The sequence below is a fragment of the Myroides sp. ZB35 genome (assembly GCF_001865835.1).
GTDB classification, from domain to species: domain Bacteria; phylum Bacteroidota; class Bacteroidia; order Flavobacteriales; family Flavobacteriaceae; genus Flavobacterium; species Flavobacterium odoratimimum.
In genome coordinates this window covers 976,372-1,034,042 of sequence record NZ_CP017769.1, presented here as the reverse complement: position 1 = coordinate 1,034,042, position 57,671 = coordinate 976,372, and the positions used below count along the sequence as shown (strand labels likewise).

Sequence of the window (57,671 nt, the reverse complement as noted above, 5' to 3'; positions counted from 1 at the left end):
AGCAGCTGCAGCTGACGAACTTGGCTATACGGGTAATGGTAGTGTGTTTGGCTTTACATTAATGACAGATGAGGATCGTGCGAATGAAGCTAGAGTAGAAGCCTTAACTAAAAAATATAAAGAAAAAGTCATCAAGGATATGACTCAAGTACAGAATAGTGACTATAAAGGATTAGTGTATATCAATGGTGTGAAGAAGTCTGCTGAAGATCTAAAAAATATACGCACAGATAAAATGGTGTCAATGGATGTATTTAAAGGAGATGCAGCAGTCAAAAAATATGGTGAAGAAGGAAGAGAAGGTGTTATCCTAATACGTGTAAAACCTTAAGTGTGATTCTTATATAAGATTATGTTAGCGAGTAATTAACCTCATCAATATGATGAGGTTAATTTTTTTAATATAAATAGTATTAATGTTATGTTAATTAAACTTATTTTTCTTTATTATATTTGCATTAAAATATTTTAATATGAAAAGAAATTTACTTGTAATGTGTCTATCACTTGCGACAATGGCAGGAGTCTTTGCTCAGAAATTAGTGATTAAGAAAAGTGTTGTTTATGTAGATAAAACTACTGATCCTTTAGCGAGTATTGAGAAGGTAGATAGTAATACCTATATATATAAGAACCCTCAAGGAGAAAATGTATTTAAGTTGGAGGATATTAATGTAAATACTAGAGTAGCTACTTCATTTCATGTAGTGAATGTGACAGACTTACGTAATAATAAGAGTAATAATATACCTTTTGAGAGTTTATCTTTTGCTTTTGGTAATGAGACTGTATTATTTGCATTAATTTCTAAAGGACAATATAAGTTGATTAATGACAAAGGAATAGACTATACTGTTTTAGACGCTTTAATGGATGAACCTAAACAAGATGTGATGAGTAGAGTTAATATGATTAATGACTCAGTACAAGCTGTTATTGATAAGGGGATTGCTATCATGGCAGAAAAGAAAATTAGAATAGCTGCTGACAATAAGATTTTTAGTGATAATACGGAAATAGGGAATGTGGTTTTTAAGACAACCAAAGATAATGGGACTATCTATGCATTCTTTAATAAAAAGACAAAAACAACTATTGGATATTGGTCAAGCTTTAAAGAAAAAATTAATATGGGGGATTTGTATAGAGCTGAGAGTCCTGCATATATGTTATTTACTTATGATAATCAACGTTTCAGAGTATATCAGATGTCTAATAATGGTGTAAAAACACCTTTTTCTCAAGAATTATTAGCTATTATGTATGCTAATGGTATTGACTTTGAAAATGTAAGTGATGAAACTATTAAAGTTTTAAGTGATAAGTTAGCAGAAGAAAAGAGAATAGCTAAAGAAAATGATGTAAATATTAGAAGAGAGAAAGGATTCTTAATCGATGGAAAAGGTGTGAGAGTAGAGGGTGAGATTTCTATCGCTTTTGATAATACTGATATGCTGGAGAATGATATTTTTGGTGGATCTGGTAATATAGCTGATATTTCAAGCTATGGTAATAAAGTTTTCGTTTATGCTGAAAATGCAAAAGGTAAGTTTAAGTCAACTAGTTATAAGGCTAGTGATAATGTTAAGTTTGAAGTTACTTTAGCTAAAGATGGTAAAGTAGAGCGCTATGAAGGATTTAATTATGATATTGCAAATAAGACTATGGGATTTTTAAATAAATTAGCTAGTGGGGCTACTTTCTTTAAACATATATATGGAAATAATAAACTCGAATTATTCTACAGCCCTACAGAGAAGTTTTATACTATAAAATTAAAAGATGTTAAGAATGGTTTTGCGACAACTAGAAGTGATCAAGATAAACTTATAGCAGCTATTAAAGCTTATCTAGGATGTGAATCAATTAATTTAGAAGGAATTGATTTGTTTAGCCTAGAAGGATTAAAACAATTAGTAGATAAGTACGATACTCAATGTAACTAGCCATTATAAATTAAGAATAAAAAAAGCCCAAGTCTAATTTTAAGCTTGGGCTTTATTATTTTATGTAATGTATCTATCTAGAAAATACGTTTAATCACGTGGAATATTTGGTATACGCTATTAATAGGGTATTCAAATGGTTCGTATATTTTATTACGGCTAGATAAGGTGATGACACCTTTTTTCTCGTCATAGTTCGTAATGTCTTTTAAGAAGGTAGCATCCTTAGTGATGACGATAAACCCATAAGTCGTGTTTCTAAAACCGCCTTCCCATAGGTGACGTCCTACTTCACGTCCTAGTACTTCTGCTCCATCAGGGGTATCTTCTATGTTCCCTCCATTCATAGAGTCTCCTACTACATCAAAGGCCTTGTAATGACCAAGCCCAAACTTATCTACTCTGAACTGTACTGTGTCAAACTCTTGTATAAGCTGTGCGTCATCCTGATAGCAGGTAATATAAGAAGCATGAGCTGATGAAGGGATCTTCAGTACCTCTATATAGATACGCCCATCAGGGTAGAAGGTAAACTTGTTTCCGTGGTTATTATACATAATCTCTGGTACAGTATCCTTCGTGATATTAGTCGCTTCGAAGTTATATAGCTCCTGAGTAGGAGTATCTCCAGTTAGTTCTTGTATCGCTGGAGATGTATGTGATGTTAATAACATACTTCCTTCTCCTGTTAGTAACCAATGTTTGCTCAAGCTTAGGGCAAATTTGGTTAGATTCTCTATAAAGTTATCGCTGATGTTTACACGTCCATTTACTATCTGAGAGAAAGAAGACTTAGTATACCCTAGTTTTTGTGCTAGATCTGTTTGGTTCTTCGCTAATCCCTCAAAGAAAATCCACTTGATGGCATCGTTTACGCGTTGAATTCTATCCATAATAGTAATGATATTTAAAAAACTTTGTTTCTAATTGTTTTTATAATCGAAACTTTGTTTGTATATTTGTAAAAGTAATAGGAACAAAATTAGTCAAAAAAAGCATAGGTAGCTAATTTTAAAGGGATAAACTGAAATAATAGCGGTAGAATACTTCGACAGATGCAAGTAAGATATTCTAGATAAGCAGTAAAAATCTCCTTTATAATACGAACGATGTTTATATTTTGGGTATGTCTTGTTCGATATATCAATACCAAAAATAAATTGTTATGAAAGCAGTGATGAGTACATCAACCGTATTTGAAGCAGGAGAACCAGCTATTCTGACTTTAAAAGAGAAACAAAGCATAGAGCGTGAACTGTATCTATACAGCGCCTTATACAGAACTAATGGTACTGGATACTTTACCTCAGGAGAGCGTATCTGTATAAACCAAGAGAGAGGGTATCACCTAAGCGTAGGGGGAGAAGAAGAGCTAAAACCTTATCAAATATCTAGTGAGTTAGAAGAAAAAATAGCTAGGTTAAGAGATAGAAGGTAGTGGATAAGGAATAAGTGATTATAAATAAAGTTTCGATTATTAAGTTGTTTTATCATTAAAAATAAAAGTTATGACAAAAAGAGTAGCAGGTAGTCAATTAAATAAGTTGAGAAGATATAAACTGATCTTGGATTTATATAACCAATACAAGACCGAAGACATCCCAGTGACGGTGGTATGGAAGAAATATATCTGTCCTGTGTATCCTATCTCTCGTACGACTCTATATGAAGTGCTGAATACGCCAGTGTATAAAGAACTCGCAAAAATAGAGGCAACCATGAAAGACCTAGATTAGAGTTATTAACAGTGTTTATAAGATGTGAATAGAGTTGTTCAGTCTCTTGACAACAAATAGGTTATGGTGTTGATAAGTGAGATCTTTGTAGCGTAATAATCAGGTTATCAACAGTGATTATAGGAAGTGAACAGAGTTGTTCAGTTACTTAACAGAAAGTTGAGTTAAGGTAGTAAAAGAGCGACCTTTGTAGAGTAGAAATACAAAAATAAGAAGTGTTTTGAAAGATTGAACAGAAGTGTTCAGTTGCTTAACAGAAAGTTGAGTTAGGGTAGTAAAAGAGCGATCTTTGTAGAGTAATAATCAGGTTATCAACAGTGATTATAAGAAGTGAGCAGAAGTGTTCAGTTACTTAACAGAAAGTTGAGTTAGGGTAGTAAAAGAGCGACCTTTGTAGAGTAGAAATGCAGAAATAAAGAGTGTTTCTTAAGACTGAACAGAAGTGCTCAGTTGCTTGACAGAAAGTTGAGTTAGGGTAGTAAAAGAACGACCTTTGTAGAGTAGAAATGCAGAAATAAGGAGTGTTTCGAAAGACTGAACAGAGTTGTTCAGTTACTTAACAGAAAGTTGAGTTAAGGTAGTAAAAGAGCGATCTTTGTAGAGTAGAAATGCAGAAATAAAAATTAGGAATATAGGAGTAGTACTTGCACAATAGGCGCCTACGTGCAATGTCTTTCCATCAGTATATTCTTTCCATTACAGACGAGAGCAATCTCATCACAGTATTTATAATCCAATAAAATTAGAGTAAAGTGAACTTGCTGTCAAAAAGCGAGCAAGGATAACTATGCCTTTATTGTTTATGTATAATCCAATATAAATAATTGAAAATATGATAATTAAAGTATAACCAATCCAAAACCAGTGTGCTAATGAATGAAACAATAATAGCGACGGTAGTGGGCTTCGTTTCATCATTAGCGACATGGTGGGCGGCTAGACGTAAGAGTAAAGCTGAGGTACAAAGCTCAGAGCTCGATAATGTAGAGAAATCTCTAAAATACTATAGGGATATAGTAGATGACTTAGGAATTAAATTAAAAGAAGCTACCAATGAGCTTTATAAAACGTCTAATCTGCACCGTGAGGCTATCGATGAGCTAACTGCTGCTAAGAAGGTAATCATCAATCTAGAACAGAAACTAGAGAAATTGGCTCTACAGAATAAGGAGTTGATTGATGAACTAAGGAAATATAAACAGCTAAATGGCAAGAGAGAATGAGAACACAGTTAGTTAGACAAGCTCAGAGTCAACTCCATGTACAGGAATGGCCTATCAAGAATAATAAAGGACCTGGAGTAAAAAAGTATCTGAACAGCGTAGGACTAGGTGAGGGATATGCGTGGTGTATGGCTTTTGTGTACTGGTGTGTACAAGAGGTGTGTACTGATTATAAACTGTCAAATCCTTTAAAGAAAACGGGAGGAGTTTTAGCTCAATGGAATGCGAGTAAAGAGCTTCGTGTTATGAAACCTGAGGTAGGAGATATCTTCATCATGGACTTTGGAAAAGGATTAGGTCATACAGGTATCGTGATTGCTGTGAATGGTGATGTCATCACAACTATAGAAGGGAATACGAATGATCAAGCAAGTAAAGAAGGGTATATCGTGGCTGAGAAGAAACGTCATGTCCAAACGATCAATAAAGGATTTATCAGCGTGTTTAGTAACTCGTGACGTTATACAGTCTACCCAATCACAAAATCAAAAAAACTATATGAATATGAAAAAGCATGATCGATATATGCTCGTTTTTTTAGTGTTGTTGTTAGCACTTCTATTGATGAGCTGTGGTAGTCGCAAGACAGCGATTAATATGCAACCGACCACCACTGAGCAGGTAACCCAAACGGTAGAAGAAGTAAAGAGGGATACAGTACTGATAATCCCTGCTGATAAGAGTCAGTATGTGGCTGAATTAGCTGTACAAGGAAATAAAATAGTTGTGAAAGATGCGAATATAAAGCGCAGTAAAAACAAGGTGTTACAACCGCCAAAAGTACAGCTTCAAAATAATAAGCTAATCGTGGACTGTGAGTCAGAAGCTCAACGACTGTTCTTCGAATGGAAGGATAAGTTTATCAAAGAACAAAAGCTAGTGGAGACAAGAATACCCGTAGCTGTACCCCTGAATCTATCATGGTGGCAACAGACACAGATATGGCTGGGAAGAGGGTTTATGTTGTTGGTGTTCTTTGGTATAGCAGGCTTTATCGTTAAGTCAAGAATATAAAATATTAACCAATCAATAAATAGCACATAGTTGAATAGAGCGCTATATGAGACTATGTGTATAAAACAATTAATTAACCAATAAATAAAGTAAAATTATGGCAACAAATCAACAACCAGTAAAAATTAAAGGAGATACATCAACTATTGTTGAATATGAAGGAGAGGACTTTAAAGTATTAAAAAAAGAGTCTTTTAATGAACGAACTTATAATACTAAGATAGAAACTTTGTATGGATTAGGAGACCAAGAGATTAAGTATGATAGAGTAAGACATTTCGATGGTATCACCATTGGCGACTATGAGAAATTAAAATCAGAAATGGGAGAAGTTAGTAAAAATATTGATATTAACGAAGATCGATATTTATCGAATATTTATTTGTCTGAAAATCATGGAGAGGGGTATAGTGGTTTTAAGTCTTTTGATTACGGATTATTAAGTGATAGGATTCATTTAACTATGGTTGCCAATAATACGGAAGATTCTAATACAATGTCTAGCTCTATTGAAATTATTGCTAATGCTTTTAACGGAGGATCTCTTAAAATAGATGATAAAAATGTAGTAAGATCTGTTAATGGTGTTTTAGCAGATGAGTCTGGAGAGTTACCATTAGAACTGAATGTATTAACTAGTGCTGATGGTACGAAGTTTAAATTAATGGTTTCTAACGAAGGCTTTTTAGGAGTACAAAAGATTCAATAGAACTGATTTACCAATGCCTTAGGTTCGCTTAGGGCATTGGTTTTAATACCCCGTTCTCTAGAAGTAGTGATTTAGTAGCAATAGTATCGACTAGATCAGTGTTGTGATCTGTGAGGATGATGATTTTATGTCTAGCAGCAGTTTTAATAGCATCTGCTATAAACTCTTGTAGCAGAGGAGAAATACCAGCGAAGGGTTCGTCTAATAGACAGATAGATTGAGGTAAGTTTAGAATGTAAAGAGTCTGGATGAGTTGTTGTTCACCTGTTGATAAGTCACTAATTCTAGTATCTAGATATTGATGAAGGGATGTGTTTCGAATCATATCTTCTTTTACGACATCTTTTACTGTAAGATACCTTGGAAAGATATTGAATTGTGGTTTATAGCTGAAGTACTGATTGAGCTTATGACGATTAGTTATTACTTTATTATCCACTTTGATATGGATGTGATCAGGTTTTGTATTACCGAATAAGATTTTCATTAATGTACTTTTACCAGAGCCATTGCGTCCACGAATATTGAGTATATCTCCTGTGGAAGAAGTGAAGTATATGCCTCTTAGTATGGGTTTATTCTCAACTGTGTAGTTAAGACTGTCAATATGTAAGGTATGGTTATAAGACATGTAATAAATATTGAATGAGACATGTGATGACTAAACAGCCTAAAGCGGTTAGGAGTAAGGTTTTTATAATCGGTGTTTGATTGTTGCGGTGATAGAATAGTTCGTTCTTCTTGAAGGTCAGAAAGTAGATACTGTATAGACCTAACGTGATTATAGGAATAAAGAAAAACAAAACGTTGCGCATCGCTATGCTTAGGATAATATTTAAGGCGAGTATAGATAGTATGTTTCTCCAAGGGATAACCATATTGGGATGCATAAATGTATAGTAGTTAGGTTTATAAGATGTAATTTACCCTTTTTTTCTACATCTACTGAGAATTAAGAGAATTTTAATCTATGATGAAGCTGATTTATTAGATTAGAGGAACAAGTAGATTATGTTTATAAATAAAGATGATGTTTTCGTTAGAGTGTAAATTAATTGTAAAACTTCATTGTGTCCGTTGGCATTCGATAGTTTTAAGTATATTTGTCTCTAAACTAATAACATCAATATGAATTTCGGTACTATTATTAAAGAGGCACACTCAGGTGTAGCTTATTTAGCCTTGATTTTCTTAGCTATAGTAGCAGTGAATGCTTTTATGGGATTATCAGGGAACAAAGAGTTTAAAGACAAAGACAGAAAATTAGGATTGTTTGGATTGATATTCACTCATATTCAGTTATTATTAGGTCTTGTACTTTATTTTGTATCTCCAATGGTTCAAGGATTTGGAGTAGCAATGAAAGATTCTACATTAAGACTTTATGCTTTAGAGCACCCATTGATTAATATTATCGCGATAGTATTAATTACTATTGGATGGTCTAAACACAAGAAAGCGACAGATAGTAAATCTAAGTTTAAGAAATTTGCGATTTTCTATACATTAGGATTAGTGTTGATTTTATCAAGACTTCCATGGAAAGTATGGATGCCAAGTTTATTCGCTTAAGCTTATAAAAATATAGAGTAAAAAAGGATCTTCGAAAGAAGGTCCTTTTTTATTGGTATGCTTATTGCAAATATTCGTCTGTTCTATTTTATAAAACATGAAAACATATCAATATTTACTAGCCATATCTTTTGTAATTTTCTTATCGAGTTTCGGTGGGACTACAAGAATCGTAAAAGAAAATAATGTAAAAACATTATTGACAAAAGTAACTCCAGATTCTCTAGAGTTAGACAACGATTCTATCGTAATGGGAGAAGAAGAAACAGAAGATTTTATCGTAGTAGATGATGATACACAAGCATCTTATTATCACGATAAATTCACTGGAAGAAAGACTGCTAGTGGAGAGGTGTTTGACAACCAGAAATACACTGCAGCCCATAAAACACTACCGTTTGGGACAAAAGTGAAAGTGACTAACTTAAAGAATAAACGCTTTGTGATATTGACTATTACGGATCGTGGACCATTCGTTAAAGGTAGAAGTATAGATATCTCTAAAAAGGCGTTTGGTGAATTGACAGACAATGTTGGTCGCGGTGTTCTAGATGTAAAAATAGAAAAGTTTATAGGAGAAAATGAAGAGCAATTATAGTATAAAATATTATTTTATTGTAATCATATTAACCCTGTTTTTAGGAAGTTGTTCTTCTGTAAAAAATGGACAATACACTTCTAAAGGTAATTATAAATCGAATGTAACGGCCTCTTATTACCACAAAAAGTTTAATGGAAAGCGTACAGCAAGTGGGGAAAAATTCCACAACTCGGGGATGACAGCCGCACATAAAAGCTTGCCTTTTAATACGAAGGTAAAAGTTACGAACGTAAGTAATAAAAAATCTGTAAAAGTTCGTATTAATGATAGAGGGCCTTTTGTTAAAGGACGCGAAATAGATCTATCTAAAAAAGCTTTCATGAAACTAGCGGATCACAAAGGCGAGGGATTATTACAAGTAGATATTAAAATCATTAAATAATACTACCATTTCTTATAAGGATGATTAGCGATATAAGAGTTATAATACTTTAGATCTCCTGTCACTTCCTCTCCTAACCATATAGGTTTCTCGAATTGTTCATTTTCAGCAGTTAATTCTATTTCTGCAAGAATTAAACCTTCATTATCTCCGTGAAAGATATCCACTTCATAAGTGTGCTTACCAACTTGGATAAGATATCTTGTTTTAGATATTACAAAATCTTCACATAAGGCTATCAGTTGATTTGCTTCATCATAGTTTATTTCTTTTTCCCATTCTAGACGAGAAGTACCTGCGTCATTACTCTTTCCTTTAATGGTGATATAGGCATTAGTGTCTTTTAATCTGATTCGAACAGTTCTTTCTGGATGAGAGTTTAGATAACCTTGAGTTATTTTATTAGACTTAAAGGATTGCTCTATGAATTCTAGAGAGTTGACTAGAAATTTTCTTTCTATTTCGATCATGATTGTTAAGAATAAAATGTAATTTTATGCCAAAATAAACGTTTTTATTTTACTAACGATTTAAAAGTAGATTTTTTTTCAAATGAAATTACGACATATGTTGCGCTCACCTCATGGGGTAGAGGAATTATTTAATAAATATGTTATTGACGGGAAGGTTTATGCTACAGAGGATTTACTTTTTATTGTTGATTTAGTGCATATTTTTAGACCTAAGAATAATAAAAAAATAAATAGAGTATCTATTGATGCGCTCTTAGCTTATCTAAAAACACATGAGATAGAAAGAGTTGCTTTAATGGAATACTTAAAAGACCTGTTATCTAATCGACACTTTAGTCGTATGGTATCAGATGCTGGTATACTACAAGATGCTGATTTCTTCGATGAGGTTAAAAAGAGATTATGGGCCAAGGTGTTGCCTTATCAGCCAGAGAAACAAACGTATGAATACGTTTTAAATCAGGTGTTCTATAAACATACTGATGCTGAATGGGTAGATATGATCCCTGAAGAACAGTTAATAGAATTGTTTACCTTATTAAACTTCAATACTATCTTCACTGAAGAGAAAGATGGTGGTGTCCTTAATGAATTGTTGACATCTATAGATATCATTACTCAACGTATGAGTGGTAGAGCGATGGAGAGCTCGATTATCAATATGGTACCAGAGTATTCTCATTTAGAAAGCCCTTTTAGAGCTTTGGAACAAGAGTTTTCTATCGTATTGCAGAGTTTCCATAAAGGAGAAATGAAGTTCTTATTGGAGCATGATATTAACTATAAGCAAATCGTAGTATTGCATAAGCAATGTCAGGAATTTGTAAATCAAGCCTTCAAGAACAGTTCGAAGTATGGTATCTCTATGAAAGTAAACCAAAGTTTACTTAGACTGAGACAACAGTTGGCTAGGGTATATATTCTTATCTCTATCTTGGTAGTAAAAGAAGGTACAATATTAGAAAAACAACAAAATTCCATAACACTAGCTCGTAAGCTGATAGAATATAACTGTTATAAGTATAATGTGACAGGACTAGTCAAAGAGAGTACACAGCTGATCTCTTATGAGATTACACAACATACTGCTAAAACTGGAGAACATTATATCACGAATACAGGTAAAGAATATTGGCATATGTTCCGCGGGTCTATGGGAGCAGGTATTGTGGTTGGTTTTATGTGTATTTTAAAAGTTTTTGCACATGAAGCTGATGTAAGTAATTTCGGAGAAGCAATGTTGTATAGTTTAAACTATGCGTTAGGTTTCTGTTTGATTTATTTATTAGGTTTTACTTTAGCTACCAAACAGCCTGCGATGACTGCAGCTACGATTATTACAGCTATTGAGAATGGAAGAAAACAACATATAGACAGTGTAGATAAGCATATTGGTTTTGCTAAGCTATTCGCGAGATTGTTTAGATCACAGTTTATTGCTTTCATTGGTAACGTGATTCTAGCTTTCCCAGTGGCACTTTTGTTGATCTGGGGAATAGATCAGTTGTTTGGTGTAAATATCACTTCTCATGGATGGGATAAAATGTTAATAGATGCAGACCCTATTGAGTCACGCGCTCTATTTCATGCTGGAATAGCAGGAGTGTTCTTATTTATGTCAGGGATTATCTCTGGTAATGTATCGAATAGAAATAAGCATAATAAAGTGTTTTATAGAATTCAAGAGCACCCATGGCTAAAAAGAAATATCGGTGTAGCTAGTACAACGAAATTGGCAAACTGGGTAGATACAAAATGGCCTGGTATTATTTCGAATGTTTGGTTTGGTATTTTTATGGGTACTTGTGGTACGATAGGAGCGTTTATAGGTTTAGGTATTGATATACGCCACATAACATTCGTAAGTGGTAACATTGCTTTAGGATGGTATGGATCAGGTTTTAATGCTCCTGTAAATATGCTTATTTGGGCTTTTGTAGGAATGTGGTTGATCGGATTAATGAACTTCTTAGTGAGTTTCTCTTTATCTCTATTCTTAGCATTCAGATCTCGTAACATACCTCTTAAGGAAACTAAGGACTTGATCAAAGCAACTTGGAGACATTTTAAGAGTTTTCCGATGGAGTTCTTTTTACCTACATCAAGTGTAATCGTAGACAAACCTGCACAGCAGACAGGGGATAAGAAGGAAGATAAAACAAAGTAATTTATTTGTATATAAAATAAGAGGGGGCTATTACACGTGTAATAGCCCCCTCTTTTATTAATTGATGTCGTTAGAATCAGTTCCTGTTTTAGATTGACTTTGATGACTTCGAGTATTCTTTAAACTAGTTTTCAACATTTCTGATTGTTCTGCGAATTCTAATCGAGAGACATTGATGTAATCTTCTAAATTATGTATGTTTTTGGCTAGCTTTCTAAGTGATGCTCTATCGCTTTTGATAAAGAGCTCACTCTGCATATTTGCTTCTTCGTGGCTAAAGCCTAGTTTTTCTAACATAACTCCTCCTACATAGACAGCAGAGAAGAAAGTCTCTCTATATACTTCTGTAAGACCGTCCTGTAAGTATTCATAAGCATTCTTACGGTTCTTCGCTCTTACAATAACTTCTACATTAGGGAAGTTCTTACGAAGTACAGCTACTAGTTGTTGATTTAGTTCAGGAGGATCCATTGCTGCAATAACGTAATCGGCTTGATCCACACCAATAGACTTTAATATATTAATAGAAGTAGCATCTCCATAATAAACATTAAAGCCTAATTTACGCAAATGGTCTACACGTTCTGCGTCATTATCAAGAACTAGTGTAGGTACATCATTGGCTTGCAATAGTCGCCCAATAGTATTACCAAAGTCTCCGAACCCTGCAATTACAATTTTCTTTTCAGCAGTAATATGTGATAGATCGTCATATTCTTGTTTGTCTGTAGTAGAAGGGCTTAATCCTAAGTAAGGAGCAATCCATTTCTCATTAAGAAGTAATAAGATAGGGGTTACTACCATAGACAGTGCTGTCGTAGCTAGTAAGTAATCATACCACTGTTGGTTGATTAGATTAATCGTTTTACCTAATGCTAAGATAACGAAAGCGAACTCCCCAACTTGTGATAGTAAGATAGCAAATAAGAAGTTCTGATCTTTTGGGAACTTCTTCCACTTTCCAATAGCTAGTAAAACAATAGTTTTAATTGCCATAGTACCTACTAGTAAGCTAGCGATAATTAGTGGTTCATTGATAATAATCTGGAAGTTGATAGTAGAACCTACTGCAATAAAGAAAATTCCTAAGAGGAGTGCTTTAAAGGGTTCTATATCACTTTCTAGCTGATGCTTATATGGATTATTCGCTAATACTACCCCTGCGATAAAGGCTCCTAGGGCAGGTGATAAACCTACCATCTGCATTAATAGTGATACTCCAATCACTAGTAATAAAGCTGAAGCAGTATAAATTTCTCTAATCTGTAAACGACCTACTGATTTAAATAGAGGATTTACAATATAATTACCTACTAAGAAGATAATAGATATAGCTCCAAGAATAGCTAGTGTTTTCATAAAAACAGGGGCTCCATCTAACCAGCTATTTGCCTCTGTAGAAATTGGTGTCTTAGTCGAAACGGCTAATAGTGGGATAATAGCCATCATCGGGATAACCATAATATCTTGAAAGAGAAGTACGGCAAAACTTGATTTACCTGCATTTGATTGGTTTAATCCCCGCTCAGATATAGTCTGTAAGATAATCGCCGTAGAAGACATGGTGATTACAAACCCCATAGTCAAAGAGGTTCCGATACTTAAACCAACCCCCCAATGGGCAATGGCTGCCACGATAGCAGTAGTTCCTACTGCCTGGGCGGTACCAAGACCAATAATCTCATTCTTAATTTTCCAAAACTCTTTGGGGTCTAGTTCTAACCCCACAAGGAACAGCATCATCACAACACCGAATTCGGTAGCATGCATGATGTCAGCACTGTCATTTCCAACAAACTTTAGTACAAAAGGACCAATAAGTACACCTGCAAAAAGGTATCCTAATACAGACCCCATTCCTAATTTCTTAGAAATTAGAACGCATACAACAGCTGCAAATAGAAAGACAAATGCTTGTGCCAAAAAATCATTCATTACGTATAGCTATTTTTTTAGTTAATCAATAATGATGTAATTATCATTATATGTTTTCATAGTTCTTACAAAATTAAAAAAAGAGAATAGGATTATTAAGAATATATTTAAAAAAAAGAAGATTATTTTTGTACAAGATGTTTTTTAGGTCTGAATAGATAATTAGTTGATTAAATGAATCGTAAGATTATACATGTCGATATGGATGCTTTCTACGCTTCTGTAGAGCAATTAGACTTTCCTGAACTAAGAGGAAAGGCACTAGCTGTGGGTGGTAGTGAAGAAAGAGGTGTTATCGCGGCAGCTAGTTATGAAGCTAGGAAGTATGGAGTACGTAGTGCAATGAGTGCGATGATGGCAAAGAAGAATTGTCCTCACCTTATTTTTGTTAAACCTCGATTTGAAAGGTATAAAGAGGTGTCTCGTATTATTCGATCTGTTTTTTATGAATATACTGACCTAGTAGAACCATTAGCATTAGATGAAGCATTCTTAGATGTAACAGAGAATAAGATAGGATGTCCCAGTGCTACGTTGATAGCCCATGAGATTAGGATGAAGATATTAGAACGAACAGGCTTAACAGCTTCAGCTGGTATTTCGATTAATAAGTTTTTGGCAAAAATAGCAAGTGATTACAATAAGCCTAATGGACAGAAAACGATAGAACCTGATGAGGTGATTAGTTTCTTAGAAGAACTAGAAATAAAGAAGTTCTTTGGGATTGGAAAAAAGACTGCGGATAGAATGTATCATTTGGGAATATTCACAGGTAAAGATTTAAAAGCAAAATCAGTAGAGTTTTTAACAGAGCATTTCGGAAAGGCAGGACAAATATATTACGATATTGTAAGAGGTCTTAGCAATTCTCCTGTAAGACCTAATCGAACTATAAAATCAGTAGGTACAGAACGGACGTTCGATGAGAATCTTTCTTCAGAGGTCTTTATTGAGACAAAGCTTGACATGCTAGTAGAAGAACTAAGTTTGCGTTTAAAGAAACAAAGCTTAGGAGGAAAGACTATTACATTGAAGATTAAGTACTCTGATTTTGTACAACAAACACGTAGTACTACTGTTCCTTATTTTGTATCAGATAAAGAGATTATTCTTGATTTAGCAAAGGTGTTATTATATCAAGAAAAACTAAAGGATTCTGTCCGATTAATAGGTGTGTCGCTTTCTAATCTTAATACAGATGAAAAGAAGAAGCCTATAGCAGTGCAATTAAGTTTTGATTTTTAATTTTGTATAAATCTGAGAAGTACTTTAGTATTTTGAAGATTGTAATTTTAATGTGTTTAAAGAATGATAAAACCAGCATATTTAAAGAAAGGAGATAAAGTAGCTATTGTGTGTACTGCTAGAAAGTTTAGTCACGAAGAAGCGAAACAAGCAATCGCTCTGTTAGAATCATGGGGACTCGAAGTAGTATTAGGAGATACTATTGGTTTAGATAATTATCAACTAGGAGGAACAGATCAACAAAGAGCGAGTGATTTTACAAAACAACTAAAAGATCCTAGTATAAAAGCGATATGGTGTGCTAGAGGTGGATACGGTACAGTGCGTATTATTGATGATATTGACTTTAGTGGTTTTGTTGACAATCCGAAATGGGTAATAGGCTTTAGTGATGTTACAGTATTACATAGCCATATTCATAATCTAGGAGTAGAGACTATACATGGACTTATGGCTTTTAGTGTAGAGAAGTCTTTAGTAGAGTCAAGAGATTCGTTATATAAAAGCTTATTTGGTGAAGGGCTTGCTTACGAAATAGAAAGTGATAATAGCAATAGACTTGGTACTGCAAAGGGGCAGTTAGTTGGAGGCAACTTATCTATATTATATAGTCTTTTAGGCTCTAAGTCTTCAGTTGATACAAAAGGGAAAGTACTTTTCATAGAAGATTTAGATGAATATTTATATCATATTGACCGTATGATGCATAATCTAAAGCGAAATGGCATGTTAGAAGGTTTGGTTGGTTTAGTTGTTGGAGGCATGACAGATATGCATGATAACGCAATACCTTTTGGTTATGATGCAAAGCAAATTATACTGTCTATAACAGCAGAGTATGATTATCCTATTGTTTTTAATTTTCCTGCAGGGCATGGGGTTAGTAATTTAGCATTGAATCTAGGTAGTCAAGTTCACTTAAAAGTCGATTCAGATAAAGTACAATTAAAGTTTATATAAAATGGCTAAACATCATGAGGTAGGTAAAGAAGGAGAGAATGCAGCCACTGATTATTTGATTAAAAGAGGGTATGAGATTCTCACTAGAAATTATTTTGCTGAGAAAACAGAGTTAGATATTGTTGCTTTAAAAGATAATATCCTTGTTTTTGTTGAAGTCAAGACAAGAAGCTCTCTTGATTTTGGTTTGCCTCAAGATTTTGTAAATATTCGGAAGATAAAATTACTGATTAAAGCTGCTAATCTGTTTATTACCGAATTTGAAAGAGAAGAAGAAGTTCGTTTTGATATTATTGGTATTTATAAGAAAGGAGAAACTTTTGATATCGAACATATAGAGGATGCTTTTTATTTCTTCTAAATAGAGGATGATTATAATTCTCTAAAAAATGCCTGATTCTAGAAGGCTGAAATGTAGATTTTGTAAGGAGTATACTCTTTTGGTATATAGTTATTTAAAAAAAGTCTTAATAAGGTTTGTTTCTTATTTAGAATCAATTTATTTTTGCACTCATTAAATGAGTCTAAATAATATATCATAGTATGAAATTATTCAATACTTTGGTACTTACTATTTTTGGGGTAGTAGTAGGTATCGCTCAAAACTCTACGGTAAAAGGACGTATAGTTGATGAATCTAACAAACCTATTCCTTTTGCAACAGTTGAAATCGTTGAATTAAATGTTGCTACTCAAACGGATAATAACGGAGAGTTTGTTTTCAATAATCTTAAGAGAGGAAAACAAACGCTAAGAGCTAGTTTTATTGGATTTGGCAATGTATCTAAAACATTAAATGTTGATAAAGATGCTGAGGTAACAAACTTTGTATTAAAACAAGTGGATAATTCTCTTTCTAATATTACAGTTTATGGGAAGAGTAATAAAAACGTAAAGAAACTTCAAAACTTAACAAGATTACCTTTAGGTATACAAGATCAAGTGCAAAATATTTCTATTGTTTCTGACGCTATTATTGAAGAACAAGGAGCTTTGACTGTGACAGAAGCGGCACGTAACGTAGCTGGTGTTACTCAGTTTTCTAGCTATGGAGGTGTGAAAGAAAGTATGTCTATTCGTGGATTTAGAGGAACACCAATATTAAAGAATGGGGTTGCTTTAGATTCTGATTTTAGAACAGCTGCAGGAATTGTGGATATGCAGGGAATAGAAAGTGTACAAGTTATCAAAGGATCTGCAGCTATCAACCAAGGTATTGGTAATGGATTAGGTGCAGCTGGAGGGGTAATAAATGTAGTTACTAAAACTCCTAACTTTAAAAATAAAAGAGAAATAGGTTTTAGAGCTGGTAGTTACGGGCAGGTACGTCCTACAGTTGATTTCGAACAGGTACTAGATAAGAAAGAAACGGTATCATTCCGTTTTAATGGTGCTTATGAAAGAAATGATGGCTTTAGAGCATATACTGGAAATGATAAATATTATTTAAATCCTTCGATTACTTATAAACCAGATGAAAAAACAACAGTTACAGCTGAGTTAGATTATTTGGAATCTAATGCAGTACCAGATTTAGGTACTACTAACTTAGGGCCTGATAATGTGAATAAGCTTTATGATATGCCACATAATAAGTTCTTAGGTTATAAGGATAATTACCTAAAAACAAATATTCTTTCTTATGCTTTAAGAGTAGAAAGAGAGTTAACGGATAAGTTAAGCTTAAGAGTTTCTGCAGTGACTGCTGTAAATAGAAATGATCAAGAAAATATTGGTGTTAGTAAAAATAAAAAACTTGGATATGATTATTTAAATAGATCAATGTCTAAGTCTAATACAAAAGACGAAAATAGTGTTGTTCAAATTGACTTAGTAGGTAAAGACTTTAATACAGGAGGATTAAAACACACTTTCCAAGTAGGTTTTGATTTTAGACAAACTACAGTTACTTCAAATAGTTATGATACTTATTTTAATAATAAGAAACTAGGTAGAGGAGATTTCATTGACACAATTTACGTTTTAGGAGATTGGTCTAATGATCGTCCTGATGGAGTGACTTTTGGTCATAAAGAAGAGACTGTTATAACTACACCTACCATTGGTTTTATGGCACAAGATTATATCCAAGTAGGAGAATATGTGCGTGCTTTATTAGGAGTGCGCTATAGTAGACTAAATGGAAATAATACTGAGAATGCTACTGTAGATAGATGGAATCCAATCTTTGGATTGATTGTTTCGCCAACTAAAAATATTAATGTATTTGGATCTTATACAACTACAACAAGTTTAAGACAATCTAACAATCAATTAGCTAGTGGTGGTGTTGGTGGTCCACAAGATACTAAACAGTTTGAAACAGGAGTTAAAACAAGTTGGTTTAATGAACAATTATTGTTCAACGTAACATACTTTAATGCTAAAAACAGCAATTTATTAGCTCAAGTTTATGATGCTAGTGGTAATGCTGTTACTGGTATTTACGAAAAAGCAGGTAATTTAAATCGTCAAGGAGTTGAAATTGATTTGACAGGTAAGATTACAAATAACTTGCAAGTAATGATGGGATATGCTTATCTAGATGCACAGTATAAAGATAGCCCTGTTTATTATGAAGGTTCAGCACCGATGAACGCACCAAAACATACAGCTAATGGATGGGTGAATTACCAATTTGATGGATCGTGGAAAGGATTAACAGTTGGAGCAGGAGCTTATTTTGTAGGAAAGAGACCAGTTAATGAGTACAGTTTAACACCTAACGCGGCTCATGGAACGATGGCAGGAGTAGAACCGTTTGATATGCCTGATTATACTACAATCAATGCACAAGTTTCTTACTCATTTAAAAATGCTACTTTAAGAGTATTCGCAAATAATATTTTTGATAATAGAGGTTATACTTCATATTATAGAGGAGGATACATCAATGAGATTGCACCTAGAAATTTTGCAGCTCAGTTAACTTATAGATTCTAATTAAAACAATTGAATTAGTAAATAAAAACACGACTTTACTCGCAGAGTAGAGTCGTGTTTTGTGATTATAGACCTTTTTATGAAGACAAAAAAGAAGAATGCCTTTCGAAAATTAATGAACGATTTACATTTATGGTTAGGTATAGCTAGTTCATTAATATTATTTGTTGTGTGTCTAACAGGAACAATCTATACTTTTAAAAGTGAGATTCAGCAAATGCTAGCACCAGATATGTATAAGCTGACAGTTGTTAAGGATGAGGTTTTACCTATTGATACCATGAAGGCTTTTGTTGAATCTACTTACCAAGGAAAAGTACAACGTGTAAGTATAAAAAATAAGAAGAACGCTCCTTATGTTTTTTCTGTAGGATTTAAAGACAAGGATAAGAAGAACGAAACCGTTTATCTCAACCCTTATACTAATGAAATAGTAGGAGTTGGTAGAGGTCCAGCAGATGAGTTTTTTATGACTGTATTTAAGTTACATAGATGGCTATTATTAGATATGAAAATAGGAAGACCTATTGTAGGAATAGCGACTGTTATTTTTGTTTTTCTTTCTATATCAGGTCTGATACTATGGTTCCCTAAAAAGATAAAAGGTTGGAAGAGTATAAAGCCAGGTTTTAAAATTAAGTTTAATGCAAATTGGAAACGTATTAATCACGACTTACACAATACATTAGGTTTTTATACTCTTATTATTGTTTTGATTATGTCTTTGACAGGATTGTGTTGGTCTTTTGAATGGTATAAGGATGGTTTAAGTTCTGTTTTAGGAGCAAAGGTATTCGGTGGACGTAATGAGGTCAAACCAGAATCTACTTTGACAGAAGGAGCTAAGACTTTAGATTTATCTGACGTTATACAACGAGCTAATCAAACTATCTCATACGAATATAGAACGATGACTGTATCCTTTCCAAAAGGAGATAAAGGATCTTTTGAAGTCAGTAAAAATGAAGCAGCACGTTTTAACGAAACTGTGACTGACAGAGTGTTTATAGATCAATATTCTGGTGATATTATTAGACAAGATATGTTTAGTGATAAGAGTGTAGGAGAGAAGGTAGCTAGTTCTATTCGCGCTTTACACTTTGGAGATATCTATGGAATGTTTTCTAAAGTTATTTGCTTCATTGTCTGTTTGATAGCTACAAGTTTGCCGATAACAGGTATTTTTATCTGGATAAATAAGATGAAGAAGGGGACTTCTAATAAAGTATAACATTTCTTTATAATTCAGATGTTTTTATGTTTAATAAAAAATGTAACTTTGCTTAATAACCTAATTTTAGATTTATATTATGTATCCAGAAGAAATAGTAAAACCGATGCGTCAAGAATTAGTTGATGCAGGATTTGAATCATTACATACAGGAGCTGATGTAGAAGCAGCTTTACAAAAAGAAGGAACTACACTAGTAGTTGTAAACTCAGTGTGTGGATGTGCTGCACGTAATGCTCGTCCAGCAGCAGTAATGAGTTTAGGAGGAGAGAAAAAACCTACTAATGTGATTACTGTATTCGCAGGAGTAGATAAAGAGGCAGTAGATGTTGCTCGTCAGCACATGTTCCCATTCCCTCCATCATCACCTTCTATGGCTTTGTTTAAAAATGGTGAATTAGTTCACATGTTAGAAAGACATCACATTGAAGGAAATACTGCTGATGCTATAGCAGAGAACTTAATGGATGCTTATAAAGAATTTTGTTAAGAAAGAAGACCACTGAATAGTGGTCTTTTTTTATTCTATCTTCGCTATTAGTATGTTAACCGATTCTAGTTAATTTGTTTATAAATATTTTTTAAGTAGATACTTTTTATGTAATTTCACAAACATAGTGACTTATATAAGCGTTAATTTGCGAAGTATGTTTATTGTTGTATATATGTTTAAGTGTATATTTGCGATAAACTAATCGATTAATGCAAAAAATAATATCCTACCCTATATCCATACTATTTGTGATTATTATGCTAATAGTATTATGTGTATTTCACGCCTTACAGTGGATTGCATTTAACTTGTTTGGATATAAAGCTCATAACATTACTGTTAATGGACTTGTATGGTGGCTAATGGCCTGTACAGGAATCCTTGGTACGAGTTATAAGTTCCGTCAAGAAGAGGAGCTTCCTACAGATCGTCCGATCATATTTGTATCTAATCACCAGAGTATGTTTGATATTCCGATGATTATTTGGTTTTTTAGAAAGAATCACCCAAAGTTTGTCAGCAAAAAAGAACTAGGAAAAGGTTTCCCTAGTGTGTCCTATAATCTTAACCATGGAGGCTCTGTATTAATAGACCGTAAGGATGCTAAGCAGGCGCTAAGTGCTATTAAAGGATTAGGACAGTATATTACTAAGCATAACCGATCTGCAGTAATCTTCCCAGAAGGGACACGTAGTAGAGACGGTAAGTTGAAGAGGTTCTCTGAGAATGGAGTTAAAATGCTTTGTAAGTTTGCTCCTGATGCATTAGTTGTGCCTTTGACCATTAATAATTCTTGGAAGATATTCCGTTTCGGAAACTTCCCTTATGGGTTAGGAGCGAAAATAAGCTTATATGCTCATCAACCTTTTGCTGTGAAAGAGTATTCTTTCGAGGAAATTATGAAGAGATGTGAAGAACAAATCAAATCAAAACTAGAATAAGTTTCTAAATATAAACTAGTCTTTTACTACTATCAAGCAAACTAAACCAAGGAGTAGTATAAAGACATAAACATAATAATATGTCTATAAAGAATGTTCGCCTAGAAGTAATGCAATTCTTAGAAAAGAATATTGATAGCTTCGTAGAAAGTTATCTGATCCCCGTAGAGAAAATATGGCAACCATCAGACTTATTACCAGACTCAGAAGGTGAAAACTTTTTGGAAGAGGTAAAAGAATTAAGAGAATACGCTAAAGAATTACCTTATGATTTTTGGGTTGTTTTAGTAGGTGATACAATCACTGAAGAGGCATTGCCAACGTATGAATCTTGGTTGATGGATGTAGAAGGAGTGAACCAAAAAGATGGTGAAGGTGGTAATGGATGGGCTAAATGGTTACGTCACTGGACTGGTGAAGAGAACCGTCACGGAGATCTTCTTAATAAGTATCTATATTTATCTGGTAGAGTAGATATGAAAGAGATAGAGATTACTACTCATCACTTGATTAATGATGGTTTTGATCCAGGTACTGATAGAGACCCTTATAAGAACTTTGTATTTACGAGTTTCCAAGAGTTAGCGACTTATATTTCTCATAATCGTGTAGCTAAATTAGCGAAGCAGTATGGAGACCATAAGTTGTCTAAGATCTGTAGATTGATTGCAGGAGATGAGATGAGACATCACCATGCATATAGTGAGTTTGTTGACCGTATCTTTAAAGTAGATCCTAGCGAAATGTTATTAGCATTTGTGGATATGATGAAGAGAAAGATTACGATGCCAGCTAACTTAATTCGTGAATCAGGAGGTAAGATGGGGGATGCTTTTGAGCTGTTCTCTGATTCTGCACAGCGAATAGGTGTCTATACAGCGCATGATTATATCGATATTATGCAGAAGCTTATAGATCGTTGGCAAGTAGCAGAGTTGAATAATCTTACAGATGATGCAGAGAAGGCAAGAGATTATCTAATGAAGTTGCCAGCGCGTATGGCTAGAGTAGCTGACCGTATGACTATCGGTAAAGAAGAACACATATTTAAATGGGTTAAACCAGCCCTTATTAAATAATAAATACACAACACAATAAATATGGACAAGCGTATAGATCAAGTCATCCTTTATGTAAAGAAAGAGTTACAGCAAGCTGAGAGCGGTCACGACTGGTTCCACATTGAACGAGTTTATAAGAATGCTTTAAACATCGTACAAGGAGAGGGAGAAGTGAATCTAGACATAGTGAAACTAATAGCCTTACTACACGATATAGCAGATAGTAAATTTCACAATGGAGATGAAACAGTAGGTCCAACTAAAGCCAGAGTATTACTAGAAAACTTAGGGTATGATGAGGATACTATTGACCATGTTGTAAAAGGAATTGAAAATATATCTTTTAAAGGAGGTAACTTTAATCAAGCTTTTCGTTCTAAAGAATTAGACATTGTACAAGATGCAGATCGATTAGATGCTATCGGTGCTATTGGTATCGCTAGAACATTTAATTACGGAGGGTATAAGAATAATTTGATTCACGACCCGAGTATTGATCCTAAGATTGGAATGTCTAAAGAAGAGTATAAGAAGAACGTAGGAACTACGATTAATCACTTCTATGAGAAACTACTTCGTTTAAAGGATTTAATGAATACCGAAACAGGAAAACAATTAGCAGAAGGAAGACATCGCTTTATGGAGTCTTTTCTTAGCCAGTTCTACGATGAGTGGGAAGGTAATGCTTAATACGTTTTATAAGAATAAGAATAAGCCATTCGTATGAATGGCTTTTTTTATGCCTTCTAAAGTGGTTATTTCTGATAGAAATCAAATAATAAAGCATTTTTCGAAACAATAGGTATTGTAAATTTATTTTTTTGTTAACTTTAGTTAAAATTATTAAATACGACTGAATATGCGTTTAGACTATGAGCATGAAAATCGACCACTAAAATCAAAGAGAAATTATCTTATTATTCTTTTTAATATTATTACCTTATTACTTCTTATCAACTATTTACCTTATGAACCTCAAGTGAATAAAGGACTCGCTCTTTTAGTCTTTGTAGCTGTGTTATGGTTGACAGAAGCAATACATGTGACCACCACAGCCGTATTTGTACCTGTGCTTGCCATAGGACTTGGATTGACGGATACTAAGCCCGCTTTAGCCTCTTTTGCAGACCCTACTATATTTCTATTTTTAGGAGGTTTTGTATTAGCAGGAGCGCTGCATGTACAGAAACTAGATATGATCATAGCCAATAAGATTATGTACCTCGCTAAAGGAAGGTTGTCTTATGCTGTATTTTATCTCTTTTTAGCTACAGCTGTATTATCAATGTGGATTAGTAATACTGCTACAGTAGCGATGATGTTACCTTTAGTGATAGGAGTATTAGGTCAGTTAGATAAAGAGAAGTATAGAAGTACCTATGTGTTTGTACTCTTAGGTATTGCATATAGTGCTAGTATCGGAGGGATGGGAACAGTAGTAGGTAGTCCACCTAATGCCATCGTTGCTTCTCAGTTAAATATTTCTTTTGCAGAGTGGATGAAGATGGGGATTCCTATGGTCTTGATATTATTACCATTGATGATAGGGGTGATTTACTTTGTGTTCAAGCCTAAGCTAGACTTTGAGTTTAAAGCTAATACAAAGAAAATCCCAATGACTTCTGATAGATGGTTGACATTAGCTATATTTATTACTACAGCGCTATGCTGGATCTTTAGTGACCAGTTAAATCCACTAGTAGCTTCCCTAGTAGGCTTTGAAAGTAAGTTTAGTAATTTTGATACCTTTATTGCCTTAGGAGCTTTTATGCTGATCTGTGTGAGTCAGGTTTCTAGATGGAAAGAGTTACAGCACAATGTGGATTGGGGAGTTCTTCTTTTATTTGGAGGAGGTTTGACTTTGAGTATGGTACTTAGAGATTCTGGCGCAAGTGAAGTTTTAGCAGACTTATTAGTATCAGTGATTAAGGATAGTAGTTATTTCACTATTGGGCTAGTAGTATCGTTCTTTATTGTATTCTTGACAGAGTTTACTTCTAATACAGCTAGTGCCGCTTTGTTAGTTCCTTTGTTTATAACGATATCAGACCAGTTAGGCTTACCGCCATTAGGATTGTCTATGATTATAGGTCTAGGAGCTTCGTGTGCCTTTATGTTGCCTGTTGCTACTCCACCTAATGCCATTGTATTTGGTACAGGTGATATTCGTCAGAAGGATATGATGAAAGCAGGTTTTGTATTGAATATTATCTGTGCGGTATTAATTGCTATTATCGCGTATTTCTTTTGGTTACAATAACTAAATACAAGTTATACTATATAAAGTAAATGGGCTGTTATCTTTTGATAACAGCCCATTTATTATTTAGTCTCTCGTGATGAGATATACCTTATTTTATATCCTAGTATGGTTTTTCGTCTCTTCCTTCGTAGAAGTTGATGAAAGCTCTATTTACCACTCTATTTCCTCCTTTAGTAGGATACTCACCAGTGAAGTACCAGTCTCCTAAATTCTTAGGACAAGCGATATGTAAGTTCTCTACAGATTGGAATACAATCTTAACTTCAGACTTTATGTTTACATCCTTCACCATTACAGCGATTTTATTAGAAATCTCTTCATCTGTAAATGGCGCATAGATATCTTTTACATAGTTAATGACTTCATTGTCTTGTAAGTGCTCCTGTGCTTTAGACTTTTTATATACTTCATCCACGATATGATATAAGTTGCGGTCTTTTAGTAACTCTATAGCCGCTTGGAAAGCGATTAATCCCTCTAGCTTAGCCATATCGATACCATAGCAGTCAGGGTATCTCACCTGTGGAGCAGCAGATACTACCACGATACGCTTAGGGTTAAGTCTATCTAGCATACGGATAATACTCTTTTTAAGTGTAGTACCACGTACGATACTATCATCGATGATCACTAAGTTATCAGTAGGTTTGATCACACCATAAGTCACATCGTATACGTGAGCTACTAAGTCGTCACGACTACTGTCATCTGTGATGAATGTTCTCAGTTTAGCATCTTTTACAGCGATTTTCTCTGTTCTTAGTTTTACAGATAAGATCTCTTGTAACTTCGCTTCAGATAAGTTTTCTTTATTCTTTAGAATATCACTTATTTTACGTTGATTAAGGAAGTCTTGTGCTCCTTCTACCATTCCGAAGAATGACGTCTCAGAAGTATTCGGGATATAAGAGAACACAGAGTTATCTGTATCATCTCCGATCGCTTTTAATACCTCAGGGAAGATTAGTTTACCTAAGTCTTTTCGCTCTTGGTATATATCTGCATCATTTCCTCTAGAGAAATACACTCTCTCAAAAGAACACGCTTTAAGAGGAAGAGGCTCTAAGATTTGTTCAAATTTTACAGAAGCATCTTTGCGGATAATGATAGCCTTACCAGGATCTAATTCTTTAATCTCTTCAAAAGGTACATTGAATGCAGTCTGTATCACAGGTCTTTCACTAGCTACTACCACAATCTCATCATTCTCGAAGTAGAATGCAGGGCGTATACCGGCAGGGTCACGTAATACGAATGTATCACCATGTCCGATCATACCAGCCATCGCAAAACCTCCATCCCAGTTCTTAGAAGCACGACGTAAGATACGCGCTACATCTAGACGTTCTCCGATTAGTGGAGACGCTTTCTTTTTAGTATATCCTTCTTGTTTTATCTTATAGTATAAGTCATTTACTTCATCATCTAAGAAGTGTCCTATCTTCTCCATTACTGTAATGGTATCAGACATTTCTTTAGGATGCTGACCTAGTTCTACTAAGTCTTGGAATAAATCACGTACGTTAGTCAGGTTGAAGTTACCCGCTACGATTAGGTTTCTGTGCATCCAGTTATTCTGGCGCAAGAATGGGTGAACACTCTCGATATTGTTCTTTCCGAATGTTCCATATCTTACGTGACCTAAGAAAACCTCTCCTAGATAAGGAATATGTTTTTTCTGAAGATCTACGTTGTTTTGGTATTCAGGGTGTGCTTCCATCTCTTCATTGATACGCTCATTGATCTGCATGAAGATATCCTGAATAGGTTGTGCTTTGTTTGAACGAACACGACTAATGTATCGCTCCCCAGGTTCCATATCAAGTTTAATACTTGCTAGTCCAGCTCCATCTTGTCCTCGGTTGTGCTGTTTTTCTAGTAATAGATACATCTTTTGTATCGGGTAGAAAGCACTTCCATACTTCTCTTTGTAGTAGGATAACGGTTTTTTTAGTCTTAGAACCGCTATACCGCATTCGTGTTTTAAAGCGTCGCTCATGTTAGTTGTGTGTTGTTGTTGAATAAAAAAAGCCCCATAACGAGGCTTATAATTTTACATTATTGTTTTAATTCGATATCGAATTGAGTTAACATTTTAAATTGTTGTAGTCTTCCCACCACTTCTTTGTCGTTTAATTTTTCCATCCTTGATGTTCCAAATTCTTCTACACAGAATGATGCAAGATTAGAGCCATATATAATAGCGTTCTTCATATTTCTGAACGAAACATTGCTGCTCTGTGTCAAATAACCTGTAAAACCACCTGCGAAAGTATCTCCAGCTCCTGTCGGATCGAACACTTCTTTTAACGGTAATGCAGGTGCGAAAAATACGTCTTTATCTTCAAATAATAAAGCACCATGCTCACCTTTTTTAATAACAACGTATTTTGGTCCCATAGTATGAATAACTTCAGCAGCCTTCACTAGAGAATACTCTCCAGATAGCTGACGTGCTTCTTCATCATTGATAGTGATAACATCGATTCTTTTTAGCACTTCCTTTAATTCATCTAGCGCACAATTCATCCAAAAATTCATGGTGTCTAGAACGATAAGTTTAGGCTTAGCGGTTAATTGATCTAATACTTTGATCTGAATGTTTGGGTGTAGATTACCTAGCATTACTACATCAGATTCTTTGAAATCTTCTGGTACGATAGGATTAAAATCAGCCAATACATTAAGTTGTGTATCTAAAGTATCTCTAGAGTTTAGATCATTATGGTATCTACCACTCCAGAAGAAGGTTTTTCCTTCTTTTACTACTTCTATTCCAGTAGTATCGATGTTTCTACTATTTAAAAGATCCAAGTGCTCTTGTGGGAAATCATTTCCAACCACAGACACTATAGCAGATTTAATATTAAAGTGTGAGGCAGACAATCCGATGTATGTCGCTGCACCACCTAATATCTTGTCTGTTTTTCCGAATGGAGTTTCTATTTCATCAAAGGCCACCGTCCCCACTATCAGTAATTTATTCATATTTTTTGCAAAGAAATAAGCTACAAATATATGGCAATACTCTTTTTACTACCAAATTTAAAAGCTATAATTAACTATTTTGCTAACACTGAGTGTTTTAGTATAGATTGTTGTTTTTAATGCAATTATCTAGTACTTAGTCAGTATTATTCTATAAAAAGATGATGTCGTCATCTTTATCACATGCTGTTATTTAACACAGAATTAAATAATTATAAAGTCTTTTCTCTGAAGCTTATCTGGCTTCTTTTTTAGAAACTACCTGATGCATAATACAGCATACACAGGAGTCTATACACTAGCTTAAAGATAGTGAAATAATCATAATGATAGCTAGGCAGAAGCTTCTAAAAAGCGCCTTCTTCAAGAGTGCCACAACACCTCTTCAAGATTCCTTCAATAAAAGCCTTGTTAGCTAGAGCAATATTGGAGAAATGTTGAAGAAGTGTTGAAGGAATTGCTTCTACTGCTTATAAATACTAAGGTTAGAGTGTGTTAAGGTTTATTGTGTGATTTGCTTTTTTTATATTAATGTATTGGTAATTAGTGGTTTGTGTTTGTTTTGTCGATAAGTTAGGTATAAAAAAGTGTGCTGTTTTTTCTGCTAATAGAGGGTAAGTACCCCCTAATCTCGTCAAAAAACAGAAATAAGGAGTTGTAGTTAGCCTTTTATAGGCCTAATAAGTGTTTTTTAGTGGGATAGAATAGAAAAAAGAGAAATGTTTTTTAGATTTACGATAACGAACTAACTAACAACCTTATTAATTATGAAAAAGAACTTAATGCTTTTAATGGCATGTGCTATGGGAACTCTCGCTAGTGCTCAGTTTCGTATTCCTTTTAGACTGACTAAGTATAATAATCTAATACTAAAGACAGTCGTGAATCAGAAGGATAGTTTAGACCTGATGTTTCAGGTAGCGATGGATGATGGCGCTATCTCGCCTGTGCGTGTGAATAAGGTAGAGCATATCATTTTTGACAAAGAAGATTATAGTGCTTCTAATACAGTAGAGATTAGTGGGCATGTGTGGGATGGTATTTCTTTTGTAGATAATCAGTATAGCGGATTAGAGTCAGATGGTAAGATCGGTATGGCGTTGTTTAAAGATAGTGTATTAGAGATAAATTATGATAAGGAAGAGTTAGTCTCTTATACGAGTATGCCTAGTGTAGAAGGATATCAGTCGGTTCCTGTTCATTATCGAAACGGTGCGATGTTTATCGATATGCTGAGTGAGATAGCTGGGCGGGAGTATGTACATCCTTTTTATCTTCAGTCTGGTTATTCGGGAGGGATACTATACGATGACAAGTTTGCGGAGGAGAATAGGTTAAAAGATAAACTGGTTACTATAGATCATAAAGAATTAAAGAACTCAGCAGGCAAAAGTGTGATTACGAATACTGCTGAGGTGACTAAGGTGAGTTTGGGTAGTGCTGAACTACAGCAGGTGAGAGTGGCGTACTTCTCAGGAGAATTAAAGAATCAATCTTTTAGTCTGTTTGGAGCAGATATGATGAAACGTTTTAATTGGATTATTAATGCTGATAGAACTAGGGCGTGGATAAAGCCGAGTAAGCATTATAAGGATGAATTTATAAAACTATAGAAGAGTTATGAAGGGGGTGAGTATAGTGGGCTTCATATTTTGTTTTCTTGTGCCTTCTTTAATGTTAGCACAGGGATTACATATTATAAAAGAGCCTATCGTATTATTAATGAATGCTGCTGCAGGAGAGAGATAAATACTATGAGGAAATTGACTTTAGAGAATGTGATATCTTTTTTGAATACTGATACGAGTCGACAAGAAAAGGTGATTACTGAGAACAGTGATATTGCTTATAATTTTGGATCCGGTCTTGATATAGATGATTTACTTATTTCGCTAGAAGATGAGTTTGGGGTAAGTTTTGAATATTTTGAATTTGACTGTTATTTTTATCCCGAAGGTTTTGAATATAGTTTAAAGGGATGTGTGATGATGATGGTTAATGGGGTTTTGTTACCTTTTAATATTGTAATCGCTATTTTAAGATGGGTATTTAATGTTCCAGAGCAGTATAAGCCTGATCTTAATAAGGAACTGTGTACGCCTGTAACTCTTTATGAGTATATGATGAAGAATAAAAAGAGTATGTAGTTTATTTTGTAATCATTAATATGTTTATTTTTGTTAAAAAAATACAATTAATGAAAAAGGAGTACTTTATCTCTATTAATGGCGAAAGTCAGGGGCCATATCAGTTCTCTGAGTTAGGACAGTTTATAATTTCTCCGACTACGCTAATCTGGCATAGTGAATTGCATGATTGGACAGAGGCAAGATTTCTACGAGAGTTTGAAGTGTATCTTCAGAGACCGATGTATAGTACGCCAAATTATGGGTATAATCAAAATGTTAGTTTGGCTTATACTAGGGATAATCGATATGTGATTGTAACTACGCCTACAGAACGAATTCACTATCGATACGCTGACTTTGGAGAGCGTTTTGTAGCAGGGTTATTAGATGGTTTGATTCTTTTAATACCAAGCCTCTTTTTTCCATTTATAGCTGGGTGGCTCTATTATTCATTAATGCAGAGTAACGATGGACAAGCGACTATAGGGCAAAAAACGATGAAGATCATGTTGCTAGACTGTAAGGGGCAGCGAGTAACTTTTGGTCAAGCTACAGGGCGATTTTTTGCTAGATTATTATCTGGTTTTATATTCTGTATTGGTTATTTTATGTTTTTCTGGTCAGATCAGAAGCAGACTTTACACGATAATCTAGCGGAGACTCTAGTAGTAACAGAGATTCGTAGAGAGAGGCTGTAAGTACAGTGTATGTGCTATAGTAGAGAGATGGTGTTACAAGGAAAGTATAATCAGTGATTATATACGAGGTAAGAAGAAAATGAGGTGAATGACATTAAACAATGCCAATATCAGATAATGAATTAGCATACTTCACAGAATATGGAGCTAGTGAGTTATGCGATAGGTTATTTAGTAGTGACTTAGATTTTTCGGATATAGAGAGACCTTCTCTTATGTAGTATAACGACAAAGAGCATCCCTTAAAAAGATGCTCTTTGTTGTTTTATTAATTTTCTTCAGACTCGTAATATTCGTCTATTAATAATTTAGTTCCTGTTGCTGCTTTTACTGCAAGGACGTCACATCGTTCGTTCATAGGATGGTTGTTATGTCCTTTTACCCATTTAAACTGGACGTTGTGTTTGCGGTATACTTTTAAGAAGCGTTGCCATAAGTCAGGATTCTTTTTGTCTTTAAAGGCTTTTTTCTCCCATCCGAATACCCATCTCTTTTCTACAGCATCTACCACATACTTAGAGTCCGATACGACTAGGACATTAGTGCCTTCGTTCTTTAGCATTTCTAAGCCTACGATCACCGCTAGTAGTTCCATGCGGTTATTGGTAGTTTTGCGATATCCTTGGGATGCTTCTTTATAGACATTATGACCTGCCCACTCTAGTATCAGTCCGTATCCACCAGGACCAGGGTTACCTCTAGAGGAGCCATCGGTATATAGTATTACTTGTGGCAAATTCATTTATAATATTAAAATAGTAGTTTCTCGATTACTTGTGGGAAGTGTAGGTGTTCTAGTTTAAGTACAGCTGCGCCTACTTCTTCTGGTGTATAGGAAGGCTCTATCGGAGTAGAAGCTTGGAATATAACAGCTCCTTCATCGTAGTTTTCGTTTACATAGTGAATAGTGATTCCAGACTCTTTTTCTTTATTTTCTACGACTGCAGTGTGTACGTGATGACCATACATTCCTTTACCGCCATATTTAGGCAATAATGCTGGATGTATATTAATTACTTTATTCGGATATTTTTTAACAAGGTCATCGGGAAATTTCCATAAGAAACCCGCTAATACAATTAAATCAGGTTGAAATTGTTCTAATTTTTGAGATACAGCGCCATCATTTAGCATATTTCTGTCAAAAATCAGAACTGGAAGATTTCTTTTTTCAGCTTTTTCTATTACCTTAGCATTTTGGTTGTTAACCAATATAAGGTATTGATTAGAAATAGACTTGCTTTCAAAGTAGTTGATGATGTTTTCTACATTAGTCCCTGAACCAGAGGCGAATAGAGCTATGTTTTTCATGTAGTTAGTTGTGTTATGAAGTTGAAAGTACAATAAATAAGTACAAAAAAAAGAATAATAACTGACAATAAATAGAAAAATAGCGATAAGTATTAATAATTTTTATAATTTCGCACCGACAATTAACATGGAAAATCAGGATTTAAAATAAAGTTTTTTATTTTTGCCTACGAAATTAAATTTAAAATTAAAGATTATGTCAGACATTGCATCAAGAGTAAAAGCGATTATCGTTGACAAATTAGGTGTTGACGAGAACGAAGTTGTAGCAGAAGCAAGCTTCACTAATGATTTAGGAGCTGATTCACTAGACACTGTTGAGCTTATCATGGAGTTCGAAAAAGAATTCGATATTCAAATTCCAGATGACCAAGCTGAAAACATTGCTACAGTTGGACAAGCTATCTCTTACATAGAAGAAGCTAAAAAGTAATAACTATATCCCGCGTGTTTATTCCATAAACATGCGGGTGTTATTATTTTTTTGAAAATGACTGATTTTTAGAAGAAACAAAAAAGGACAGATTGGCAACAATCTAACATATACAATCAAACAAACACCCCAATGTTTCCTTTTTTTACAAAAGTGAAGATTGGGATTTTTTTTTATAGTACAAACCATATAAGTTATTTTATGAAATTAAAGCGAGTTGTTGTAACCGGTTTAGGTGCCCTTACGCCAATTGGAAATAATATTCAAGAGTATTGGAACAACCTAATTAATGGAGTAAGCGGAGCTGCACCCATTACATATTTTGACGCTACCAATTTCAAAACTCAGTTTGCGTGCGAAGTAAAGAATTTTAACGTAGAGGATTTTATCGAGAGAAAAGAAGCACGTAAGATGGACCGTTATGCACAGTATGCTATGGTTAGTGCAGACGAAGCGATCAAAGATTCAGGATTAAATTTAGAGACTATTGATTTAGATAGAGCAGGAGTTATTTGGGGTTCAGGTATTGGAGGATTAGAAACATTCCAAAACGAGGTGACAAACTTTGTAGAAGGAAATGGAATACCAAAGTTCAATCCTTTCTTTATCCCTAAAATGATAGCGGATCTTGCAGGTGGACATATTTCTATGAAATACGGTCTGAGAGGACCTAACTTCACTACAGTATCTGCATGTGCATCATCTACTAATGCTATTATCGATGCATTTAACTATATTCGTTTAGGTATGGCTGATATCTTCGTAACTGGAGGTTCTGAGGCTGCTGTAACGATAGCAGGTATCGGTGGATTTAATGCAATGCATGCACTATCTACTAGAAATGATGATCCTAAGACTGCGTCTAGACCAATGGACAAAGACAGAGAAGGATTCGTATTAGGAGAAGGAGCTGGAGCTATTATCTTAGAAGAATATGAACATGCTGTAGCACGTGGTGCTAGAATCTACTGTGAGATCGGTGGAGGAGGTATGTCAGCTGATGCTCACCACTTAACAGCGCCACATCCAGAAGGATTAGGAGCTACTAATGTGATGATCAACTGTCTTAAAGATGCTGGATTAGAGGCTAAAGATGTAGATGTGTTAAATATGCACGGTACTTCTACACCACTAGGAGATATCGCAGAATCTAAGGCTATTCTTAATGTATTCGGAGAGCATGCTTATGAGATGAACTTGAACTCGACTAAGTCGATGACAGGTCACTTATTAGGAGCTGCTGGTGTTATCGAGGCTATCTCAGTGATTTTATCATTAGAGCACGGTATTGTTCCACCAACAATCAACCATTTTACAGATGATGAAGCGATAGATTCTAAGCTAAACTTCACGTTTAATAAAGCACAGAAGAGAGATGTTAAAGTTGGAATGAGTAATACATTCGGCTTTGGAGGACACAATGCTTGTGTGTTGGTTAAGAAATTAGAGAAGTAAAATCATCCTATAAAGATGAAAAAGTTACTAAATAGAATATTCAATAATTCCCGTTCCTTCAATAATGAAGACGGGAATTTTTGTCGAAAGGTGACTGAGATAGTCGGTGTAAAACCAGTAGAACTATCTTATTATAAAATTGCATTCACGCATCGATCGATGAATAGATGTGATGAAGAAGGTCATCCCATTAACTATGAGCGCTTAGAGTTCTTAGGCGATGCAATGTTAGGATCTGTTATTGCTTCTTATTTATTTATAGAAGTTCCGAGTGGAGATGAGGGCTATTTGACGAAGATGCGTTCTAAAATTGTTAGTCGAGAAAATCTGAACCAATTAGGTAAAGATTTGAAACTAGTCTCGCATGTAGAAAGCAAGATGGGCAATCAACAGTTCGGAGAGAATATACATGGTAATTTATTAGAGGCTATTATAGGTGCTATTTATCTTGATAGAGGTTACCCTGCGTGTGAGAAGTTTATCCACGAACAACTGTTGAGCAAGGTGTCAGATATCCAAGAGTTAGAAACGAAGATAACTAGTTATAAAAGCTTGCTAATCGAATGGTGTCAGAAGAGAAAGCATACGTTTAAATACGATACTTTTGAAGAAGACACGGCAGAAGAATTAAAGTACTTCGGTGTACGTCTGTTTATAGACGATAAACTAGTCGCTAAAGCGAGAGCTACATCTAAAAAGAAAGCAGAAGAAAAGGCATCACAACGTGCTTACTTCGCATTTCAAGAACAGATAAAGCAATAATTTTTGTTAATTCCTTAACGTTTATATAATCTAATATGGTGAGGTTATACAAATATAGCTCGATAAAAGTTGTATATTTGTGTAACTAATTTCTTATATGGGTATAATAAAATATAAGCTTGAAGACTTTGATAGTGAGGATTATCGTTTAATCGCCATACATACTTCCAGAAAAGAAGATTATAAAGTAGTGTATTTTATTAATTCAATACTTGAGATTAATCTAGAACGAAGTAAGAGGGATGTAGACATCTTTACAGATGTGGGACACGCTTTTTTTTCATTCTATGAGTATGATGACTTTGATCATCATGTGTATTGGAAGGTGGTAGCGAATAAAGCTTTTCTAATACCTGAATCAGGGTTAGACTCTCCCTTATTTGTCTCAGCCAACCATCCAGTAACAAAACAGGGGTATTTATTGCCCGAATTAAAGTCAGTCGATTATTTGATTAAGATAGAAGAAACTGATAGTCAGTTCGAAATTGGTACAATCATTGATCGGTTGAATTCAGTAAAAATTATATCTGCAGCTTATGAGATAAAGCAAGAGATATTAAAAAATAAAACGAACTTAATTTTTTAAAAATATGTTAGCACAAAAAAAGACGAAAATCGTAGCAACGTTAGGACCAGCATCTAGTACGAGAGAGGTATTACATGATATGATTAAAGCTGGTGTAAATGTTTTTAGAATCAACTTTTCACATGCTGATTATAAAGATGTTCAAGAGAAAGTAAATATAATCCGTGATCTAAATAAAGAATTTGGATATACTACTTCTATTTTAGGTGACTTACAAGGGCCTAAATTAAGAGTAGGTGTGATGTCTGAAGATGTTATCGTGAATCCTGGTGATGTGATTACATTCTCTACGAAAGAAGAGTTTAAAGGTGACGCAGAACGCGTATACATGAATTATAAAAAATTCCCAACTGACGTTAACGCAGGAGAGAGAATTTTATTAGACGATGGTAAACTTATCTTTGATGTATTAGAAACTAATGGAGAAGATGAGGTAAAAACTGTAGTTGTACAAGGTGGACCACTTAAATCTAAAAAAGGGGTTAACTTACCAATGACGAAAGTATCATTACCAGCGTTAACGGAAAAAGATATTAGAGATGCTATTTTTGCTTGTGAGTTACAAGTAGACTGGATCGCATTATCTTTCGTTCGTACACCTGAAGATTTAATGGACTTACAGAACTTGATTAAAGAACATTCTGATCACAAGATTCCAATCATTGCTAAAATCGAAAAACCAGAGGCAGTAAAGAATATTAAGAAGTTAGTAGCTTACTGTGATGGTCTGATGGTAGCTCGTGGAGATCTAGGTGTTGAGATTCCTGCTCAAGAGGTGCCATTGATCCAAAAAGAATTAGTTCACGTAGCTAAGAATGCTAGAATCCCTGTAATCATCGCTACACAGATGATGGAGACGATGATCTCTAGCCTTACTCCTACTAGAGCTGAGGTAAATGACGTTGCAAACTCTGTAATGGACGGTGCTGATGCTGTAATGTTATCAGGAGAAACTTCTGTAGGAGCATACCCAGTACAAGTAATCGAGAAGATGACACAGATTATTCAAAGTGTTGAGACTTCTCCATTAATTAAAGTACCACAAAGTCCACCTACAATCAAGACAAACCGTTATATCACTAAAAATATTTGTTACCACGCTGCTTTAATGGCGAATGATATCGAAGCTAAGGCTATCTGTACATTGACAAATAGTGGTTATACAGCGTTCCAAATTTCGGCTTGGAGACCAAATAGTAATATATTAGTATTCTCTTCTAATCGTCGTATTATTACTCAATTAAACTTGTTATGGGGAGTTCAGGCTTTCTATTACGATAAATATGTGAGTACTGATGAGACTATTGAGGATATTAATGCTATGGTAAAAGATAAAGGATTAGCTGAGCCAGGTGATATGGTTATCAATTTAGCAGCAATGCCAATTATCGAAAAAGGTATGGTGAATACACTAAGAATATCAGAGGTACAATAATTATCGTACTTCCACAATATAGAAAGCTCAGGACATGGTTCTGAGCTTTTTTTGTTTAATCCAGTATGGCATAGCATATAATTAATGAGAAATCTGAGGTAAGGGTATAAAAAAAGCTCCATTGCTGGAGCTTTTAATAGTTTGTAATGAGGTGCAAAAATTAATTATTTTGCCTCTGCGTATCTTCTTGCTACTTCCGCCCAGTTGATAACATTAAAGAAAGCATTAATGTAGTCAGGACGACGGTTTTGGTAGTTTAAGTAATAAGCGTGTTCCCAAACATCCATTCCTAAGATTGGAGTTCCTCCACAAGCAACACCAGGCATTAATGGGTTGTCTTGGTTAGGAGTACCACATACTTCTAATTTACCATCTTTAACACATAACCAAGCCCATCCAGACCCGAATTGTGTAGCACCAGCTTTAGCGAAAGCATCTTTAAAGTTTTCGAAAGATCCGAAAGCAGTATTGATTGCATTAGCTAACTCACCTGTTGGCTGACCACCTCCATTAGGAGTCATTACTGTCCAGAATAAGTTGTGGTTATAGAAACCACCACCGTTGTTACGAACAGCTCCATTAGCCATGTCTAAGTTAGCAAGGATATCTTCGATAGTTTTTCCTTCTAAAGCTGTTCCAGCGATAGCTGCGTTTAAGTTAGTAGTATAAGCATTATGATGTTTTGTATGGTGGATTTCCATCGTACGTGCATCAATATGTGGTTCCAATGCATCGTATGCATATGGTAATTTTGGTAATTCGAAAGCCATAATTCGTATTATTTAAAGATTAATATTAATTTTATTTCAAATTTAAACAAATAAAGCCTAATATGGAAGGTTTGTAATGTTTAATATAAGTTAATAAATAGAACCTACTTCATGCTTGATAAGCCTTCATTCTCAATATATAACGCGTCTGCTGGGTCTGGAAAAACCCATACTTTAGTTAAGGAATATCTTAAGATTTTACTCCTTGATAAGCAAGATGACGCCTATAAAAAGATACTTGCTATTACTTTTACGAATAAAGCCGTAGCAGAAATGAAGACTCGTGTTGTATCTTGTCTAAATGCTTTTTCTAAAGAAGAGCTAGATCCTAAATATGGAAGTATCTTTAATCAAGTACAAGAAGAAACAGAATTAGAGGAAGGATTTATAAGAGCGAAGTCAGGACGTATTATCAGAAGTATTATTCACAACTATGCTTCTTTTGATATCTCTACGATAGACAAGTTTACCCATAAGGTTATTCGCTCTTTTGCTTTTGATTTAGAATTACCGATGACTTTTGAGGTTTCGTTAGATTCAGATGAATTGCTACAAGAGGCGGTGGACGCAGTAATCGCAAAAGCTGGTGTGGATAGTGAATTGACAGATTTGTTGATTGACTTTTCTATTGATAAAGCAGATAATGATAAGAGCTGGGATATCACGAGAGAGCTGAAAGAAGTGGGAGCTTTACTATTAAATGAAAATAATAGAGAAGAAATAGCTTTGTTCTCTGAGCATACTTTACAAGACTTTGTAAAAGTGAGAGATTTTCTTCGCGAAGAGATTAAAAAAATTACAGCAGAAAGCATTGTTCTGGGGCAGAGTATAATGGACTTAATAGAGTCTAAAGGAATGGATAAAACTTCGTTCTCAGGACAGTATTTCGTCAAGCATATAGAGAATGTGATTCAAGATACTGTAGGTACAACCAAGCGTTATCACGAATTTGATGATATTAAAATAAAGAAGACTGCTAAAGATGTGGAGTTAATCGAAGCTTTTATACCAGATTTTCTAAAGGTGTTAGCGCAGGTATATGATTTGTATTCTCGTAGAGCTTTTTATACTGCTTTCTTGAAAAACCTTACCCCTTTATCGCTGTTAAGTACTATAGGGCAGGAGATGGATAAGATTCAAGAGGAGCAAAATATATTGTCGATCACTCAGTTTAATGCGATTATTCACAATGAAATACAGAATCAACCAGCACCATTTATCTATGAGCGTTTAGGAGAGCGATATCATCACTTTTTTATAGACGAATTTCAGGATACATCAGAAATGCAATGGCAGAACTTGGTGCCACTGATTGATAATGCATTAGCAGGAGAAGATCATACAGGAACTAAGGGAAGCCTGATGATAGTAGGTGACCCTAAACAGTCTATCTATAGATGGCGCGGAGGAAAGGCAGAACAATTTATTGCTTTGAGCAAGGATGAGAATCCCTTTGCTAATCCTGATAAACAGACCGTGAACCTTGGTCGTAATTATCGAAGTTATGCTGAGGTCATTCAATTTAATAATAGATTTTTTAAGGATGTCTCTCGCAACTTTATTAACGAGGATTATAAAGATCTATATGAGAATAATAGTTATCAAGAAGTTAATAGTAAAGCTGGCGGGTATGTAAATATTGAATTCTTACAAAAGGATGAAGGAGAAGATGCTGAAGAGAAGAATATGCAATATGCGCAAGCTACGCTGAATACTATACAAGGCGTTTTAGAGCAGGGGTTTGATCTGAAAGATATTGTTATTCTAACACGTAAGAGAGATCACGGTGTGTTATTAGCAAATTACTTAACAGAGAATGGTCTAGAGATACTTTCTTCTGATTCGTTATTGATTAACAATGCTAGTGAAGTGAGGTTAATCATTAATGTACTGAAGTTCTTAAAGACAGAGCGCGATCTAGAAGCAAAAATGATGATGCTGTACTATGTAAGTGGTAAGCAAAGTGATTTGACAAAGAAACATGATTTTATAAAAGCGGGACTTTCTTTTGAGACTGAGTTAGAATTAGAAGCTTGGTTAGTAGACCACAATGTGCCTATCTCATTTGAGGCTTGTCGTTCGAAGTCATTGTACGATGCTGTTGAGGCTATTGTTTTAGCTTTTTTACCAGATAAGAGTGCTAGTTCTTATGTTTTGTATTTCTTAGACTTGGTATTAGAAAAGTCTTTAAAGAATCAATTTGGGATTAGTGACTTCTTAGAATATTGGAATACAAACTATCACAAGTTTAGCATACCGACACCTGAAGGTAGAAATGCTGTGCAGATTATGACGATACACAAATCTAAGGGGTTAGAATTTCCAATTGTTATATTTCCTTTTGCAGAAGAGGATTTCACACGCCCTAGTCGTGATAAACTATGGGTGAATATAGAGACGGATAAAGATCAGATAATGTTCCCCAAAGCTTTGGTTGACTCTAAGAAGGAAGTGGTGGAATATGGTGAGTATGCTCAACTTCTGTATGAGAAAAAAGAACAAGAGATGTTGCTGGATAATGTAAATGTTCTTTATGTAGCATTGACTAGAGCTGAAGAACAGTTATATATTATTAGTTATAAAAACGTAACAAGTAAAGGAGAGTTTAGAAATAATTTATCTAAACTATTCTTAGATTTTTTAGTGACAGAAGGTGTTTATAATGACGTAGATTTAGTCTATGGATTTGGAGAGAAGGTAAAGGTTTCTAAAAGTAAAGAGGTCATTACGGATGAAGTGAATAAAATGATTCTTCCTGTAAAGAGTGTATTGGATTTTGAAGCAATCAAAATTGCACAGAGGGAAGCTTTGATGTGGGATTCTCATAACCAAAAAGCGATAGAGTATGGTAACTTAGTCCATAAACTGATGTCGTTTATAACAGATTATCGCGATGTAGATGCTGTGGTAAGAGAAGGGCTAGAAAAGGGATTGATACAGGAGGATGCAAAGGAGCGTTTTAAAGAGATTATTCAACGTATCGTGAGTAACCCTGATTTAGAGATTTTCTTTAGAGAAGATAATATTGTATTTAACGAGCGAGTAATCATAGGACCTTATCAGCGCAATACTATACCAGATAGAGTAGTGATAAGAGGAGGACAGGCTTATATATTAGATTATAAAACAGGTAAAGAAGAAGAGAAATATAAAGACCAAGTGAAGGCTTATGGGCAGTCTTTAGTGGAAATGGGTTATGAAGTCGTTAAAATGGTGTTGCTATATACAGGGGAGAACTTAAATATAATACATTTGTAAAAGAGTATAAATTGTTTAAAACTTAAAATATTATGTACGGAAAGATTAAAGATCATCTTCAGAATGAATTAAAGTCAATAGAGGATAACGGATTATTTAAAAAGGAGAGAATTATTACTTCGCCACAAGGTGCAGAGATTACTGTTTCTACAGGGGATAAAGTTTTAAACTTTTGTGCAAACAATTATTTAGGATTGTCATCACATCCAGAAGTAATTCAAGCAGCAAAAGATACATTAGATACCCATGGATTCGGAATGTCTTCAGTGCGTTTTATTTGTGGAACACAAGATATACACAAGAATTTAGAAGCAACTATTGCTGATTTCTATGGAACAGAAGATACTATTCTTTATGCAGCAGCTTTTGATGCTAATGGAGGAGTATTCGAACCATTATTAGGTGCAGAAGATGCAATTATCTCTGATAGTTTAAACCACGCTTCAATTATTGACGGAGTGCGTTTATGTAAAGCAGCTCGTTATCGTTATGAAAATAACAATATGGCTGAATTAGAAGAGCAATTAATTAAAGCGAATGAGGCTGGTCACCGTTTTAAAATCATCGTAACGGATGGTGTGTTCTCAATGGATGGTCTAGTAGCACCATTAGATAAAATATGCGATTTAGCTGATAAGTATGATGCTTTAGTAATGGTAGATGAATGCCATGCTGCTGGATTTATCGGAGCTACAGGTAAAGGAACATTGGAAGCTAAGAACGTAATGGGACGTGTGGATATCATCACAGGGACTTTAGGTAAAGCTCTAGGTGGTGCAATGGGAGGATATACTACAGGTAAAAAAGAAATTATTGAATTATTAAGACAACGTTCTAGACCATATTTATTCTCTAACTCTTTAGCACCAATGATTGTTGGAGCTTCTATTAAAGTATTTGAAATTTTAAAACACGATACTTCATTACGCGATAAGTTAGAGTGGAATACAAACTACTTCAAAGACGGAATGAAAAAGGCAGGTTTTGATATTATTGATGGTGATTCTGCTATTGTACCAGTAATGTTATACGATGCTAAATTATCACAAGTAATGGCAGATAGACTTCTAGAAAAAGGGGTTTATGTAACAGGATTCTTCTTCCCTGTGGTACCAAAAGATAAGGCGAGAATCCGTGTACAATTATCAGCTGCACATACTCAAGAACATTTAGATAAAGCTATCGCTGCATTTACAGAAGTAGGTAAAGAGCTAAAAGTTATTCAATAAAAAAGGTTAATACAATAAAAAGTACTATTCTTAACGAAATTTTTTGTAAATATTGATTGATAATTGTACTTTTGCTAGATTATTACGGTAAAGTAAAAAATAAAAGTTATGAAACATTTCAACAAATTATTTGCAGCAGCAATTCTTTGTGCAGGGCTTTCAGCTCACGCGCAAGACGCTGACCATCCGTGGGCTGTAACTGTTGGAGCAAACGCAGTTGACACAAAAGTAAGTTCAGCTAAAGGTTTTGCACACAGAACAGGAGGATATTTTAAAACGGATAACTGGAATATCTTACCATCAGTATCTTACTTAAATGTAGCTAGATACTTAGGTGATGGATTCTCTTTAGGATTAGTTGGGTCTGTTAATAAAATTGACAAATTCATCAAATCAGAAGCAGAAGGATATGAAAAGTACAACCCTGGAGATTTAACTTACTACGGAATTGACGCAGAAGTTAAATATAGCTTCAAAGAGATTTTGAAATCGAAAGTAGTTGATCCATTCATCTTAGTAGGTGGAGGTTATACTTTTATGGGAGATGCAAGTCAAGGAACTGTTAATGGAGGAGCTGGATTAAACTTCTGGTTTACTAAAAACGTTGCTTTAACTGTGCAATCTACTTATAAACATTCATTCTCTGATTCTAGAACACCAGACGTAGGAGTTGCTTCACATATGCAACACTTTGCAGGTATTCGTTTCCAATTTGGAGGAAAAGATACTGACGGAGATGGAGTTTTAGACAAATATGACGAATGTCCAGAGATCCCAGGTTTAGCTGAGTTCAACGGATGTCCTGATACAGATGGAGACGGAATTCCAGATCATTTAGATGAGTGTCCAGACTTACCAGGTTTACCAGAATTCAACGGATGTCCTGATACAGACGGAGATGGTATTCCAGATAATAAAGACGAATGTCCAGAGATCCCAGGTTTAGCTGAGTTCAACGGATGTCCTGATACAGACGGAGACGGAGTGCCAGATAATAAAGATGAGTGTCCAGAAGTACCTGGTCCAAAAGAAAACAATGGTTGTCCTTGGCCAGATAGAGACGGAGACGGAGTGCCTGATCATTTAGATAAATGTCCAGACGTACCTGGTCCAGCTTCTAACAACGGATGTCCTGAAGTTAAAGAAATTGAGCCTGAGAAAGTAAAACAGCTTAATGACTACGGAAAAACATTATTATTCCACACTGGAAAATATACTTTCCAAGATGGTTCTTACGCAGTGTTAGATAATATGGTTAAAATCATGAAAGAATACCCAACTGCTAATTTCCACATCGCTGGATATACTGACAGTACAGGATCTGACAGAATTAACTTACCATTATCTGATAACAGAGCTAACGCTGTAAAAGTTTACTTAATTGAAAAAGGAATCGATTCTGCTAGATTAACTTCTAAAGGATACGGATCTAAAGATCCAATCGCTTCTAACAAAACAGTTAAAGGACGTGAGTTAAACAGACGTGTTGAAATCCAATTAGCTAAATAATTGATTTAAAACACATAATCTATAGAAAACGCTTCGAGTAATCGGAGCGTTTTTTTTGTACCTTTATTTTATGAAATCAAATACTTTTTTAGATAAGCTGAGTGCGCAGATTTATGCCGATTTTCCTAATTCTATGGATAATTTGGTGATCGTTCTTCCTAATAAAAGAGCTAAGGTCTTTTTGTTAGAAAATTTAAAGAAGTATTACAGAAATAGTGTCTTCGCTCCAGAGATTATTAATATTGAAGATTTCATTCATCAGGTGTCTAAGATTAGAGGGATCGATTCGATAGAATTACTTTTTAAGTTTTATGTAGTTTATCAAGAAATAGAGGGAGGTAATGCACAGGATTTTGATCGCTTCTCTAGTTGGGCTAATATGTTGTTAAGTGACTTTAATGAAGTAGACCGTTACTTGTTGAATCCTGATTATGTATTCTCATATTTAAAGAATATTGAAGACATTAAACACTGGTCTTTAGACCCTGAACAAAAGACAGACTTAATTGTAAATTATTTAGCTTTTTGGGAGCAGATACCAGTATACTATAAAAAGTTCTATGAGGTTCTATTAGAAGAGCGCATTGGTTACCAAGGATTGATATATCGAGAGGCTGTTAAATCTCATAAAGAGTACTTGAATAGTAATAATAAGGTGTTTTATTTCGCTGGGTTTAATGCATTGAATGCAGCAGAGGAGAAAATTATTCAACATTTCTTGTTAGAGAAAAGAGCTAAGGTGTTTTGGGATATTGATAAACATTTTATGGAGGATCCTTATCACGATGCAGCGCTCTTTTTGAGACGTATAAAACGCAATTGGATACACTATCAATACAACCCTTTTGAATGGATAGTAGATGAGTTTGGCAGAGAAAAGAATATACAAGTGATACAAACTCCTAAGAGTGTAGGGCAAGCAAAGATCGCAGGGCAAATAGTAGAAGGACTTGGAGAGGAAGCTTCGAGATTAGAGAAGGTTGCCATTGTTTTAGGGGAGGAGAATTTGCTATTACCAGTATTGCATAGTTTGCCTTCTTCAGTATCAAGTTTGAATATCACAATGGGGTATAGTGGTAAGAGTAATCCTATTCAGATCTTATTGAACAAGATTTTTAAGATGCATTTGGCCGCTATACGACGCTCAAATAAACAATATGTTGTTTACTACAAGGAAATTTTAGATGTATTGACTAATCCTGTATTAACGCAAATTATTGTTCCTGAAAAGGTTATTAAAGAAATTAATGATCGAAATCTTAGCTTCTTTAGCATGAATCGTTTTGCAGAGTGGATAGAGGATCCTGATTTTCCTGTTCGTAAACTTGTTTTCGGTAGATGGAATGAAAGGTCATCTGTTGAGGTTTTACAAAACCTTATTGAGATTGTATTAGCTATTAAGTATAGTTTAAATGATGAGGTACACAGTGACCGAATTAGTAAAACATTCTTGTATTCTTCCTATCAGATGTTGAATAGGTTAGTTTCTTATTGTCAGAAATATGATTTTATACAAAGTTACGATACTTTGTATTCGTTGTATAAACAAGTGATGGATATGTCTGAAGTATCTTTTGAGGGTGAACCTTTAGAAGGACTACAGATAATGGGGGTGTTAGAGAGTCGTGTTTTGGATTTTGACACTGTTATTGTGACTTCTGTTAATGAAGGGAAGTTCCCTGCAGGTAAGTCAGTTAATTCTTTTATTCCTTATGATGTAAAGAGAGAAATAGGCTTGCCAACTTATAAGGAAAAGGATGCTATTTATAGTTTTCACTTTTATCACTTGTTGTTAAGGGCAAAGAATATTTACCTTTTGTATAACTCTCAATCAGAGGGAATGGATGCTGGAGAAAAGAGTAGATTCTTAACGCAGTTAGAAGTAGAACAGTTAGAGGCACATGATGTAAAATATGTTACCTATTCTGCGGATTTACCTGAAAAAGCAAATGAGTTGATTCAGATTCCGAAGTCAGACCTCTTAAAAGAAGAGCTAAAGAATATTGCTACAACTAAAGGTTTCTCACCATCAGCTTTATCTAATTATCTTCGTAATCCTATACAGTTTTACTTGCAACGTGTCTTAAGGATTAGAGAAGTGGAAGAGGTAGAGGAGAGTGTGGCTTTAAATACTTTGGGTACTATTATACACAACTCTTTAGAGAATTTGTATAAACCCTTTAAAGGAGCTAGGCTTACAGTGGAGATTATTAACACAATAAAAACAAAAGCTGATGCAGAAGTACAGTTACAGTTTGAAGAGGTGTACAACAGTGATAAGGAGAAGATAGGAAAGAATCTACTCGCTTTTGAAGTAGCTAAACGAAATGTGTATCATTTTCTAGAAGGAGAGATAGAAAAGATAAACGGAGGGGATGATATTTTATTATTGGAGTTAGAGACAGAACTTACTTTTACACTTGAAGATCCTAGATTACCTTATCCTATTAATCTATTTGGATTTGTAGATAGAATAGAGGAACGAAATGGTGTAATCCGAGTTATCGATTATAAAAGTGGTAAAGTAGAAGCAAATGATGTTAAGTTAAGTACATGGGAAGGACTTACACTTGATCTGAAAAATGATAAGATTATTCAGTTATTGTGTTATGCTTTAATGTATACGAAACACAATACAAATCAATCTGTGGAAGCCGGTATTTATTCATTCAAGAATAGAAAAGGTGGCTTCTTATTTTTTGGAGTAAAAGAAGGAAGAGAGGTTGATCATGCTATTACAAATGAAACCTTAACCTTATTCAAGGATGAATTAGTTGCCTTGTTGTTAGAGATACTAAACCCTGATGAGGATTTTATAGAAAAAGAATTATAGAATATAGGGAAGCTTTTGCTTCCCTATTTTTATTTTATCGTATTTTTTAGTGCTTCTAGTAGCTCTTCTTTTGCTTCAATCTGAAGTAGGTGACCTCCAGGGATAATAGTTAAATCAGAGTCTGTATTTTCAACTTCTTTAGTGATGTCGTCAATAGAAAGAACAGGATCTGCATTACCTACAATCATACTTATAGGGTATGGAGCAAAATGGAGTAGAACTTCTCTGTCATTTCTTGATTTCATTCCCTCTACAGCTGCTAGTATGCCTTGTTTAGGTATTTTAAGAGCAGTATCTAAGTGTTCTTGTACTTCTTTAGCGTGAGTGATTTTAGTGTCTTCTAAAAAGGTGTTGTTAATTGCCATAGTAACAAAGAGGTCGCTATTCTTTTTGATTACTTCAGTTGCTCTGTCTCTGTTAACTTGTCTTTCTGGGCTGTCAGCTCTGGTAGTAGATGAAACTAATATTATTTTCTTTACATTATCTGGATATAATTCTCCGAAGGCTAGTGATACATAACCTCCCATAGAATGACCTATTAGTGTTACCTTTTTTAGATTTAAAGAATTTGTAATTGTAAAAACTGCGTCAGCCATATCTTCCATACTGTGTATGTAACCAATGCAACCTGATTCACCATGTCCTAAAAGATCAATAGCAATCACTCTATATTTCTTTGAAAAATAGTCAAGGTAGTAATTCCACATTTTACTATCTTCTAGAAATCCGTGTAGAAAGATTAAGGTGCTTCCTTTTCCTTTGTCAGTATATGATAAATTGGTGTTTTTATATAGAATTTTTGTAGTAGCCATTCTTTAATTTTGTTGCAAATGTATGATATACTATGACTTTGTCAAATCTTTTAACATTCAACAGAACTCCAGGTATTACAGTTATATTAAACCAGTCTAAATAATAGAAAAGATTATCTTTGCAGTTCTAATTTCAAAATATTTAGTAAAATGAAAAAAATAGTTGGTGCGTTTTTGTTGTTATGTGGAATAACTTATGGGCAATCAGGATTACCTTATCAGATTTATACAAATAAAGGAAAGAAAGTTTCTTATGAAAAGATGATAAAATCGCTTAGTAAAAGCGAGGTTGTTTTATTTGGAGAGTTTCACAATAATTCATTAGGCCATTGGTTGCAATTACAAGTAACAGAATCTTTAGGAGATAAAAGAGAATTGACTCTAGGAGCAGAGATGTTTGAAGCAGATAACCAAGAAGGGTTGACTAAATATGTAAAAGGAAATAGTACAGAAGAGCAATTTCAAGAAGAAGTGAGGCTGTGGAATAATTATAAAACTGATTATAGACCATTAGTAGAATATGCAAAGGAGAATAAATTAGAATTTATTGCGACTAATGTACCTAGACGATATGCAAGTCTATTGTTTAAAAAAGGTACTGCTGCATTAGATACTTTAAGTGTACAAGAGAAGAGTTGGATTGCACCATTGCCATTTCCTTATGATGCTAATTTGCCAGGATATAAGAATATGATGGCAATGTTTGAGGATCATAAAGATGAGAATTTGCCGAAGGCGCAAGCAATTAAAGATGCTACTATGGGGCACTTTATTGTTCAAAATTTAAAACCAAACCATTTATTCTTGCACTATAATGGTTCTTATCACAGTAATAATTATGAAGGTATAGTTTGGTATCTTAACCAATATAGGCCTTCGCTAAAAATAGCTACTATTAAGATGGTAGAGAGTGATAATGTTGGTCATTTCGAATATGATAATTTAGACTTGGCTAACTTTATTATTGTTATAGATGCGAATATTTTAAAGTCATTTTAACGCTTTACTATAAAAAACCTTTTTTTTTCTTAAAAAAAGTCTCAATTGGTCTATTTTAGTGAATTAGCATTGTTTTATTCTTTGTTTATATCGAGTATAAATAGAAGGGTAGACTTTGTTGATAACGTTAAGAAGGTGTATTTTTGAGAGATTTTTTCAAGAAAAACAATTAAAATTACATTATGGCAAAATCTGCACTTTTAAAGTCATCCTTAGCTAAGAAATATTGGATGGCTCTTACAGGGTTATTTTTATGCTTGTTTTTAGTAGGTCACTTGGCGGGAAACCTTCAATTGATATTTGGTGACGCTTCTGCATTTAACGAGTATGCGTTATTTATGACTACTAATCCAGCAGTAAAAGTATTATCTTATGTTACGTATATTTCAATCCTTTTTCACGCGATTGATGGTATCGTTTTAACGATTCAAAACAAAAAAGCACGTCCAATCGGATATGCAAAAAACAATGCTGCTTCTAATAGCTCATTTTCTTCAAGAAACATGGCGGTATTAGGAACTTTACTTTTAGTATTCATCGTGACTCACATGGCCAACTTCTGGGCTAAAATGCACTTTAGTGAAATGCCTTTACAAACTGTAGAAGTAAAAGTAGAGGGTCAAGATCCTGTAGTAGTATATAAAACAGTACAAGAGCAAGCTATCCCAGTAAACGCTGTTGAAATGGGACAGATAGAAGTAAAAGGTACTAAGTTTTATCAAGCAGGTACAGACTTAAAGATTGCTGATGGATATAAAGATTTACATAAAATTACAATTGAGTTCTTCCAAAACGAAAGTACTGGATTAATCGCTACAATTGCTTATGTACTTGCTATGGTGGTTTTAGGATTCCACTTATCTCATGGATTTGGTAGTGCATTCCAATCTTTAGGAGCTAATAATCCTAAATATAAGGGAGTACTTAAAGGGCTTAGTTTCTTAATTGCGTATGTTGTACCTGCGCTATTTGCTATCATCCCATTATATATTCATTTTATTAAATAGTCCTAAAGAAATTGATCATGAAATTAGATTCTAAAATACCTAATGGACCACTTGATAAAAAATGGTCTGACTATAAAAATCATATTAAATTAGTTAACCCAGCGAATAAACGTAATATTGATGTTATCGTTGTAGGAACTGGATTAGCAGGTGGTTCTGCTGCTGCTACATTAGCTGAGTTAGGATATAACGTAAAAGCTTTTTGTTATCAGGATTCACCTCGTCGTGCGCACTCTATTGCTGCTCAAGGGGGGATTAACGCTTCTAAGAACTACCAAGGTGATGGTGACTCAGTTTACAGATTATTCTATGATACTGTAAAAGGAGGGGACTACCGTGCACGTGAAGCAAACGTTTATCGTTTAGCTGAAGTTTCTGAAAATATTATTGACCAATGTGTAGCTCAAGGTGTACCTTTTGCACGTGAGTACGGAGGTTTATTAGATAACCGTTCTTTTGGTGGGGTACAAGTATCTCGTACTTTCTACGCTAAAGGACAAACTGGACAACAGTTATTGTTAGGAGCATATTCTGCTATGAACCGTCAAATCGGTCGTGGTAAAATCCAAATGTATAACCGTCATGAGATGTTAGACATCGTTAAAGTTGATGGTAAAGCAAGAGGTATTATTGCTCGTAACTTAATCAATGGAGAGATAGAACGTCACTCTGCTCACGCTGTAGTTATCTGTACAGGTGGATATGGTAACGTATTCTTCTTATCTACAAATGCAATGGGTTCTAACGTTACTGCTGCTTGGAAAGCACACAAACGTGGAGCATTCTTCGCTAACCCTTGTTATACACAAATTCACCCAACTTGTATTCCTGTAACTGGTGACCACCAATCAAAACTTACTTTGATGTCTGAGTCATTACGTAATGATGGACGTATTTGGGTTCCTGCAAAAATGGAAGACGCTATAGCAATTAGAGAAGGTAGATTAAAACCAACTCAAATCGCTGAAGAAGATAGAGATTACTACTTAGAGAGAAGATACCCATCATTCGGTAACTTAGTACCTCGTGACGTTGCGTCTCGTGCTGCTAAAGAAAGATGTGATGCTGGATATGGAGTTAATGCTACAGGTGAAGCTGTATACTTAGACTTCGCTTCTGCTATTGACCGTTATGGTAAAGAGCAAGCTCGTATTCAACACTTAGATGAAAACGACGCTAAGCTAGTTTACAAATTAGGTAAAGATGTAGTTGAAAATAAATATGGTAACTTATTCCAAATGTACGAGAAGATCGTAGATGAGGATCCATATACAACTCCGATGATGATTTACCCTGCAGTTCACTATACAATGGGTGGATTATGGGTAGATTATAATTTAATGTCAACTATCGAAGGATGTTATATCCTAGGTGAAGCTAACTTCTCTGATCACGGTGCTAACCGTCTTGGAGCTTCTGCATTAATGCAAGGTTTAGCTGATGGATACTTCGTATTACCATACACTATTGGAGATTATTTAGCTAATGATATTCGTACTGGAACTATCCCAACAGATTTGCCAGAGTTCGAAGCTGCTGAGAAAAATGTTCGTGATATCATTGACCATTTAATGAACAATAAAGGAACACATTCTGTTGACCACTTCCACAAGAAGCTTGGAAAAATTATGTGGGATAAAGTAGGAATGGCTCGTAACGCAAAAGGTTTAACTGAAGCTATGGCTGAGATTGCTGAGTTAAGAGCAGAGTTCTATAAAGATGTGAAAGTATCAGGTACTGCAGAGAGCTTTAACCAAGAGTTAGAGAAAGCTTTAAGAGTAGCTGACTTCTTAGAATTAGGTGAATTATTCGCGAAAGATGCTTTACACCGTGAAGAATCTTGTGGAGGTCACTTCCGTGAAGAGCACCAAACTGAGGATGGAGAAGCAAAACGTGATGATGAGAACTTCGCATACGTTGCTGCTTGGGAATACAAAGGAAACCCAAGTGATGCAGTGCTTCACAAAGAAGACTTAGTTTATGAAAACATTAAATTGGTAACTCGTAGTTATAAATAATATTGAGACTTAGGTCTTCGGACCTAGTCTTTTTGTAAAAATTCGACACAAATGAATCTTACACTTAAAATATGGCGTCAATCAAACGCTAAAGTACAAGGAAAAATGGTTGATTATAAAATCAACAATGTTTCTCCTGATATGTCTTTCTTAGAAATGCTTGATGTATTAAACAACGAGTTAATCGAGAAAGGTGATGATCCAGTAGCTTTCGACCATGACTGTCGTGAGGGTATCTGTGGTATGTGTTCTTTATTTATCAATGGTGAAGCACACGGACCAGACAGAGGTATTACTACATGTCAGTTACACATGAGAAAGTTCAAAGATGGTGATACTATCTATATCGAGCCATTTAGAGCTAAAGCTTTCCCAGTAATTAAAGACTTAGTCGTTGACCGTACTGCTTTTGATAAAATTCAACATGCAGGTGGTTTCGTATCTGTAAATACTTCAGGTAATACACAAGATGCTAACGCTATTCCAATTCCTAAACATGATGCTGACCGTGCATTTGACGCAGCTACTTGTATTGGATGTGGTGCTTGTGTGGCTACATGTAAAAACTCTTCTGCTATGTTATTCGTATCTGCAAAAGTTTCTCAATTTGCTTTGTTACCACAAGGTAAAGTAGAGGCAGCTGATCGTGTACTTAATATGGTAGCTGAGATGGATGCTTTAGGATTCGGTAACTGTACTAATACAGGAGCATGTGAGGTAGAATGTCCTAAAGGAATTTCTTTAGAGAACATCGCTCGTATGAACAGAGAATACTTAAAAGCAAGCTTGAAATAATAGTTTTTCTTGAAATAAATGAAAAAGCAGATATAGAGATATATCTGCTTTTTTTATTTTTGTACTCTAATTTATTGGAAAGAGAATTCGAGTTATGAGGAGTAAAAAGTCAATAAAGCACTGTGTCTTTAATTTATTAAATAATGATTCTAATGCTTTAGAAAGCAAAATAATACAAGGAGGAATCATTATTTTGATATTACTGAATGCTATCTCACTGATCTTTGAATCAATTCCTGAAGTTAGTGAAGAGTACAGTTCTTTTTTTTCGTCATTTAACTTATTCTCTGTAGTCTTCTTTTCAGTAGAATATGTGTTGAGAATGTGGTCTATTACCTGTGATGAGCGATTTAATCAACCTTTTTTAGGAAGGTTAAAATATGCTTTTACTTCTATGCAGTTAATAGATTTATGTGCTGTGTTACCATTTTATCTAGCTTTTGTACATGTGGATCTCCGTATCATAAGATTAATGCGTGTGTTTAGATTATTACGCGTATTTAAGATTACTCGTTACGTATCAGCTTTGGCACTTGTGGTCAATGTATTTAAGAGAAAAGCGAGTGAGTTAGCGATTGCCGCATTTATGTTGATCTTTTTATTGTTAATAGCTTCTACAGCTATTTATTATGCAGAGAACCCTTCTCAGCCTGAGGCATTTTCTAGTATTCCTGATTCTATGTGGTGGTCTGTTATTACGATTTGTACTGTAGGTTATGGAGATATCTACCCTGTAACTGTGATCGGTAAGCTAATAGGAGGAGTACTTGCGGTTATTGGGATAGGCTTTTTTGCTTTACCTACAGGTATTATCTCATCTGGTTTCTCAGAGATCTTGGCTGAAAGAAAGGAGAAGAAGTTATTAGCGTTACAAAAAACGAATGTTTCTAGTTGTAATTGCCCGTGTTGTGGTAGACCTCAAGAAGAGAAGTAAGAATTATTGCTTATTTTTGGAGTATAATCTAAATATCGTAGTGTAATGAAAGTTGCCATGTTACAATCACCATTGGTATGGGAAGATATAGAAGCGAATAAAGAACATTTTTTAGAAAAGCTAGATTCTATAGAACAAGATACAGATTTGGTAGTTTTACCTGAGATGTTTGTGTCAGGCTTTACAATGAAGCCTGAGCGCGTTTTTTTGACTATGGAAGACGAGTATATCACCGAGTTACAATCGTTGTGTAAAAAGCATCTATATGCGCTTACAGGTAGTATTGTTATTAAAGAAGGAGAAGACTACTATAATAGAATGTTCTTTATCTCTGATGAAGGTGAGATTAGTACTTATGATAAACGACACTTATTCTCATTAGCAGGAGAAGAGAAGGTATATAAAGCAGGGGTAGATAGATTAGTAGTTAACTATAGGGGATGGAATATATGCCCTTTAGTTTGTTATGACCTAAGATTCCCTGTTTTTAGTAGAAATAATGACGGAGTATATGACTTATTAATCTATGTGGCTAGTTGGCCAGATCAGCGTATTTACGCATGGGATTCTCTGCTAAAGGCACGTGCTATAGAGAATATGAGTTATTTGGTAGCTGTAAATAGATGTGGAAGTGATGAGAATGACAATATCTATTCAGGCCATTCACAAGCCTTAGATATGCTAGGAGGCTATTTAGTAGAACCATTGACAGGAGAACAAGTAGTGTATGTAACCTTAGATAAAGCAAAACAAGATAAAATAAGAAAGAGTTTCGGTGTACTTAGAGATGCTGATTCATTTACTATCCTATAAACAAAAAAGGCTCTTAGTTTTTATGCTAAGAGCCTTATTTGTTTATAAGTTGATTTGTTCTTTAATATCCCAGTTGGCACGGACATCTATCTGTTCAGGGAAGTAGACAGATTCTTCAGGTTGTCTTCTGTCCCAATAGTATCCTTTATCCCATACGCCATTTTTATTGTCATCATAGATAACTCTTATGTAGTACATTCTAGGGGGTAATGCTAAGAACTCGAATGTATTAGAGCTTTCACTATATTGACTAACGATTACTTTTTCTTTGTCATCTAGTAATTCAACGATAACAGGATAACGCTTTAATCCATTTAGTGTAATGGTCAAGTTTCCATAATCTGTATAAGCTGTCGTTTTATTGTTCAGCACGATTGTATCATTTGCTTTTCCAAAGAAGTCTGTAATAGCTCCAGGCCATAGTGTTACCTTGTAATTATCTAGTTCTTCTTTCTTAAACTTTAGATAGAACTTTTGTTCCCTTGCTTTGTTATCTATAGTAAAAGGGACTGCTACAGAATCTTTATTAAAGATGGTGATTAGATCTTTATTAATAGACTTAACAGGTGTAGTTGTTTCTACTAGTAAATCAGATAAGAAATCAAGTGTACCTGATTTTCCTGACACGGATAGCGAATCTATTTCTTTCATCTTAGGTCTTGGTTTAACCATAAATGTCTTTGTAAACTCACCTTTCGTAGCAGTGAAGTGCAGAGAGTCTGCTTCTATCTTTGGGAACCAAACTTGCAAACTATCTTTATCTGCTAGTTGTGTATAAGCACTAGGGATTACTACCCCATCTTTTTTAACTTCTACGGTAGCTCCTTCAGCGTTTCCTATATACGGTAAGTACCATTTGTTTTGGGTAATCTGAGCAGGTCTAGAAGCCTCGAATTTCTCATCAGACTTGAATAGTGTCAAATCATAAGATTGATCTGTTGGAATCTCAATCGGTTCTTTTATAAAAGCTATTTTATCCTCAGTAGGATTAAACATAAAGTTGCTGTTCTTATCCTTTAATGCTACTAAGTAATACTTTCCTGCTTTAATATTCTCTATAGAGAAAGTTGTAAGACTGTCTAGTGTATTCGTTACATAAAGAGGTTTTTCTCTATAGATAGTAGAATCTTTAAATGTCTCAGCATCGTATAGCATTACATTGACGAAGTTATCCGACTTTAATTGATGTGCAGTTCTTATCGTTCCACTTAGTTTCAGAGAGTCGATATAATCTCCTGTAGAGAAGATATATTTAAACTGTTTTAGGACATTACCTTCATTGTTATCCGTAATAGCGTCCCCGAAGTTAAAACTATAAGTCGTATTCGGTTTTAAAGTGTCTATAAGATTGATCGTAACCGTCTTTCTAGCATTTCCCATAGGTAATACTTCAGGCATTCTATCCATAGGAGGAGAGATAATCAAGTTTTGATTTACGTTTTTGATCTTAACGAATTCGTCGAAATCAATAGTAATTTGCTTTTTGTCAAAATGTATAGAGTGGTTCTTAGGACTACTTCCTAGTACTACAGGTGGAATAGTATCTTTAGATCCTCCTGAAATAAACCCTCTTTTAGCACAGTTCGAAAACGTTATAAAACAAAATACTGTAAAACAAACAATAAAGTATATACGAAACTTAGACATAGTTTTAATTTAAAAGACAAATTAACGACTATATTTTTTAGTTAGAAAATATGTATTATTAAAACTTTTAAATGCTACGAGCCAAACAGAGAATCGTGATTTTAGTATTCGGTATTTGTAATAATTTTTTACAGCATGCCTCTAAGGTATTCCCTGTAGTGAGGATATCATCTAGCAGTAAGAAGTGATTGTATTCGTCGTCTTTAAAGTTTAGGTCTAGATCAAAGACTTCTTTTGTTTGACTTTTTCTCTGAAAACGTGATTTAGTTGTCTGAGAAGAGGTTTGAAGTGTTTTGATTAGAAGTTTATTGTTTATTTTGATGTGAAAGTGATCACTTAGTGCTTTCGCGAAGTCGTCTACTTGATTATACCCTCGTTTCTTTTGTTTCTTTTTATGCATGGGGACAGGTATGATAGAAGTGATCTCCTTTAGACGCGTTGTTTTGGTTAGTTGATGTGCATAGATAGTACCTAAGAAATAACTTAGCTCAGGATGATTTCTATATTTGAGATTATGGATGATCTGCTGCACTTTGCCTCCTTTAGAAAAGAAAAGTAAACTAGCAGCAAACTCTATGGGTATCTTACCATAGAACTTAGCCATAGAATCATTTTGATCTATAAGATGTTCTTGTGTATAAGGTATTTCGTTTCTACAAGTAATGCATAGATATTGTTCATTTCTCAGTAATATGGAGTTACAAGCCATACAGTTCTTGGGAAAGAGGAGATTCAGAATATCAGTTATAATCATCAGTTCTAGGTTACTATGTGGGTTATTTAGATGTTATGCTAAAATTAATCAGAACTTTCTCTACGTAATTATTAATAACAAATATCTTTGTGTTGAAATGAAGATATAGAAATGAAAATAGAAGAAGTACAACAGCAAATCATGCAATTAATGGTATTAATTGCTCAAAATAAGAAAGAAGAAGCCTCTGTAGCAATAGAGAAAATAGAAGAAAGTATCAATGATGGACTTGACTATGCACAGACAGATGACGAAGTAGTTCGTTGGGGGAAATTTTTGAAGATTATCGAAGAGCTAAAACAGAAGATAGGATAATGGAACAGCACCAACCTTGTTATTGTTGTAGTGGTAACGCATATAGTGAGTGTTGTGAGCCGTATGTGACGAATACTACAGTTCCTTCTACTGCAGAGCAGCTGATGCGCTCTAGGTACACAGCCTATGCCTTAGCTAATGCGATATACATCATTAATACTACCCATCCTAAGACTAGACACTTTCATAGTAAGAAGGCAATTCTACAGTGGGCTAAAGAAAATACATGGCAACGCTTAGAAATTCTTGTCAGTGAGGAGAGTCGTGTAGTATTTAAGGCTTGTTATAAAGATGCAGAGGGCAATGTGTGTGAACACTATGAGGATTCTTTGTTTGAAATGTTAGGAGGGAAGTGGTATTATGTATCGGGAACATTTAAGGAATAATCCTTGTGTTTTAGAGGAGGTAAATAAAAATTACTTCGTAACTTAGTGAAAATATAAAACTGTATAAGTATGAAACCAACCAGAATTGAAAGCGACTTAATAGGTGAATTAGAAATTCCTCAACAGGCTTATTATGGTGTACAGACACAAAGAGCAATCAATAACTTCAAGATATCGACAAGTAAGTTGTCTGATTACCCTGAGTTTGTAAAAGGATTAGCTATTGTAAAATGGGCGGCAGCTAAAACCAACTTTGAATTAAACGTTTTAGACGAAAAAATATATAAGGTTATCGCTGATGTATGTCAGGAGATAATAGACGGTAAGCTACATGCTGAGTTCCCTGTAGATATGATACAAGGTGGAGCAGGTACTTCTGTTAATATGAATGCGAATGAAGTTATCGCAAATAGAGCTTTAGAAATCTTAGGTTTCGAGAAAGGTGATTATCAACACTGTTCTCCAAACGATCATGTAAACTTATCTCAATCTACTAATGATGCATACCCTACTTCTCTTAAGGTAGCTGTATTCGAAATGAATAAGAAAGTAGTAGAGAAGCTAGAGAAATTAGTAAAAGGATTTGAGACTAAGGCTGTAGAGTTTGAGAATATTATTAAGATGGGAAGAACTCAACTTCAGGATGCAGTGCCAATGACTCTAGGACAAGAGTTCGGTGGTTTTGCTTTCACTTTGAAGAGAGAAATAGCAGTTCTTAACCAAGCTAGCCAAGCGTTCTTAGAGATTAATATGGGAGCTACCGCTATCGGTACGGGATTAAACGCTGTACCAGGTTATGCAGATCTATGTGCTAAGAACTTAGGAATGTTGATGAAACAACCTGTTACTTCTGCTGAGAATTTAGTAGAGGCTACATCTGATACAAGTGGATTTGTTGCT

At 34.6% G+C, this 57,671-nt stretch carries 56 protein-coding genes (2 of these 56 only partly in view); 44 read left to right on the top strand and 12 right to left on the bottom strand.

Annotation, left to right across the window (positions count from 1 at the left end; genetic code table 11):
- Positions 1–331, top strand: partial view of a M56 family metallopeptidase gene (locus BK054_RS04665; protein ID WP_232234342.1) — the 3' portion only. 1,421 nt of this gene lie to the left of the window's left edge; only the last 331 of its 1,752 coding nucleotides appear in the window; the start codon falls outside the window, past its left edge; the stop codon is at positions 329–331.
- 142 nt (positions 332–473) lie between these two features.
- On the top strand, positions 474–1,946 hold the full coding sequence (locus tag BK054_RS04660; protein ID WP_071306987.1) for a hypothetical protein: 1,473 nt from the start codon (positions 474–476) through the stop codon (positions 1,944–1,946).
- 77 nt (positions 1,947–2,023) lie between these two features.
- On the opposite strand, the gene BK054_RS04655 is transcribed toward BK054_RS04660, so the two are convergent.
- Positions 2,024–2,839 (bottom strand): XRE family transcriptional regulator, encoded by an 816-nt coding sequence (locus BK054_RS04655; RefSeq protein ID WP_006259918.1) that lies wholly within the window; start codon positions 2,837–2,839, stop codon positions 2,024–2,026.
- 272 nt (positions 2,840–3,111) lie between these two features.
- Here BK054_RS04655 and BK054_RS04650 point away from each other — a divergent pair, with 272 nt between their 5' ends.
- The 6 genes from BK054_RS04650 (at position 3,112) to BK054_RS04625 (ending at position 6,628) form a co-directional block, all read left to right on the top strand.
- A complete protein-coding gene (locus BK054_RS04650) occupies positions 3,112–3,384 on the top strand; it encodes a hypothetical protein (RefSeq protein WP_006259917.1) in 273 nt (90 codons plus the stop codon).
- A 70-nt stretch (positions 3,385–3,454) separates the two neighbouring features.
- On the top strand, positions 3,455–3,682 hold the full coding sequence (locus BK054_RS04645; protein ID WP_006259916.1) for a hypothetical protein: 228 nt from the start codon (positions 3,455–3,457) through the stop codon (positions 3,680–3,682).
- Between the two features lie 872 nt (positions 3,683–4,554).
- Positions 4,555–4,905: a hypothetical protein gene (locus BK054_RS04640; RefSeq protein ID WP_006259913.1), complete on the top strand. Its 351-nt coding sequence runs from the start codon at positions 4,555–4,557 to the stop codon at positions 4,903–4,905.
- The gene (locus tag BK054_RS04635; protein ID WP_006266700.1) at positions 4,902–5,363 is read left to right on the top strand and encodes a CHAP domain-containing protein; all 462 of its coding nucleotides are present in this window, start codon (positions 4,902–4,904) and stop codon (positions 5,361–5,363) included. The genes BK054_RS04640 and BK054_RS04635 overlap by 4 nt, the downstream gene beginning before the upstream one ends.
- Before the next feature lie 46 nt (positions 5,364–5,409).
- Positions 5,410–5,919: a hypothetical protein gene (locus BK054_RS04630; protein WP_232234341.1), complete on the top strand. Its 510-nt coding sequence runs from the start codon at positions 5,410–5,412 to the stop codon at positions 5,917–5,919.
- A 97-nt stretch (positions 5,920–6,016) separates the two neighbouring features.
- The gene (locus tag BK054_RS04625; protein WP_071306985.1) at positions 6,017–6,628 is read left to right on the top strand and encodes a hypothetical protein; all 612 of its coding nucleotides are present in this window, start codon (positions 6,017–6,019) and stop codon (positions 6,626–6,628) included.
- Positions 6,629–6,656: 28 nt separating this feature from the next.
- Here BK054_RS04625 and BK054_RS04620 read toward each other — a convergent pair whose 3' ends face one another.
- Positions 6,657–7,259, bottom strand: a complete 603-nt coding sequence (locus BK054_RS04620) for an ATP-binding cassette domain-containing protein (RefSeq protein ID WP_225581625.1) — start codon at positions 7,257–7,259, stop codon at positions 6,657–6,659.
- A 497-nt stretch (positions 7,260–7,756) separates the two neighbouring features.
- Here BK054_RS04620 and BK054_RS04615 point away from each other — a divergent pair, with 497 nt between their 5' ends.
- The 3 genes from BK054_RS04615 to BK054_RS04605 all read left to right on the top strand — a co-directional run bounded on the left by BK054_RS04615 (position 7,757) and on the right by BK054_RS04605 (position 9,183).
- The gene (locus BK054_RS04615; RefSeq protein WP_006259908.1) at positions 7,757–8,200 is read left to right on the top strand and encodes a hypothetical protein; all 444 of its coding nucleotides are present in this window, start codon (positions 7,757–7,759) and stop codon (positions 8,198–8,200) included.
- A 97-nt stretch (positions 8,201–8,297) separates the two neighbouring features.
- A complete protein-coding gene (locus BK054_RS04610) occupies positions 8,298–8,798 on the top strand; it encodes a septal ring lytic transglycosylase RlpA family protein (protein ID WP_006262407.1) in 501 nt (166 codons plus the stop codon).
- Complete coding sequence (locus BK054_RS04605) at positions 8,782–9,183, top strand: septal ring lytic transglycosylase RlpA family protein (RefSeq protein WP_071306984.1); 402 nt, start codon at positions 8,782–8,784, stop codon at positions 9,181–9,183. The genes BK054_RS04610 and BK054_RS04605 overlap by 17 nt, the downstream gene beginning before the upstream one ends.
- 2 nt (positions 9,184–9,185) lie before the next feature.
- Here the strand turns inward: BK054_RS04605 and BK054_RS04600 are convergent, their stop codons facing one another.
- On the bottom strand, positions 9,186–9,653 hold the full coding sequence (locus tag BK054_RS04600) for a CYTH domain-containing protein (protein ID WP_016650237.1): 468 nt from the start codon (positions 9,651–9,653) through the stop codon (positions 9,186–9,188).
- Between the two features lie 97 nt (positions 9,654–9,750).
- On the opposite strand from BK054_RS04600, the gene BK054_RS04595 reads away from it, so the two are divergent.
- Positions 9,751–11,823, top strand: a complete 2,073-nt coding sequence (locus BK054_RS04595; protein ID WP_071306983.1) for a site-specific recombinase — start codon at positions 9,751–9,753, stop codon at positions 11,821–11,823.
- A gap of 57 nt (positions 11,824–11,880) precedes the next feature.
- On the opposite strand, the gene BK054_RS04590 is transcribed toward BK054_RS04595, so the two are convergent.
- Positions 11,881–13,758 carry a monovalent cation:proton antiporter-2 (CPA2) family protein gene (locus BK054_RS04590; protein ID WP_006259903.1) on the bottom strand — a complete coding sequence of 626 codons (1,878 nt, stop codon included), beginning with the start codon at positions 13,756–13,758 and terminating at the stop codon, positions 11,881–11,883.
- Positions 13,759–13,932: 174 nt separating this feature from the next.
- On the opposite strand from BK054_RS04590, the gene dinB reads away from it, so the two are divergent.
- The 10 genes from dinB (at position 13,933) to BK054_RS04540 (ending at position 24,892) form a co-directional block, all read left to right on the top strand.
- Positions 13,933–15,003 (top strand): DNA polymerase IV, encoded by a 1,071-nt coding sequence (gene dinB / locus BK054_RS04585; RefSeq protein WP_071306982.1) that lies wholly within the window; start codon positions 13,933–13,935, stop codon positions 15,001–15,003.
- 63 nt (positions 15,004–15,066) lie between these two features.
- Positions 15,067–15,963, top strand: a complete 897-nt coding sequence (locus tag BK054_RS04580) for an LD-carboxypeptidase (RefSeq protein WP_006264497.1) — start codon at positions 15,067–15,069, stop codon at positions 15,961–15,963.
- 1 nt (position 15,964) lies between these two features.
- On the top strand, positions 15,965–16,324 hold the full coding sequence (locus BK054_RS04575) for a YraN family protein (protein WP_006264498.1): 360 nt from the start codon (positions 15,965–15,967) through the stop codon (positions 16,322–16,324).
- A gap of 182 nt (positions 16,325–16,506) precedes the next feature.
- Positions 16,507–18,906, top strand: coding sequence for a TonB-dependent receptor (locus BK054_RS04570; RefSeq protein WP_006259899.1), 2,400 nt, complete (start codon positions 16,507–16,509; stop codon positions 18,904–18,906).
- Positions 18,907–18,985: 79 nt separating this feature from the next.
- Positions 18,986–20,137, top strand: a complete 1,152-nt coding sequence (locus tag BK054_RS04565; protein ID WP_196228615.1) for a PepSY-associated TM helix domain-containing protein — start codon at positions 18,986–18,988, stop codon at positions 20,135–20,137.
- A 79-nt stretch (positions 20,138–20,216) separates the two neighbouring features.
- Positions 20,217–20,627, top strand: a complete 411-nt coding sequence (locus BK054_RS04560; RefSeq protein WP_006259897.1) for a BrxA/BrxB family bacilliredoxin — start codon at positions 20,217–20,219, stop codon at positions 20,625–20,627.
- Positions 20,628–20,839: 212 nt separating this feature from the next.
- On the top strand, positions 20,840–21,571 hold the full coding sequence (locus tag BK054_RS04555) for a lysophospholipid acyltransferase family protein (protein WP_006259896.1): 732 nt from the start codon (positions 20,840–20,842) through the stop codon (positions 21,569–21,571).
- 80 nt (positions 21,572–21,651) lie between these two features.
- Entirely contained in the window at positions 21,652–22,650 is a 999-nt protein-coding gene (locus tag BK054_RS04550) for an acyl-ACP desaturase (protein WP_006259895.1), read from the top strand.
- A gap of 21 nt (positions 22,651–22,671) precedes the next feature.
- The gene (locus BK054_RS04545; RefSeq protein ID WP_006262398.1) at positions 22,672–23,322 is read left to right on the top strand and encodes an HD domain-containing protein; all 651 of its coding nucleotides are present in this window, start codon (positions 22,672–22,674) and stop codon (positions 23,320–23,322) included.
- 169 nt (positions 23,323–23,491) lie between these two features.
- Complete coding sequence (locus BK054_RS04540; RefSeq protein WP_071306981.1) at positions 23,492–24,892, top strand: SLC13 family permease; 1,401 nt, start codon at positions 23,492–23,494, stop codon at positions 24,890–24,892.
- A gap of 103 nt (positions 24,893–24,995) precedes the next feature.
- On the opposite strand, the gene BK054_RS04535 is transcribed toward BK054_RS04540, so the two are convergent.
- Positions 24,996–26,894 (bottom strand): amidophosphoribosyltransferase, encoded by a 1,899-nt coding sequence (locus BK054_RS04535; protein WP_006264500.1) that lies wholly within the window; start codon positions 26,892–26,894, stop codon positions 24,996–24,998.
- Between the two features lie 59 nt (positions 26,895–26,953).
- Positions 26,954–27,883, bottom strand: a complete 930-nt coding sequence (locus BK054_RS04530; RefSeq protein WP_006264501.1) for a PfkB family carbohydrate kinase — start codon at positions 27,881–27,883, stop codon at positions 26,954–26,956.
- A gap of 767 nt (positions 27,884–28,650) precedes the next feature.
- Here BK054_RS04530 and BK054_RS04525 point away from each other — a divergent pair.
- Genes BK054_RS04525 through BK054_RS04515 form a run of 4 tightly spaced genes read left to right on the top strand, consistent with a single transcriptional unit; the run spans position 28,651 to position 30,710 of the window.
- Positions 28,651–29,496: a hypothetical protein gene (locus tag BK054_RS04525; protein ID WP_071306980.1), complete on the top strand. Its 846-nt coding sequence runs from the start codon at positions 28,651–28,653 to the stop codon at positions 29,494–29,496.
- 7 nt (positions 29,497–29,503) lie between these two features.
- Positions 29,504–29,632 carry a hypothetical protein gene (locus BK054_RS18735; RefSeq protein ID WP_255404227.1) on the top strand — a complete coding sequence of 43 codons (129 nt, stop codon included), beginning with the start codon at positions 29,504–29,506 and terminating at the stop codon, positions 29,630–29,632.
- Between the two features lie 5 nt (positions 29,633–29,637).
- Positions 29,638–30,030 carry a DUF1493 family protein gene (locus BK054_RS04520; protein ID WP_071306979.1) on the top strand — a complete coding sequence of 131 codons (393 nt, stop codon included), beginning with the start codon at positions 29,638–29,640 and terminating at the stop codon, positions 30,028–30,030.
- 50 nt (positions 30,031–30,080) lie between these two features.
- The gene (locus tag BK054_RS04515) at positions 30,081–30,710 is read left to right on the top strand and encodes an RDD family protein (protein WP_006259887.1); all 630 of its coding nucleotides are present in this window, start codon (positions 30,081–30,083) and stop codon (positions 30,708–30,710) included.
- Between the two features lie 268 nt (positions 30,711–30,978).
- Here the strand turns inward: BK054_RS04515 and rnhA are convergent, their stop codons facing one another.
- Positions 30,979–31,452 carry a ribonuclease HI gene (gene rnhA, locus BK054_RS04510; RefSeq protein WP_006259886.1) on the bottom strand — a complete coding sequence of 158 codons (474 nt, stop codon included), beginning with the start codon at positions 31,450–31,452 and terminating at the stop codon, positions 30,979–30,981.
- A gap of 8 nt (positions 31,453–31,460) precedes the next feature.
- On the bottom strand, positions 31,461–32,021 hold the full coding sequence (locus BK054_RS04505; protein WP_006259885.1) for a phosphoribosylglycinamide formyltransferase: 561 nt from the start codon (positions 32,019–32,021) through the stop codon (positions 31,461–31,463).
- Positions 32,022–32,217: 196 nt separating this feature from the next.
- Between BK054_RS04505 and BK054_RS04500 the strand changes: the two genes are divergently transcribed.
- The 5 genes from BK054_RS04500 to pyk all read left to right on the top strand — a co-directional run bounded on the left by BK054_RS04500 (position 32,218) and on the right by pyk (position 36,692).
- On the top strand, positions 32,218–32,454 hold the full coding sequence (locus BK054_RS04500) for an acyl carrier protein (RefSeq protein ID WP_002988156.1): 237 nt from the start codon (positions 32,218–32,220) through the stop codon (positions 32,452–32,454).
- A gap of 201 nt (positions 32,455–32,655) precedes the next feature.
- Entirely contained in the window at positions 32,656–33,909 is a 1,254-nt protein-coding gene (gene fabF / locus BK054_RS04495; RefSeq protein ID WP_025125226.1) for a beta-ketoacyl-ACP synthase II, read from the top strand.
- A 15-nt stretch (positions 33,910–33,924) separates the two neighbouring features.
- Positions 33,925–34,671, top strand: a complete 747-nt coding sequence (gene rnc, locus BK054_RS04490; RefSeq protein ID WP_006262392.1) for a ribonuclease III — start codon at positions 33,925–33,927, stop codon at positions 34,669–34,671.
- Positions 34,672–34,768: 97 nt separating this feature from the next.
- On the top strand, positions 34,769–35,257 hold the full coding sequence (locus tag BK054_RS04485; protein ID WP_006259881.1) for an IPExxxVDY family protein: 489 nt from the start codon (positions 34,769–34,771) through the stop codon (positions 35,255–35,257).
- 4 nt (positions 35,258–35,261) lie between these two features.
- A complete protein-coding gene (gene pyk / locus BK054_RS04480) occupies positions 35,262–36,692 on the top strand; it encodes a pyruvate kinase (RefSeq protein WP_006259880.1) in 1,431 nt (476 codons plus the stop codon).
- Between the two features lie 164 nt (positions 36,693–36,856).
- Here the strand turns inward: pyk and BK054_RS04475 are convergent, their stop codons facing one another.
- Positions 36,857–37,462: a superoxide dismutase gene (locus BK054_RS04475; protein ID WP_016650245.1), complete on the bottom strand. Its 606-nt coding sequence runs from the start codon at positions 37,460–37,462 to the stop codon at positions 36,857–36,859.
- A gap of 111 nt (positions 37,463–37,573) precedes the next feature.
- On the opposite strand from BK054_RS04475, the gene BK054_RS04470 reads away from it, so the two are divergent.
- The 4 genes from BK054_RS04470 to BK054_RS04455 all read left to right on the top strand — a co-directional run bounded on the left by BK054_RS04470 (position 37,574) and on the right by BK054_RS04455 (position 46,291).
- Positions 37,574–40,720: a UvrD-helicase domain-containing protein gene (locus BK054_RS04470; RefSeq protein WP_071306978.1), complete on the top strand. Its 3,147-nt coding sequence runs from the start codon at positions 37,574–37,576 to the stop codon at positions 40,718–40,720.
- Between the two features lie 32 nt (positions 40,721–40,752).
- Positions 40,753–41,949, top strand: a complete 1,197-nt coding sequence (gene kbl / locus BK054_RS04465) for a glycine C-acetyltransferase (RefSeq protein ID WP_025125224.1) — start codon at positions 40,753–40,755, stop codon at positions 41,947–41,949.
- Between the two features lie 108 nt (positions 41,950–42,057).
- Positions 42,058–43,458 carry an OmpA family protein gene (locus tag BK054_RS04460; RefSeq protein ID WP_006259876.1) on the top strand — a complete coding sequence of 467 codons (1,401 nt, stop codon included), beginning with the start codon at positions 42,058–42,060 and terminating at the stop codon, positions 43,456–43,458.
- Positions 43,459–43,528: 70 nt separating this feature from the next.
- Positions 43,529–46,291, top strand: a complete 2,763-nt coding sequence (locus tag BK054_RS04455; protein WP_071306977.1) for a PD-(D/E)XK nuclease family protein — start codon at positions 43,529–43,531, stop codon at positions 46,289–46,291.
- 29 nt (positions 46,292–46,320) lie between these two features.
- Here BK054_RS04455 and BK054_RS04450 read toward each other — a convergent pair whose 3' ends face one another.
- Positions 46,321–47,103: an alpha/beta fold hydrolase gene (locus BK054_RS04450; protein ID WP_006262384.1), complete on the bottom strand. Its 783-nt coding sequence runs from the start codon at positions 47,101–47,103 to the stop codon at positions 46,321–46,323.
- 150 nt (positions 47,104–47,253) lie between these two features.
- On the opposite strand from BK054_RS04450, the gene BK054_RS04445 reads away from it, so the two are divergent.
- The 6 genes from BK054_RS04445 to BK054_RS04420 all read left to right on the top strand — a co-directional run bounded on the left by BK054_RS04445 (position 47,254) and on the right by BK054_RS04420 (position 53,669).
- A complete protein-coding gene (locus tag BK054_RS04445) occupies positions 47,254–48,102 on the top strand; it encodes a ChaN family lipoprotein (protein WP_071306976.1) in 849 nt (282 codons plus the stop codon).
- A 182-nt stretch (positions 48,103–48,284) separates the two neighbouring features.
- Positions 48,285–49,109 (top strand): succinate dehydrogenase cytochrome b subunit, encoded by an 825-nt coding sequence (locus BK054_RS04440; RefSeq protein WP_006259872.1) that lies wholly within the window; start codon positions 48,285–48,287, stop codon positions 49,107–49,109.
- Between the two features lie 17 nt (positions 49,110–49,126).
- Positions 49,127–51,127, top strand: a complete 2,001-nt coding sequence (locus tag BK054_RS04435) for a fumarate reductase/succinate dehydrogenase flavoprotein subunit (RefSeq protein ID WP_006259871.1) — start codon at positions 49,127–49,129, stop codon at positions 51,125–51,127.
- 51 nt (positions 51,128–51,178) lie between these two features.
- A complete protein-coding gene (locus BK054_RS04430; protein WP_006259870.1) occupies positions 51,179–51,922 on the top strand; it encodes a succinate dehydrogenase/fumarate reductase iron-sulfur subunit in 744 nt (247 codons plus the stop codon).
- 94 nt (positions 51,923–52,016) lie between these two features.
- Positions 52,017–52,856 carry an ion transporter gene (locus BK054_RS04425; RefSeq protein WP_071306975.1) on the top strand — a complete coding sequence of 280 codons (840 nt, stop codon included), beginning with the start codon at positions 52,017–52,019 and terminating at the stop codon, positions 52,854–52,856.
- Between the two features lie 45 nt (positions 52,857–52,901).
- The gene (locus tag BK054_RS04420) at positions 52,902–53,669 is read left to right on the top strand and encodes a nitrilase family protein (RefSeq protein WP_006259868.1); all 768 of its coding nucleotides are present in this window, start codon (positions 52,902–52,904) and stop codon (positions 53,667–53,669) included.
- 42 nt (positions 53,670–53,711) lie between these two features.
- Here the strand turns inward: BK054_RS04420 and BK054_RS04415 are convergent, their stop codons facing one another.
- Positions 53,712–55,316 carry an Ig-like domain-containing protein gene (locus tag BK054_RS04415; protein ID WP_071306974.1) on the bottom strand — a complete coding sequence of 535 codons (1,605 nt, stop codon included), beginning with the start codon at positions 55,314–55,316 and terminating at the stop codon, positions 53,712–53,714.
- Between the two features lie 67 nt (positions 55,317–55,383).
- Complete coding sequence (locus tag BK054_RS04410; RefSeq protein WP_410503903.1) at positions 55,384–56,070, bottom strand: ComF family protein; 687 nt, start codon at positions 56,068–56,070, stop codon at positions 55,384–55,386.
- A gap of 111 nt (positions 56,071–56,181) precedes the next feature.
- On the opposite strand from BK054_RS04410, the gene BK054_RS04405 reads away from it, so the two are divergent.
- The 3 genes from BK054_RS04405 to aspA form a co-directional block, all read left to right on the top strand.
- Positions 56,182–56,385 (top strand): hypothetical protein, encoded by a 204-nt coding sequence (locus BK054_RS04405; RefSeq protein ID WP_006259864.1) that lies wholly within the window; start codon positions 56,182–56,184, stop codon positions 56,383–56,385.
- Entirely contained in the window at positions 56,385–56,771 is a 387-nt protein-coding gene (locus tag BK054_RS04400) for a YchJ family protein (RefSeq protein ID WP_071306972.1), read from the top strand. Before BK054_RS04405 ends, BK054_RS04400 begins: the two co-directional genes overlap by 1 nt.
- Positions 56,772–56,840: 69 nt before the next feature.
- Positions 56,841–57,671, top strand: the 5' portion of a protein-coding gene (gene aspA, locus BK054_RS04395; protein WP_071306971.1) for an aspartate ammonia-lyase. 570 nt of this gene lie beyond the right edge of the window; the window shows 831 of its 1,401 coding nt (coding positions 1–831); the start codon lies at positions 56,841–56,843; the stop codon falls past the right edge of the window.

What these genes read in the sequence shown, in the direction of transcription:
- BK054_RS04445 (WP_071306976.1), top strand. Translation starts at nt 47,254, where the DNA reads ATGAAAAAAATAGTTGGTGCGTTTTTGTTGTTATGTGGAATAACTTAT.
- BK054_RS04605 (WP_071306984.1), top strand. Translation starts at nt 8,782, where the DNA reads ATGAAGAGCAATTATAGTATAAAATATTATTTTATTGTAATCATATTA.
- BK054_RS04405 (WP_006259864.1), top strand. Translation starts at nt 56,182, where the DNA reads ATGAAAATAGAAGAAGTACAACAGCAAATCATGCAATTAATGGTATTA.
- BK054_RS04425 (WP_071306975.1), top strand. Translation starts at nt 52,017, where the DNA reads ATGAGGAGTAAAAAGTCAATAAAGCACTGTGTCTTTAATTTATTAAAT.
- BK054_RS04440 (WP_006259872.1), top strand. Translation starts at nt 48,285, where the DNA reads ATGGCAAAATCTGCACTTTTAAAGTCATCCTTAGCTAAGAAATATTGG.
- BK054_RS04430 (WP_006259870.1), top strand. Translation starts at nt 51,179, where the DNA reads ATGAATCTTACACTTAAAATATGGCGTCAATCAAACGCTAAAGTACAA.
- BK054_RS04660 (WP_071306987.1), top strand. Translation starts at nt 474, where the DNA reads ATGAAAAGAAATTTACTTGTAATGTGTCTATCACTTGCGACAATGGCA.
- BK054_RS04630 (WP_232234341.1), top strand. Translation starts at nt 5,410, where the DNA reads ATGAAAAAGCATGATCGATATATGCTCGTTTTTTTAGTGTTGTTGTTA.
- BK054_RS04575 (WP_006264498.1), top strand. Translation starts at nt 15,965, where the DNA reads ATGGCTAAACATCATGAGGTAGGTAAAGAAGGAGAGAATGCAGCCACT.
- BK054_RS04525 (WP_071306980.1), top strand. Translation starts at nt 28,651, where the DNA reads ATGAAAAAGAACTTAATGCTTTTAATGGCATGTGCTATGGGAACTCTC.
- kbl (WP_025125224.1), top strand. Translation starts at nt 40,753, where the DNA reads ATGTACGGAAAGATTAAAGATCATCTTCAGAATGAATTAAAGTCAATA.
- BK054_RS04475 (WP_016650245.1), bottom strand. Translation starts at nt 37,462, where the DNA reads ATGGCTTTCGAATTACCAAAATTACCATATGCATACGATGCATTGGAA.
- dinB (WP_071306982.1), top strand. Translation starts at nt 13,933, where the DNA reads ATGAATCGTAAGATTATACATGTCGATATGGATGCTTTCTACGCTTCT.
- BK054_RS04420 (WP_006259868.1), top strand. Translation starts at nt 52,902, where the DNA reads ATGAAAGTTGCCATGTTACAATCACCATTGGTATGGGAAGATATAGAA.
- BK054_RS04520 (WP_071306979.1), top strand. Translation starts at nt 29,638, where the DNA reads ATGAGGAAATTGACTTTAGAGAATGTGATATCTTTTTTGAATACTGAT.
- BK054_RS04455 (WP_071306977.1), top strand. Translation starts at nt 43,529, where the DNA reads ATGAAATCAAATACTTTTTTAGATAAGCTGAGTGCGCAGATTTATGCC.
- BK054_RS04485 (WP_006259881.1), top strand. Translation starts at nt 34,769, where the DNA reads ATGGGTATAATAAAATATAAGCTTGAAGACTTTGATAGTGAGGATTAT.
- rnhA (WP_006259886.1), bottom strand. Translation starts at nt 31,452, where the DNA reads ATGAATTTGCCACAAGTAATACTATATACCGATGGCTCCTCTAGAGGT.
- BK054_RS04620 (WP_225581625.1), bottom strand. Translation starts at nt 7,259, where the DNA reads ATGTCTTATAACCATACCTTACATATTGACAGTCTTAACTACACAGTT.
- BK054_RS04545 (WP_006262398.1), top strand. Translation starts at nt 22,672, where the DNA reads ATGGACAAGCGTATAGATCAAGTCATCCTTTATGTAAAGAAAGAGTTA.
- BK054_RS04590 (WP_006259903.1), bottom strand. Translation starts at nt 13,758, where the DNA reads ATGAATGATTTTTTGGCACAAGCATTTGTCTTTCTATTTGCAGCTGTT.
- BK054_RS04595 (WP_071306983.1), top strand. Translation starts at nt 9,751, where the DNA reads ATGTTGCGCTCACCTCATGGGGTAGAGGAATTATTTAATAAATATGTT.
- BK054_RS04550 (WP_006259895.1), top strand. Translation starts at nt 21,652, where the DNA reads ATGTCTATAAAGAATGTTCGCCTAGAAGTAATGCAATTCTTAGAAAAG.
- BK054_RS04650 (WP_006259917.1), top strand. Translation starts at nt 3,112, where the DNA reads ATGAAAGCAGTGATGAGTACATCAACCGTATTTGAAGCAGGAGAACCA.
- BK054_RS04615 (WP_006259908.1), top strand. Translation starts at nt 7,757, where the DNA reads ATGAATTTCGGTACTATTATTAAAGAGGCACACTCAGGTGTAGCTTAT.
- BK054_RS04450 (WP_006262384.1), bottom strand. Translation starts at nt 47,103, where the DNA reads ATGGCTACTACAAAAATTCTATATAAAAACACCAATTTATCATATACT.
- fabF (WP_025125226.1), top strand. Translation starts at nt 32,656, where the DNA reads ATGAAATTAAAGCGAGTTGTTGTAACCGGTTTAGGTGCCCTTACGCCA.
- pyk (WP_006259880.1), top strand. Translation starts at nt 35,262, where the DNA reads ATGTTAGCACAAAAAAAGACGAAAATCGTAGCAACGTTAGGACCAGCA.
- BK054_RS04460 (WP_006259876.1), top strand. Translation starts at nt 42,058, where the DNA reads ATGAAACATTTCAACAAATTATTTGCAGCAGCAATTCTTTGTGCAGGG.
- BK054_RS04640 (WP_006259913.1), top strand. Translation starts at nt 4,555, where the DNA reads ATGAATGAAACAATAATAGCGACGGTAGTGGGCTTCGTTTCATCATTA.
- BK054_RS04505 (WP_006259885.1), bottom strand. Translation starts at nt 32,021, where the DNA reads ATGAAAAACATAGCTCTATTCGCCTCTGGTTCAGGGACTAATGTAGAA.
- BK054_RS04500 (WP_002988156.1), top strand. Translation starts at nt 32,218, where the DNA reads ATGTCAGACATTGCATCAAGAGTAAAAGCGATTATCGTTGACAAATTA.
- BK054_RS04610 (WP_006262407.1), top strand. Translation starts at nt 8,298, where the DNA reads ATGAAAACATATCAATATTTACTAGCCATATCTTTTGTAATTTTCTTA.
- BK054_RS04625 (WP_071306985.1), top strand. Translation starts at nt 6,017, where the DNA reads ATGGCAACAAATCAACAACCAGTAAAAATTAAAGGAGATACATCAACT.
- BK054_RS04530 (WP_006264501.1), bottom strand. Translation starts at nt 27,883, where the DNA reads ATGAATAAATTACTGATAGTGGGGACGGTGGCCTTTGATGAAATAGAA.
- BK054_RS04635 (WP_006266700.1), top strand. Translation starts at nt 4,902, where the DNA reads ATGAGAACACAGTTAGTTAGACAAGCTCAGAGTCAACTCCATGTACAG.
- BK054_RS04565 (WP_196228615.1), top strand. Translation starts at nt 18,986, where the DNA reads ATGAAGACAAAAAAGAAGAATGCCTTTCGAAAATTAATGAACGATTTA.
- BK054_RS18735 (WP_255404227.1), top strand. Translation starts at nt 29,504, where the DNA reads ATGAAGGGGGTGAGTATAGTGGGCTTCATATTTTGTTTTCTTGTGCCT.
- BK054_RS04470 (WP_071306978.1), top strand. Translation starts at nt 37,574, where the DNA reads ATGCTTGATAAGCCTTCATTCTCAATATATAACGCGTCTGCTGGGTCT.
- BK054_RS04415 (WP_071306974.1), bottom strand. Translation starts at nt 55,316, where the DNA reads ATGTCTAAGTTTCGTATATACTTTATTGTTTGTTTTACAGTATTTTGT.
- BK054_RS04560 (WP_006259897.1), top strand. Translation starts at nt 20,217, where the DNA reads ATGTATCCAGAAGAAATAGTAAAACCGATGCGTCAAGAATTAGTTGAT.
- BK054_RS04400 (WP_071306972.1), top strand. Translation starts at nt 56,385, where the DNA reads ATGGAACAGCACCAACCTTGTTATTGTTGTAGTGGTAACGCATATAGT.
- BK054_RS04655 (WP_006259918.1), bottom strand. Translation starts at nt 2,839, where the DNA reads ATGGATAGAATTCAACGCGTAAACGATGCCATCAAGTGGATTTTCTTT.
- BK054_RS04535 (WP_006264500.1), bottom strand. Translation starts at nt 26,894, where the DNA reads ATGAGCGACGCTTTAAAACACGAATGCGGTATAGCGGTTCTAAGACTA.
- BK054_RS04555 (WP_006259896.1), top strand. Translation starts at nt 20,840, where the DNA reads ATGCAAAAAATAATATCCTACCCTATATCCATACTATTTGTGATTATT.
- BK054_RS04515 (WP_006259887.1), top strand. Translation starts at nt 30,081, where the DNA reads ATGAAAAAGGAGTACTTTATCTCTATTAATGGCGAAAGTCAGGGGCCA.
- BK054_RS04570 (WP_006259899.1), top strand. Translation starts at nt 16,507, where the DNA reads ATGAAATTATTCAATACTTTGGTACTTACTATTTTTGGGGTAGTAGTA.
- BK054_RS04435 (WP_006259871.1), top strand. Translation starts at nt 49,127, where the DNA reads ATGAAATTAGATTCTAAAATACCTAATGGACCACTTGATAAAAAATGG.
- BK054_RS04645 (WP_006259916.1), top strand. Translation starts at nt 3,455, where the DNA reads ATGACAAAAAGAGTAGCAGGTAGTCAATTAAATAAGTTGAGAAGATAT.
- BK054_RS04600 (WP_016650237.1), bottom strand. Translation starts at nt 9,653, where the DNA reads ATGATCGAAATAGAAAGAAAATTTCTAGTCAACTCTCTAGAATTCATA.
- BK054_RS04580 (WP_006264497.1), top strand. Translation starts at nt 15,067, where the DNA reads ATGATAAAACCAGCATATTTAAAGAAAGGAGATAAAGTAGCTATTGTG.
- BK054_RS04540 (WP_071306981.1), top strand. Translation starts at nt 23,492, where the DNA reads ATGCGTTTAGACTATGAGCATGAAAATCGACCACTAAAATCAAAGAGA.
- BK054_RS04410 (WP_410503903.1), bottom strand. Translation starts at nt 56,070, where the DNA reads ATGATTATAACTGATATTCTGAATCTCCTCTTTCCCAAGAACTGTATG.
- rnc (WP_006262392.1), top strand. Translation starts at nt 33,925, where the DNA reads ATGAAAAAGTTACTAAATAGAATATTCAATAATTCCCGTTCCTTCAAT.